Annotated in this window: 50 protein-coding genes and 2 tRNA genes (1 of these 52 only partly in view); 36 read left to right on the forward strand and 16 right to left on the reverse strand. The window is 57.4% G+C overall.

Going from position 1 to position 52,823, the window contains the following annotated elements; translation table 11 throughout:
• The 4 genes in view from GOB86_RS02570 to GOB86_RS02585 are tightly spaced (at most 18 nt apart) and all read left to right on the forward strand, a layout consistent with a single transcriptional unit that may run on beyond the window.
• Positions 1–1,167: the 3' portion of an aminotransferase class V-fold PLP-dependent enzyme gene (locus tag GOB86_RS02570; protein ID WP_165990815.1), read on the forward strand. 87 nt of this gene lie to the left of the window's left edge; only the last 1,167 of its 1,254 coding nucleotides appear in the window; the start codon falls outside the window, past its left edge; the stop codon is at positions 1,165–1,167.
• A complete protein-coding gene (gene sufU, locus GOB86_RS02575) occupies positions 1,164–1,622 on the forward strand; it encodes a Fe-S cluster assembly sulfur transfer protein SufU (protein WP_165990816.1) in 459 nt (152 codons plus the stop codon). The genes GOB86_RS02570 and sufU overlap by 4 nt, the downstream gene beginning before the upstream one ends.
• Positions 1,615–2,109, forward strand: a complete 495-nt coding sequence (locus GOB86_RS02580) for an SUF system Fe-S cluster assembly protein (RefSeq protein ID WP_408737290.1) — start codon at positions 1,615–1,617, stop codon at positions 2,107–2,109. Before sufU ends, GOB86_RS02580 begins: the two co-directional genes overlap by 8 nt.
• A gap of 18 nt (positions 2,110–2,127) precedes the next feature.
• Positions 2,128–2,496 (forward strand): HesB/IscA family protein, encoded by a 369-nt coding sequence (locus GOB86_RS02585; RefSeq protein WP_165990817.1) that lies wholly within the window; start codon positions 2,128–2,130, stop codon positions 2,494–2,496.
• On the opposite strand, the gene rlmD is transcribed toward GOB86_RS02585, so the two are convergent.
• From rlmD to GOB86_RS02600, 3 genes are all read right to left on the reverse strand, one after another.
• Positions 2,444–3,745 carry a 23S rRNA (uracil(1939)-C(5))-methyltransferase RlmD gene (gene rlmD / locus GOB86_RS02590; protein ID WP_165990818.1) on the reverse strand — a complete coding sequence of 434 codons (1,302 nt, stop codon included), beginning with the start codon at positions 3,743–3,745 and terminating at the stop codon, positions 2,444–2,446. The two genes, GOB86_RS02585 and rlmD, sit on opposite strands and share 53 nt — an antisense overlap.
• Positions 3,746–3,759: 14 nt before the next feature.
• Positions 3,760–5,817, reverse strand: a complete 2,058-nt coding sequence (locus GOB86_RS02595) for a DEAD/DEAH box helicase (RefSeq protein ID WP_165990819.1) — start codon at positions 5,815–5,817, stop codon at positions 3,760–3,762.
• A gap of 116 nt (positions 5,818–5,933) precedes the next feature.
• Positions 5,934–6,389, reverse strand: coding sequence for a hypothetical protein (locus GOB86_RS02600; protein ID WP_165990820.1), 456 nt, complete (start codon positions 6,387–6,389; stop codon positions 5,934–5,936).
• Positions 6,390–6,552: 163 nt separating this feature from the next.
• Here GOB86_RS02600 and GOB86_RS02605 point away from each other — a divergent pair, with 163 nt between their 5' ends.
• The 27 genes from GOB86_RS02605 (at position 6,553) to GOB86_RS02735 (ending at position 34,915) form a co-directional block, all read left to right on the forward strand.
• A complete protein-coding gene (locus tag GOB86_RS02605) occupies positions 6,553–8,040 on the forward strand; it encodes an NAD(P)H-hydrate dehydratase (RefSeq protein WP_165990821.1) in 1,488 nt (495 codons plus the stop codon).
• Positions 8,041–8,077: 37 nt separating this feature from the next.
• A tRNA-Leu gene (locus GOB86_RS02610) sits at positions 8,078–8,162 on the forward strand.
• A gap of 95 nt (positions 8,163–8,257) precedes the next feature.
• Complete coding sequence (gene tig, locus GOB86_RS02615; RefSeq protein ID WP_165990822.1) at positions 8,258–9,592, forward strand: trigger factor; 1,335 nt, start codon at positions 8,258–8,260, stop codon at positions 9,590–9,592.
• Positions 9,593–9,762: 170 nt separating this feature from the next.
• The gene (locus GOB86_RS02620; protein ID WP_194301039.1) at positions 9,763–10,425 is read left to right on the forward strand and encodes an ATP-dependent Clp protease proteolytic subunit; all 663 of its coding nucleotides are present in this window, start codon (positions 9,763–9,765) and stop codon (positions 10,423–10,425) included.
• A 120-nt stretch (positions 10,426–10,545) separates the two neighbouring features.
• On the forward strand, positions 10,546–11,811 hold the full coding sequence (gene clpX / locus GOB86_RS02625) for an ATP-dependent Clp protease ATP-binding subunit ClpX (protein WP_165990824.1): 1,266 nt from the start codon (positions 10,546–10,548) through the stop codon (positions 11,809–11,811).
• 204 nt (positions 11,812–12,015) lie between these two features.
• Positions 12,016–14,517, forward strand: coding sequence for an endopeptidase La (gene lon / locus GOB86_RS02630; protein ID WP_165990871.1), 2,502 nt, complete (start codon positions 12,016–12,018; stop codon positions 14,515–14,517).
• A gap of 141 nt (positions 14,518–14,658) precedes the next feature.
• Positions 14,659–14,946 (forward strand): HU family DNA-binding protein, encoded by a 288-nt coding sequence (locus GOB86_RS02635; RefSeq protein WP_086637932.1) that lies wholly within the window; start codon positions 14,659–14,661, stop codon positions 14,944–14,946.
• Positions 14,947–15,033: 87 nt separating this feature from the next.
• Positions 15,034–15,108: transfer RNA gene (locus GOB86_RS02640), tRNA-Val, on the forward strand.
• 217 nt (positions 15,109–15,325) lie between these two features.
• The gene (locus GOB86_RS02645) at positions 15,326–15,691 is read left to right on the forward strand and encodes an NADH-quinone oxidoreductase subunit A (protein WP_059024086.1); all 366 of its coding nucleotides are present in this window, start codon (positions 15,326–15,328) and stop codon (positions 15,689–15,691) included.
• A gap of 12 nt (positions 15,692–15,703) precedes the next feature.
• On the forward strand, positions 15,704–16,267 hold the full coding sequence (locus GOB86_RS02650; protein WP_165990825.1) for a NuoB/complex I 20 kDa subunit family protein: 564 nt from the start codon (positions 15,704–15,706) through the stop codon (positions 16,265–16,267).
• A complete protein-coding gene (locus GOB86_RS02655; protein WP_165990826.1) occupies positions 16,260–16,919 on the forward strand; it encodes an NADH-quinone oxidoreductase subunit C in 660 nt (219 codons plus the stop codon). Before GOB86_RS02650 ends, GOB86_RS02655 begins: the two co-directional genes overlap by 8 nt.
• The gene (locus tag GOB86_RS02660) at positions 16,919–18,202 is read left to right on the forward strand and encodes an NADH-quinone oxidoreductase subunit D (protein ID WP_165990827.1); all 1,284 of its coding nucleotides are present in this window, start codon (positions 16,919–16,921) and stop codon (positions 18,200–18,202) included. The genes GOB86_RS02655 and GOB86_RS02660 overlap by 1 nt, the downstream gene beginning before the upstream one ends.
• Positions 18,199–18,834 (forward strand): complex I 24 kDa subunit family protein, encoded by a 636-nt coding sequence (locus GOB86_RS02665; protein ID WP_165990828.1) that lies wholly within the window; start codon positions 18,199–18,201, stop codon positions 18,832–18,834. Before GOB86_RS02660 ends, GOB86_RS02665 begins: the two co-directional genes overlap by 4 nt.
• 11 nt (positions 18,835–18,845) lie before the next feature.
• Positions 18,846–20,174, forward strand: a complete 1,329-nt coding sequence (gene nuoF, locus GOB86_RS02670; RefSeq protein WP_165990829.1) for an NADH-quinone oxidoreductase subunit NuoF — start codon at positions 18,846–18,848, stop codon at positions 20,172–20,174.
• A gap of 5 nt (positions 20,175–20,179) precedes the next feature.
• The gene (nuoG, locus tag GOB86_RS02675; RefSeq protein ID WP_165990830.1) at positions 20,180–22,261 is read left to right on the forward strand and encodes an NADH-quinone oxidoreductase subunit NuoG; all 2,082 of its coding nucleotides are present in this window, start codon (positions 20,180–20,182) and stop codon (positions 22,259–22,261) included.
• 5 nt (positions 22,262–22,266) lie between these two features.
• Positions 22,267–23,298 carry an NADH-quinone oxidoreductase subunit NuoH gene (gene nuoH / locus GOB86_RS02680; protein WP_165990831.1) on the forward strand — a complete coding sequence of 344 codons (1,032 nt, stop codon included), beginning with the start codon at positions 22,267–22,269 and terminating at the stop codon, positions 23,296–23,298.
• Positions 23,295–23,783, forward strand: a complete 489-nt coding sequence (nuoI, locus tag GOB86_RS02685; RefSeq protein ID WP_165990832.1) for an NADH-quinone oxidoreductase subunit NuoI — start codon at positions 23,295–23,297, stop codon at positions 23,781–23,783. The genes nuoH and nuoI overlap by 4 nt, the downstream gene beginning before the upstream one ends.
• Before the next feature lie 36 nt (positions 23,784–23,819).
• Positions 23,820–24,533: an NADH-quinone oxidoreductase subunit J gene (locus tag GOB86_RS02690; RefSeq protein ID WP_165990833.1), complete on the forward strand. Its 714-nt coding sequence runs from the start codon at positions 23,820–23,822 to the stop codon at positions 24,531–24,533.
• Complete coding sequence (gene nuoK / locus GOB86_RS02695) at positions 24,530–24,853, forward strand: NADH-quinone oxidoreductase subunit NuoK (protein ID WP_179290120.1); 324 nt, start codon at positions 24,530–24,532, stop codon at positions 24,851–24,853. The genes GOB86_RS02690 and nuoK overlap by 4 nt, the downstream gene beginning before the upstream one ends.
• An 8-nt stretch (positions 24,854–24,861) precedes the next feature.
• A complete protein-coding gene (nuoL, locus tag GOB86_RS02700; protein ID WP_165990834.1) occupies positions 24,862–26,802 on the forward strand; it encodes an NADH-quinone oxidoreductase subunit L in 1,941 nt (646 codons plus the stop codon).
• Between the two features lie 62 nt (positions 26,803–26,864).
• Positions 26,865–28,307: an NADH-quinone oxidoreductase subunit NuoN gene (gene nuoN / locus GOB86_RS02705; protein WP_165990835.1), complete on the forward strand. Its 1,443-nt coding sequence runs from the start codon at positions 26,865–26,867 to the stop codon at positions 28,305–28,307.
• Entirely contained in the window at positions 28,304–29,053 is a 750-nt protein-coding gene (locus GOB86_RS02710; RefSeq protein ID WP_165990836.1) for a biotin--[acetyl-CoA-carboxylase] ligase, read from the forward strand. The genes nuoN and GOB86_RS02710 overlap by 4 nt, the downstream gene beginning before the upstream one ends.
• Positions 29,054–29,055: 2 nt before the next feature.
• Positions 29,056–29,868 (forward strand): type III pantothenate kinase, encoded by an 813-nt coding sequence (locus GOB86_RS02715; protein WP_165990837.1) that lies wholly within the window; start codon positions 29,056–29,058, stop codon positions 29,866–29,868.
• Between the two features lie 9 nt (positions 29,869–29,877).
• The gene (locus GOB86_RS02720; RefSeq protein WP_165990838.1) at positions 29,878–31,521 is read left to right on the forward strand and encodes a ribonuclease J; all 1,644 of its coding nucleotides are present in this window, start codon (positions 29,878–29,880) and stop codon (positions 31,519–31,521) included.
• A gap of 142 nt (positions 31,522–31,663) precedes the next feature.
• Positions 31,664–32,980, forward strand: a complete 1,317-nt coding sequence (gene proS / locus GOB86_RS02725; protein ID WP_165990839.1) for a proline--tRNA ligase — start codon at positions 31,664–31,666, stop codon at positions 32,978–32,980.
• Between the two features lie 5 nt (positions 32,981–32,985).
• The gene (locus GOB86_RS02730; protein ID WP_165990840.1) at positions 32,986–34,236 is read left to right on the forward strand and encodes a lipoprotein-releasing ABC transporter permease subunit; all 1,251 of its coding nucleotides are present in this window, start codon (positions 32,986–32,988) and stop codon (positions 34,234–34,236) included.
• Positions 34,229–34,915: an ABC transporter ATP-binding protein gene (locus GOB86_RS02735; RefSeq protein WP_165990841.1), complete on the forward strand. Its 687-nt coding sequence runs from the start codon at positions 34,229–34,231 to the stop codon at positions 34,913–34,915. The genes GOB86_RS02730 and GOB86_RS02735 overlap by 8 nt, the downstream gene beginning before the upstream one ends.
• 67 nt (positions 34,916–34,982) lie before the next feature.
• On the opposite strand, the gene GOB86_RS02740 is transcribed toward GOB86_RS02735, so the two are convergent.
• Complete coding sequence (locus tag GOB86_RS02740; protein ID WP_165990842.1) at positions 34,983–35,510, reverse strand: glutathione peroxidase; 528 nt, start codon at positions 35,508–35,510, stop codon at positions 34,983–34,985.
• Positions 35,511–35,733: 223 nt separating this feature from the next.
• Between GOB86_RS02740 and GOB86_RS02745 the strand changes: the two genes are divergently transcribed.
• Together GOB86_RS02745 and GOB86_RS02750 are read left to right on the forward strand one after the other, a co-directional pair.
• Entirely contained in the window at positions 35,734–36,516 is a 783-nt protein-coding gene (locus GOB86_RS02745) for an IclR family transcriptional regulator (RefSeq protein ID WP_165990843.1), read from the forward strand.
• A 21-nt stretch (positions 36,517–36,537) separates the two neighbouring features.
• Positions 36,538–37,407, forward strand: coding sequence for a DUF3108 domain-containing protein (locus GOB86_RS02750; protein ID WP_165990844.1), 870 nt, complete (start codon positions 36,538–36,540; stop codon positions 37,405–37,407).
• 54 nt (positions 37,408–37,461) lie between these two features.
• On the opposite strand, the gene glmS is transcribed toward GOB86_RS02750, so the two are convergent.
• Both glmS and glmU read right to left on the reverse strand, forming a co-directional pair.
• Positions 37,462–39,285, reverse strand: coding sequence for a glutamine--fructose-6-phosphate transaminase (isomerizing) (gene glmS / locus GOB86_RS02755; RefSeq protein WP_165990845.1), 1,824 nt, complete (start codon positions 39,283–39,285; stop codon positions 37,462–37,464).
• Positions 39,285–40,631 carry a bifunctional UDP-N-acetylglucosamine diphosphorylase/glucosamine-1-phosphate N-acetyltransferase GlmU gene (glmU, locus tag GOB86_RS02760; RefSeq protein ID WP_165990846.1) on the reverse strand — a complete coding sequence of 449 codons (1,347 nt, stop codon included), beginning with the start codon at positions 40,629–40,631 and terminating at the stop codon, positions 39,285–39,287. Before glmU ends, glmS begins: the two co-directional genes overlap by 1 nt.
• A 109-nt stretch (positions 40,632–40,740) precedes the next feature.
• On the opposite strand from glmU, the gene GOB86_RS02765 reads away from it, so the two are divergent.
• Complete coding sequence (locus tag GOB86_RS02765) at positions 40,741–41,439, forward strand: HAD hydrolase-like protein (RefSeq protein ID WP_165990847.1); 699 nt, start codon at positions 40,741–40,743, stop codon at positions 41,437–41,439.
• Positions 41,440–41,467: 28 nt separating this feature from the next.
• Here the strand turns inward: GOB86_RS02765 and GOB86_RS02770 are convergent, their stop codons facing one another.
• Genes GOB86_RS02770 through GOB86_RS02790 form a run of 5 tightly spaced genes read right to left on the reverse strand, consistent with a single transcriptional unit; the run spans position 41,468 to position 46,247 of the window.
• On the reverse strand, positions 41,468–42,256 hold the full coding sequence (locus tag GOB86_RS02770; RefSeq protein ID WP_165990848.1) for a nucleotidyltransferase family protein: 789 nt from the start codon (positions 42,254–42,256) through the stop codon (positions 41,468–41,470).
• The gene (locus GOB86_RS02775) at positions 42,253–43,035 is read right to left on the reverse strand and encodes a sterol desaturase family protein (RefSeq protein ID WP_165990849.1); all 783 of its coding nucleotides are present in this window, start codon (positions 43,033–43,035) and stop codon (positions 42,253–42,255) included. Before GOB86_RS02775 ends, GOB86_RS02770 begins: the two co-directional genes overlap by 4 nt.
• Positions 43,032–44,132: an LptF/LptG family permease gene (locus tag GOB86_RS02780; RefSeq protein WP_165990850.1), complete on the reverse strand. Its 1,101-nt coding sequence runs from the start codon at positions 44,130–44,132 to the stop codon at positions 43,032–43,034. Before GOB86_RS02780 ends, GOB86_RS02775 begins: the two co-directional genes overlap by 4 nt.
• Before the next feature lie 13 nt (positions 44,133–44,145).
• The gene (locus GOB86_RS02785; protein ID WP_165990851.1) at positions 44,146–45,342 is read right to left on the reverse strand and encodes an LptF/LptG family permease; all 1,197 of its coding nucleotides are present in this window, start codon (positions 45,340–45,342) and stop codon (positions 44,146–44,148) included.
• Positions 45,339–46,247 carry a metallophosphoesterase family protein gene (locus tag GOB86_RS02790; protein WP_242012444.1) on the reverse strand — a complete coding sequence of 303 codons (909 nt, stop codon included), beginning with the start codon at positions 46,245–46,247 and terminating at the stop codon, positions 45,339–45,341. The genes GOB86_RS02785 and GOB86_RS02790 overlap by 4 nt, the downstream gene beginning before the upstream one ends.
• Before the next feature lie 131 nt (positions 46,248–46,378).
• On the opposite strand from GOB86_RS02790, the gene GOB86_RS02795 reads away from it, so the two are divergent.
• Together GOB86_RS02795 and GOB86_RS02800 are read left to right on the forward strand one after the other, a co-directional pair.
• Positions 46,379–47,359 carry a diacylglycerol kinase family protein gene (locus tag GOB86_RS02795; protein WP_165990853.1) on the forward strand — a complete coding sequence of 327 codons (981 nt, stop codon included), beginning with the start codon at positions 46,379–46,381 and terminating at the stop codon, positions 47,357–47,359.
• Between the two features lie 12 nt (positions 47,360–47,371).
• Positions 47,372–48,343, forward strand: a complete 972-nt coding sequence (locus tag GOB86_RS02800) for a hypothetical protein (RefSeq protein ID WP_408737288.1) — start codon at positions 47,372–47,374, stop codon at positions 48,341–48,343.
• Between the two features lie 2 nt (positions 48,344–48,345).
• Here GOB86_RS02800 and spt read toward each other — a convergent pair whose 3' ends face one another.
• The 5 genes from spt to GOB86_RS15925 form a co-directional block, all read right to left on the reverse strand.
• Positions 48,346–49,560: a serine palmitoyltransferase gene (spt, locus tag GOB86_RS02805; RefSeq protein ID WP_165990854.1), complete on the reverse strand. Its 1,215-nt coding sequence runs from the start codon at positions 49,558–49,560 to the stop codon at positions 48,346–48,348.
• A 6-nt stretch (positions 49,561–49,566) separates the two neighbouring features.
• Positions 49,567–49,818, reverse strand: coding sequence for an acyl carrier protein (locus tag GOB86_RS02810; protein ID WP_025826198.1), 252 nt, complete (start codon positions 49,816–49,818; stop codon positions 49,567–49,569).
• A gap of 123 nt (positions 49,819–49,941) precedes the next feature.
• Positions 49,942–51,708, reverse strand: a complete 1,767-nt coding sequence (locus tag GOB86_RS02815; protein ID WP_165990855.1) for a fatty acyl-AMP ligase — start codon at positions 51,706–51,708, stop codon at positions 49,942–49,944.
• The gene (locus GOB86_RS16000) at positions 51,708–51,935 is read right to left on the reverse strand and encodes a hypothetical protein (protein WP_242012445.1); all 228 of its coding nucleotides are present in this window, start codon (positions 51,933–51,935) and stop codon (positions 51,708–51,710) included. The genes GOB86_RS02815 and GOB86_RS16000 overlap by 1 nt, the downstream gene beginning before the upstream one ends.
• A gap of 614 nt (positions 51,936–52,549) precedes the next feature.
• A partial coding sequence (locus tag GOB86_RS15925; RefSeq protein ID WP_206752698.1) for a hypothetical protein occupies positions 52,550–52,823 on the reverse strand: 274 nt, incomplete at its 5' end.

The following is a 52,823-nucleotide window of genomic DNA, read 5'->3' on the forward strand; positions in this document are numbered from 1 at the left end:
GTGCATGATCGCCCGCTGGTTTTTCTCGACAGTGCGGCTTCGGCCCAGAAGCCCAATGCCGTGATCGACTGCATGGCCAACACCATGCGGCACCAGTATGCCAACATTCACCGTGGCCTGCACTGGATGAGCGAACGCACGACCGAAGCATATGAAGGTGTGCGTGATCTGGTGGCCGACTTCCTCAACGCGCCCTCGCGCGAGGAAATCGTGTTTACCCGCAACAGTACGGAGGCCATCAATCTGGTGGCCCATTCCTTTGGCGCGCTGCTCAAACCCGGTCAGGCGGTCCTGATCTCGCAAATGGAGCACCATGCCAACCTTGTGCCGTGGCAGATGCTGCGCGATTGGGCTGGCATTGACCTACGCGTAGCCCCGATTACCGATGACGGTGATCTGGACATAGAGGCCTACAAGGCCCTGCTGGCCGACGGCAAGGTTGCTCTTGTGGCTATCACGCATATGTCCAACGTGCTGGGTACCATAACCCCGGCAAAGCAGATTGCGGATATGGCGCATGCCGCCGGGGCGCAGGTGCTGTTTGATGGTAGCCAGTCCGTCGTCCACCACAAAACGGATGTGCAGGCGCTGGGGGCGGATTTTTATACCTTTACCGGCCACAAGCTGTACGGCCCAACGGGTATTGGTGTGCTGTGGGGCCGCCGCGACCTGCTGGAGCAGATGCCTCCCTTCCTTGGGGGGGGGGACATGATCTCCACCGTTACTTTTGAGCACTCCACATGGGCCAATATTCCTCACAAGTTTGAGGCGGGAACACCCGCCATTGTGGAAACCATAGGTCTGGGTGCGGCCATAGAGTGGGTGAACAAAATCGGGTTTGACGGCATAGCAGCGCACGAGGCGGATTTGACTACCCATGCGCTGCAACGCCTTGCCACGGTGCCCGGCCTGAACATTGTTGGTCATCCACGTGTGCGTGGTGGTGTGGTGTCGTTTACCATGGCTGATGTGCACCCGCATGATATTGCAACACTGCTTGACCGTAACGGGATTGCCATACGTGCGGGGCACCATTGTGCCGAGCCCCTTATGCGCCGCCTTGGCCTGAGTGCGACCGCCCGCGCCAGCTTTGGTATTTACACCCAGAAGGAAGAGATTGATGTGCTGGCGGATACGCTGGTGCGGATACGGGACTTTTTTGTGTGAACACCTCCACCACAGAGCGTGATGCCCTATACGACAGGCTGATAGTGGAGCGCGCCCGCGCACCGCTTTATGCCGGTCGGTTTGAAGAGGCAGATGCGCGCGGCGATGGCCGCAACCCACTCTGTGGGGACAAAACACATCTGGATATTGTGCTGAACGGGCACCATATCCAAGATATCAAGCACCAGACCCGTGGGTGCGCCATATGTACTGCTGCTGCGGACCTTATGGCTGAGCATATACGGGGTGGGAGCGTTGCACAGGCGCTGGAACTTTCCGGTCGGTTCAGGGCGATGCTGGTAGAGCCACCACCATCTGTGGTGGTGGACGACCAGTCTGCCTCTTTGGGCACGCTGGAGGTTTTTGCTCCACTACGGTCCCATAAAGCACGAATACGCTGCGCAGAACTGCCTTGGATTGCGCTGAAGGAGGCTTTTTCTCATGTCGATGGTTGAAGAAGGCGTTCAGGCGCAAACACACGCAGCAATTCCGCCGCAGGGTGATACGCCAGCTGAGGCTGTTCTGCACGCGGAGCACGATCAGGGCGAAGACCCCACCGCCAAGGTGGAGGGCTGGACCCCCGATGGTGATGACGCCACCCAGAGCAGCACGCCTGAAGCGGCAGGCAAGGTTGCTGGCCCCGCATCCGAAGATGCGGTCATAGAGGCCATAGCAACCGTGCATGACCCGGAAATTCCGGTCAATATTTACGAACTGGGGCTGATCTACGCCATTGACCTGTATGATGACGGGCGTGTGCGGATTGAAATGACCCTGACCGCTCCCAACTGCCCCAGTGCGCAGGAGCTGCCCATTCAGGTCAAGGACGCGGTGGAGAAAGTCCCCGGCGTTCAGTCGGCCGAAGTGGAAGTTGTATGGGACCCGCCATGGGACATGTCGCGCATGAGCGACGAGGCCCGGCTGGCCCTGAATATGTTCTGACGGAAAGGATGGAGTGACATGTCACAAACCGCGACCATTTCATCGACCAAAAGGGAACTGCCCCCGCTCATGCGGCTGACAGATGCAGCGGCCACACGCCTGCGCCACCTGTACGCTACGGCGCATGCGGGTGAGTTGCTGCGCATTGCCGTTTCCACCAAAGGCTGCTCAGGCAAAGCTTACGATATGGAATTTGTGGCCCAAAGCGGGGAGGGGGACGAGATCGTTAAAGACCACGGTCTGACCCTTCTGGTAGACCGCAAGGCCACACTCTTCCTGATCGGCACGGAAATGGATTACCGGGAAACCGATCTGGAAGAGGGGTTTGTGTTCATCAACCCCAATGAGAAAGGGCGTTGCGGCTGCGGCGAGAGCTTTCACGTTTAAAGCGGCATACGGCCTCGGTTTCAGGTGACCATAAAAACTGGTCAATGACCGAGACCGTCTCCAGCTTGTAACCAGCCGCTGCCAGCAGGCTTGTGTCGTTGCTCAGGGCTGCGGGGTTGCAACTGACGTAAATAACATAGTCCGGCTTGCCCAGAGCGATCTGGCGCATTTGCAGCTTTGCTCCCGCATGGGGCGGGTCCAGCACAACCACCTCTGCCTTGCCAAGGTCCTTGCCCATAACGGGCTGGCGGTTCAGGTCGCGGCAGATGGGGGTAATACGGGATTTTCCCACGCTCTTCAGCGCGGCCAGAGCGGGCTCATACCCCTCGTAAGCCTGTACCTGGCAGCGTTCGCCCAGTGGCAGGCTGAGTGTGCCACATCCAGCATACAGCTCAATCAGGTTGGCCCGTTTGCCAAGGCGTGCGGGCAGGGCGTCCAGCACGGCCTGCTGAATGGCGGATTCGCTTTGGGCTGTTGCCTGTAAAAACGCGCCGGGTGGGGGGGTAAGCTGGTGCCCTGCAATGGTCTGATAAACGGGGGCACGCTGCACGGCGGTTTCGGACGGTCCGGTCGCTTTCAGGCGCTGCCAGCTTATGCGTGGAATATCCAGTTCTTCAGCCAGAGCGGTCAGGCGTTGCCGGTCTGTGGCGATCAGGGGGGAATCGGTGCTGAGCAGAATATCCAGCCCCGAATCCAAAAGGTTAATGTGCAGATCGGCAGCCTTATGCACGGCATTCAGGCTGCGTATTGTGGCCCGCAATGCTGGCAGGCTGGCCACAATAGCCGGGTGCAGCACTGCGCAGCTCGTCATGTCCGTTACGTCATGGCTGCCCTTGGCATGCAGGCCGATAACAATGCCCTGCTCCGTCCGGCGTACAGCCAGATCAGCCCGGCGGCGGCTGTTTGGTGGAACCTGAAAGCTGGTGATATCGGCTGGCACGTCAAACCCGGCTTTTTCCAGCGCATGGCTTACAAGACCGGTTTTCCATGCCAGCAGGGCAGGCATATCCATATACTGCAACGTACAGCCGCCGCAGCGGTCAAATAACGGGCATGGCGGAGTTGTTCTGTGGGGTGATGGGGCCAGAATATCAACTAGCTGGCCACGCCCATTGGGTTGCAGGCGGATGTTAACCTGTTCACCGGGGAGTGTGTCTGCAACAAAGACGGTGTGCCCGTCAGGCAGGCGCGCCGCACCATCTCCCTGAGTTGCAAGATGGGAGATGGTGACTTCCAGTATGTCAGACACAAATTTTCCTTAGGTCAGGATGCTACGTCGGAGACGTGGGCTGCGTCCTGCGCTGTTTCTGTATTTTCAAGCGTTCCCGGTGTAGCCGGGCGCGAGGAATTCCGGCGAGGCAGGAGCATGAAGGCGGGCGTCTGATCGCCAAAGCCTGAAAATTCGCCAGCGGGTGCGGGCGGAATTTCGTCACGCTGGTTGCGCCCACCTTTATGGGGCTGGGCCTTAGGTGCGGGCTGGGTAGCCGGAACAGGACGCTGGGCTTCGCGCTCGCGGGCTGGTTCACGCTCACGCGTGGCCTCGCGTTCCCGCGCGGGTTCGCGTGTGCGCGCAGGCTCACGTTCACGCTGGGGAGCGGGCTTATCCTTACGGTTCTGTCCGCCTCGGGCCTGACTGCCACCGCGTGGGCGTTTTTCTTCAGACCATTCCAGTTGCTGCACACCCTCCACGGACAAGCGCGGAATGGGGTTGCCCGTCAGTTGCTCAATAGCTTCGGCCAGTGTTTTGTCATACGAGGTGGCTATGCTGAAGGCATGGCCCTCACGCCCGGCACGGCCCGTACGACCGATGCGATGGACGTAGTCCTCCGCATGGAACGGCAGGTCGAAGTTGAACACATGCGACAGACCGCCAATATCAATGCCTCGGGCTGCCACATCCGAGCAGACCAGCACCTTGAGTTCGCCATTCTTGAATTTTTCCAAAGTGGAAAAACGAACGGACTGCGGCAGGTCTCCGTGCAGTGCACCAACGGAAAAACCATGCTTGGTCAGGGACTTGTTCAGAACATCCACGTCGCGCTTGCGATTGCAAAAGACAATGGCATTCTGGAGTTCGGGGTCTCTGAGTAGCAGGCGCAGTGTTTCGCGCTTGCTGAACTCATCCACAATAACCAGCCCGGTTGTAATGGTCGAAGCGACCGAAGACTGACGCGTAACCGTGATTTCCTTGGGGGAATGCAGGAACGCATCGGCCAGTTTGCGAATGGGCGGAGCCATGGTGGCCGAGAAGAACAGCGTCTGCCGGGAAGGGGGGAGCAGGCTGACAATTTTTTCAATGTCAGGAATGAACCCCATGTCCAGCATCCGGTCGGCTTCACCAATGACCAGAATTTTGGTGTGGTTCAGCAGCAGGCCACCGCGTTCGAACAGGTCCAGCAGGCGGCCCGGCGTTGCAATCAGAACATCCACGCCACGGTTCAGCACTTCCTTCTGGTCGGCCATGCTCTCGCCACCAATCAGCAGGGCGTGGTTGAGCTTGAGGTGTTTGCCATATTGCACAAAGTTTTCAGCGACCTGCAGAGCCAGTTCACGCGTGGGCTCCAGAATGAGCGAGCGTGGCATACGGGCCCGTGCGCGGGAGTCGCTCAGAATTTCGAGCATGGGCAGGGTAAAGGATGCAGTTTTACCTGTACCCGTCTGGGCAACGCCCAGCACATCGCGCGCCATGAGCACGGCTGGAATGGCCTGCGCCTGAATGGGGGTGGGGTGCTTGTACCCCATTTCCTCAATGGCCTGCAGAATGGGTTTGGAGAGCTCGAGGTCCGCAAAAGTTATGGTGGGCTCTTCTTCCACACTATCCACTGCGGGGGGGCTGGCAGGCTCAGCCGGGGGGGGGGCGACTGGCGCAGGCGCTGCCGTAATGTCCAGTTCCACGGCAACAGGGGCTTCAGCCTGTGTTGCCGGTGTGGCCTTGGTTGCCGCATCTGCTTTTGTGCGCCGCCTTGCCGGGGCGCGTGCTTTTTTGGGCGCTGCTTTGGGTGCGGCCTCTTCGGCTACGGTGTCGTCCGTAGTCGCTTCCGCTACAGGCTCGGCAGCCGATTCGGCTTTGGGAGCGCTACGGCGGCGCGGGGCGCGCTTTTTGGGAGCAGGCGTGTCCTCGGCGGGGGCATCGGCACTGGCTGAGGGTGCGGTATTTTCCACCTCGGCGTCCTGTGCATCCAATGCGGTTGAACTGGCGGAAACCGCCACCTTTTTCCGGCTGCGAGTTGTCGTCTTGCGGGGGCGGGCGGTTGTTTTGGCTGTCAATATGCTCTCGGAACTAGGTCTGTCGTTGCTCAGCTTACTGGTGGCTTTGTTCATGTCCGGCAAAGACCGTTTGCCAGTTGTTCCATGGAATTTCAAAGCCACTCAGGCGCTAGTCCCGATAAAGGTCTTTCTGCTTAAAATCAAGTTTTTGGCAGGAATACTTGCTTTCTTCACATAAAAGGATGGCCAAGGCAGGCCGAGAGGACCGCAAGGATTCCCAGTGCCACAATGACCAGCACCTGTTTACGCACCGAGTCGAAGCCTGATGCCTGTGGGCGGATGGCCCGGCGGAGCTTCTGATAGGTGCCCATGTACATCCGCACGAACAGCACGGCCATGATCAGGCCCAGCAACTGCATGGCGTTGGTTGTCCATGGTGCGTTGGCAAACCCGCCTTCGTGCAGAACAAGCAGCCAGCCCGTAATCAGCGCTGTGGGAATGGCGTGGGTCAGCCCCTTGAAAAAACGGGCCATGGTTTGCAGGTGCACGGAGTTGCGCTGAGTCTGGTCCAGAAGGTTCAGGCTTGGGCGCAGCACAACGGCCGCATAAGCGCCACCACCAACCCACATGATGATGCTGATGAGATGGAGGGCAAGAACGAGGCTCCAGAGAATGGAATGTGGCATGGTGTCTCCGCTTGGCACGGTTGGGGGCAGGGATGGGCACTGAGTCTGTGTTGCAAAGCGTCATGCCCGGTGCGTATCTGCCTGCCTGATTGCCAAGGGGACGAGGCAGGTGCAAGGGGCTATTGTGCCTGACGTCATTCACACTCTCAGCGCGGAGCCCTGCATGCAACCCGGTCATCCATCATTCCTCAGTCTTTATACACCCACGCAAATGGGCGAGGTGGATAGGCTGAGTGCGGCCCATGTGCCTGTTGCTGTTCTTATGGAAAATGCTGGTCGGGCCGTTGCGCGGGCGATCTGCCGCTATGAACAGCCTGTGCGAGTGCTTGTATTGTGCGGTCCGGGTAATAACGGGGGAGACGGGTACGTAACAGCCCGGCATCTGACTGCCATGGGGTGGCCGGTTGCGGTGGCCGAACTGGTGCCCCCCAAGGTGGATACGGATGCAGGGCGTGCCAGTGCTGCCTATACGGGGCCGCGTGTTCCGTTTGCTCCGGCAGAGGCCGCGCGGGCCGACCTGGTGGTCGATGCCGTATTTGGCGCGGGGCTAAGTCGTGATGTGGGGGGGCTGGTAGCGGAAACGTTAAGTGCCGCCCGCCGGATTGTGGCGGTGGACATACCATCGGGGCTGGATGGCGCAACCGGGCAGGTGCGTGGTTACGCGCCGCAGGCTGCCATGACCGTCACATTCTGTCGGTTCAAGCCTGGGCATCTGCTATACCCGGCCCTTGGTCTGCTGGGGCGTCTGGTGTTGGCGGATATTGGTGTGCCCGACTCTGTGCTGGCTGCCGTGCCCGCTACCACCTGGCATAACGAGCCGGGATTATGGGCGCTGCCCGTTCTGGGCAATCAGAGCAATAAATATACGCGTGGTGTGGTCAGTATCTGCGCGGGGCAGTCCATGCCTGGCGCTACCCGGTTATGCGCGTCTGGCGCGCGTGCCGTGGGGGCGGGGCTTGTGCGTGTGGCTGCCGGAGCCGCAGCGCCTGCTTACAGGTTGGGGCAGCCCGGCCTTATTGTGGATGATGCCCCGCTGGCAAAGCTGCTGGAGGACCAGCGCAGGCATGTGTGGGTCTGTGGGCCGGGGCTGAGTGAGGCGGAGGTGGGGGATGTCCTGCCCAAGCTGCTGGACTCGGGGCGGACCGTGCTGGCCGATGCTGGAGCACTGACTGCCTGTACCGGTCAGCCGGACAGATTGCGCGGGGTTTCGGTCATTACGCCCCATACAGGCGAGTTCGCGCGTGTGTTCGGGGCTGTGGGTGCCAACCCGCCTGAACATGTGCGGCAGGCGGCCCGGCAGATTAATGCCGTGGTTGTGCTCAAGGGCGCATCTACCATGATTGCAGCGCCTGACGGGCGGTTGGCGATCAATACGCATGCCACGGCAGCGTTGGGTACTGCCGGGTCGGGGGATACGCTTTCGGGCGTGATTGCAGCCCTGCTGGCGGCCGGTATGCCTGCGTGGCAGGCCGCCTGCGCGGGTGTCTGGTTGCATGGGGAGGCCGGGTTGCAGGCCGGTCCGTGGCCTGTGGCGGAGGATCTGGATCGCTATCTGGGACTGGCCCGCCAGAAGGCCGAACAGGCGCAGGGTGCGCAGGGTGTTGCGCAAAATCCGTTTCGGTGTCTTGCCGTGCCCCGCACTTTGAGCTAAGTCCACGCATCTTGCCGACGGCGAGTATTGAGTGTGCGCGGGCGTGGTGGAATTGGTAGACACGCCAGATTTAGGTTCTGGTGACGCAAGTTGTGGGGGTTCAAGTCCCTCCGCCCGTACCAATAAATTTTCATGCTCCCGTCCGCAGTCCGCCGCCGCCTTTTGGCGTTATTGCAGCGGGTGACTGATTTTTTGTACCGAGAGGAAGGCCTGGCCGATGCAGGTTACCGAGACCCTTTCTGAAGGGCTGAAGCGTGGTTTCACAGTTACAGTTCCGGCCGCGGAACTTGAGGCTAAGCGTGATGCGCGCCTTAAGGAAGTTGCTGGCAATCTGAACCTGCCGGGCTTCCGTCCGGGCAAGGTGCCTGTCTCTCTGGCGCGCCAGCGTTATGGCGATGCCATCTGGGGCGAAGTGATTGAACAGGCCGTCACCGACGCCATTCGCACCGTGTTTGAAGAACGCGGCCTGCGCCCCGCCGGTCAGCCCAAAGTTGACCTGGTTTCCGGTCAGGAAGACAAGGGCGCGGATCTGGAATTCAAGGTGGAAAGCGAAATTCTGCCTGAAATCACAGTGCCTGACCTTTCCGATCTGGCCCTGACCCGTCTGAAAACTCCTGTTGCTGACGAAGCCATCAACAAGGTTCTCGAAGACATCGCCAAGCGTGGCCGCACTTTTGAAGTGATCGAGGAAGTGCGCCCCGCAGCCAAGGGTGATGTTGTCGCTATTGACTTTGTTGGTAAGCAGGACGGCGTTGCCTTTGATGGCGGCACGGCTGAAGACGTCAATGTCGAGATCGGTGGCGAAGGCTTTATTCCAGGCTTTGCCGAGCAGATCGAAGGCATGAAGCCGGGCGAGGAAAAAGTCATTACCGTGACTTTCCCCGAAGATTACGGCGCGGAAGAGCTGGCAGGCAAGGAAGCAACCTTCGACATCAAGGTAAAGCAGCTTAAAAAAGCTGTTGATGCTCCGGTGGACGAAGATCTGGCCAAAAACATGGGCTTTGAAAGCCTTGAGCAGCTCAAGGATCTGGTGCGTAAGCAGATCGAGGGCGAATACGACCAGATGTCCCGCCTGCGCATCAAGCGCGACCTGCTGGATATTCTTTCCAACAAGGCCGACTTCCCCGCCCCCGAAGGGATGGTGGAAGCCGAGTTCCAGCAGATCTGGAATCGTGTGGAAGCCGACCGCAAAGCTGGTCAGCTTGACGATGAAGACAAGGACAAGGACGAAGATACCCTGCGCGCCGACTACCGCAAAATTGCGGAACGTCGCGTAAGGCTTGGTCTGCTGCTGGCCGAAATCGGCCGCAAGAACGGTATTTCCGTCAGCCCTGAAGAACTGGGTCGTGCGGTGCGGGCTGAGGCCATGCGCTATTCCGGTCAGGAAAAAGAGGTCTTCGAATTCTTCCAGAAGAATCCGCAGGCAGCAGAATCTCTGCGCGGACCGATTTTTGAAAACAAGGTCGTCGATTACCTGATTGAGCTTGCCAAGGTCACGGACAAGGACGTGACTCTGAAGGAGCTATCAGATATTCCCCCAGCTAATATCTGATAAAACGGCTCTGTCCCGCCAGTGTGAACTGGCGGGACATTCTTTTTGGGGCTGTTTTTCGTTTCTGGGGTGGCATATTGCCACTTTATCTCTATCTTGAATCGGTGTGCCTGACCCTGGTTCTGTCCACGGCAGAGGCAGGGAGGGGCGTTTAAGTTTTTTGTACGGGAATGAGTGGTATGAGGGATCGTGATCCCGTTGAGATTTTCAGCAATGCTCTAGTGCCGATGGTGGTCGAACAGACCTCTCGCGGTGAACGGGCTTTTGATATCTATTCCCGCCTGTTGCAGGAACGGATCATCTTCCTGACCGGGCCTGTCTATGATCAGGTGGCTTCGCTCATTTCTGCGCAGCTTCTGTATCTGGAAAGTGTGAACCCGACCAAGGAAATTTCCTTCTACATCAATAGCCCCGGTGGCGTTGTGTCGGCCGGTCTGGCTATTTACGATACCATGCAATACATCCGCAGCCCGGTGAGCACTGTGTGCATCGGTCAGGCGGCATCCATGGGGTCTCTGCTTCTTGCTGGTGGCGAGAAGGGGCGCAGGTTCGCTCTGCCCAACGCCCGCGTTATGGTGCACCAGCCTTCTGGCGGTGCGCAGGGACAGGCAAGCGACATTGAGATTCAGGCCAAGGAAATTCTGATTATCCGGCAGCGCCTGAACGAAATCTACCGTGAACATACTGGCCGTACGCTGGAAGAAATTGAGCAGAAGCTTGAGCGTGACAGCTACATGTCCGCAGGCGAAGCCCAGTCTTTTGGCATTGTGGATGAAGTGATCAGTCACCACAAAGCGGCGGAAGCAGGTAAAAAGGATAAAAGCCATCCTTAATCTGGCATACTTTAAGTCTCCTGTTACAGTAAGGAGGCCGTCTGTCCCCGGGCATGCAGGAAAGGTTCGGGGCTTGGCTCCCGGTTCTGCGGAAACCGGGGTGATCGGGGGAGTGGGCTGATGAGTACGAAGTCCGGAGATTCCAAGAACACGCTGTACTGCTCGTTCTGCGGCAAGTCACAGCATGAAGTGCGCAAGCTTATTGCTGGTCCCACCGTGTTTATCTGTGATGAATGCGTTGAACTCTGCATGGATATCATCCGTGAAGAGAACAAGACCATGCAGGTCAAGTCGCGCGAGGGTGTTCCTACTCCCAAGGAAATCTGCAAGGTTCTGGATGACTACGTTATTGGTCAGATGCAGGCCAAAAAGGTGCTCTCCGTAGCGGTGCATAACCACTACAAGCGCCTGTCGCAGGTAACCAAGGCTGGCGAAGTCGAAATTGCCAAGTCCAACATCCTGCTCATCGGGCCAACGGGTTCGGGTAAAACGCTGCTGGCCCAGACGCTGGCGCGTATTCTGGATGTGCCCTTTACAATGGCCGACGCCACAACCCTGACAGAAGCGGGGTATGTGGGGGAAGATGTTGAAAACATCATTCTCAAGCTGTTGCAGGCATCTGACTATAACGTGGAACGCGCGCAGCGCGGGATTGTCTATATTGACGAAATCGACAAGATTTCCAAAAAATCCGACAACCCCTCCATCACGCGTGATGTCAGTGGCGAGGGCGTGCAGCAGGCTCTGCTCAAGCTTATGGAAGGCACTGTTGCCTCTGTTCCCCCGCAGGGTGGTCGCAAGCATCCGCAGCAGGAATTCCTGCAGGTGGATACGACCAACATGCTCTTTATTTGCGGTGGGGCGTTTGCCGGGCTGGATAAAATTATCTCTGCGCGCGGCAAGGGTACGGGTATTGGCTTTGGGGCCGATGTGCGCTCGCTTGATGATCGTCGGATGGGAGAAATCCTGCACGACGTTGAGCCTGAAGATCTGATGAAGTTTGGTCTTATTCCCGAATTTATCGGGCGTCTGCCAGTGCTGGCAACGCTGGGTGATCTGGATGAGGCTGCACTGATCAAGATTTTGACCGAGCCCAAAAATGCTCTGGTCAAGCAGTACCAGCGCCTCTTCCAGATGGAGGATGTTCAGTTGTCCTTTACGGATGATGCGCTCAAGGCCATTGCGGACCGGGCCATTGTTCGCAAGACAGGGGCTCGTGGGTTGCGTTCCATTCTGGAGAGCATTCTCATGTCCACCATGTTTGACCTGCCCGGACTCGATACAGTCGAGGAGGTTGTGGTCAACCGCGAGGTGGCGGATGGAAAAGCCAGTCCGGTCTATGTCTATGGCAAGAAAAAAGACGTGCCAGCAGAGCAGTCCGCCTGAGGCAGGTCAGAGTTTTAGCGTAAGCAGCACGAGCGGGTCACCTGTTCGTGCTGTTCTTGCCTCTGCCCTATTGTTCCGGGTTGTGGGCATAACAACATAAGAGAAACACAGGGGTATCCTCCTTAGGGGGTATCTTCTTCAGTGCAGGGGTATGCCGCTTGGCGGGTGCCCGGCACCGATCGTCCTTATCGGGAGGTCATGACGATGGCTGATAACGAAAAACCGGCACCACGGCGCAGGCGCAAAAGCGATCAGGTTGCTTCGGCCGTGTCCGAACAGTCTGTTCCTGCGGTTGAAGCAACGGCAGTGGAAGCCGAGACCAAAAGCGCACATGTGGCTGTTCTGCCGCTGCGAGATATTGTGGTGTTCCCCCACATGATTGTGCCGCTGTTTGTCGGGCGGGAAAAGTCCGTGCGCGCACTGGACTCGGTCACAAAGGACGACCGGCACATTCTGCTGGTAGCCCAGAAGGACGCAGCGCAGGACGACCCCACCCCTGATGATATTTATCGGGTTGGAACGCTCTCCACCATTCTGCAACTGCTCAAGCTGCCCGACGGCACGGTTAAGGTGCTGGTCGAGGGTGTTCGCCGTGTGCGCGTTAAAACGCTGCTTGAGGTGAATGGCCACTTTGAGGCTGACATCGAGGAAATGCCCGCCGAGGCAGCCATAGGGCCAGAGGCGGAAGCACTTGGCCGCTCGATTGTGTCGCAGTTTGAGCAGTATATGAAGCTCAACAAGAAGATTGCGTCCGAAGTTCTGGTCTCGCTCAACCAGATTAACGATCTGTCCAAGCTGGCAGACACGGTGACCAGCCATCTCTCCCTCAAGATTTCCGAAAAGCAGGAAATTCTAGAAGCACCAACCGTGCAGGGGCAGTTGGAGAAGGTCTTTGGCCATATTGAAGCTGAAATTGACGTGCTTCAGGTGGAAAAGAAGATCCGCAACCGCGTCAAACGCCAGATGGAAAAGACACAGCGCGAGTACTATCTGAACGAGCAGCTCAAAGCTATTCAGAAAGAACTGGGCGAAGGTGAGGACGGCAAGGACGAAACAGCCGAAATTGAAGAGCGGATCGCCAAGACCAAGCTCTCCAAGGAAGCGCGTGAGAAAGCTCTAAGCGAGCTTAAAAAGCTGCGCGGCATGAGCATGATGTCCGCCGAGTCCGGGGTTGTGCGGAACTACCTTGACTGGATTTTGAGCATTCCGTGGAAAAAGCGGACCAAGGTGCGCCATGATCTGGTTGAGGCGGAAGAAGTTCTGGACGCCGACCACTACGGGCTGGAAAAGGTCAAGGAACGCATTCTGGAGTATCTGGCGGTCCAGAGTCGCTCGCAAAAGCTCAAAGGGCCGATTCTGTGCCTTGTTGGCCCCCCGGGTGTGGGCAAGACATCCCTTGCACGTTCGATCGCCAAGGCAACGGGGCGGCATTATGTGCGCATGTCCCTTGGTGGTGTGCGGGATGAGGCCGAAATCCGTGGTCATCGTCGCACGTATATTGGCTCCATGCCGGGCAAGATCATTCAGGGAATGAAAAAGGCGAAGGTGTCCAACCCGCTTTTCCTGCTTGATGAAATTGACAAGCTGGGGTCCGACTGGCGGGGCGATCCGTCCTCCGCTTTGCTCGAAGTGCTGGACCCAGAACAGAATGGCACGTTTGCGGACCATTATCTGGAGGTCGATTACGACCTGTCGGATGTTATGTTCGTCACCACGGCCAATAGTCTGGATATGCCCCAGCCGCTGCTGGACCGTATGGAGGTGATTCGCCTTTCCGGTTATACGGAGGACGAAAAGGTTGAGATCGCCAAACGTCACCTGATCAGCAAGCAGATTGAGGCCCATAACCTCAAACCGGGTGAGTGGTCGATCAACGAGGAAGCTCTGCGCGATGTGATTCGCTACTACACGCGCGAGGCCGGGGTGCGTAACCTTGAGCGCGAACTGGCCAAGCTCGCCCGTAAGGCGGTCAAGGAGATCGTGACCGGTAAGGCCAAAAAGGTCTCGGTAACGGCTCGCAACCTGGAAAAATACGCAGGTGTGCAGCGCTTCCGCTACGGTGAGACCGAAGCGGAGGACATGGTGGGCGTTGTGACCGGTCTGGCCTGGACCGAAGTGGGCGGCGAAATCCTGACCATTGAAAGCGTTATGGTTCCCGGCAAGGGCGGCATAGTGGAAACCGGCAAGCTGGGCGACGTGATGAAGGAGAGCATCTCTGCGGCGTTCTCGTTCGTGCGGAGTCGGGCGGCCAGCTTTGGAATCGTGCCAACCATCTTCGACAAGCGCAGTTTTCATGTGCATGTCCCCGAAGGTGCGACTCCTAAAGACGGTCCTTCGGCCGGTGTGGCTATGGTGACATCTCTGGTAAGTGTTCTGACCGGTATTCCCATCCGTAGGGATGTTGCCATGACCGGTGAAATCACGCTCAGAGGGCGTGTGCTGGCTATTGGCGGGCTGAAGGAAAAGCTTCTGGCTGCTGTGCGCTCGGGCATTCGCACGGTGTTTATTCCGCAGGAAAACGAGAAAGATCTGGCGGAAATTCCTGACAGCGTGAAGAAGAATCTGGAAATTGTACCCGTTTCGCATGTGGACGAAGTTTTGGCCCGTGCTCTGGTCAGCCAGCCCACGCCCATTCATTGGGAAGACGTGCCTGAACCAGTGCCTGCAAACGGTGCGCAGACAGTTGTTCCGGTGCTGCCGCATTAACCAAAATGCACCAGAAGTCCGAAGTTTGCGTTTGCTTGGTTGACGTAGGAAAAAACGGCTTCATAGTGCGTTCAGGCAGCGGAGAGGCGGACGAAACCCGCCCGCCGCTCCTATGAATTGAAAGAAAGTGAAAGGCGTAAGATGGAGAAGCCGCTTAACAAGCAGGAGCTCGTCTCAGCAGTAGCAGAGGCCGTTGACCTGCCGAAGGCTAAGGCCGGAGAAGTGGTCGACGCCGTATTCGGTGCGATTGAAAAAGCTCTGTCCACAAAGCAGGAAGTGCGTCTGGTGGGCTTTGGCACGTTTGTGACCGCAACCCGCAAGGCCGCCAAAGGCCGTAACCCCCGTACCGGCGAGGAAATTGATATTCCGGCTTCTACCTCTGTCCGCTTCAAGCCGGGCAAGGCACTGAAGGACGCTGTAAGCAAGTAATCCTCCTTCGGATTTAATTTCAGACCGGCCGGCAATTTCTTTAAAAAAGAGGTTGCCGGCCGTTTTGTTTTGTGACACATAGGGCTCGGGCGATTAGCTTAGCGGTAGAGCATCTCGTTTACACCGAGAGGGTCGGCGGTTCGATCCCGTCATCGCCCACCATTCCCAACAGTTTATGTTGCGGCGCAGAATTCATAATTCTGCTTTATGGCTTCCTCCTACTGGCAGGGAGCCTGTTTTTTATCTGCCAAAAAATATTTCCTCACAACAAAGTGGCCGCAACCATACGCGTTCGTGCATGGTCGTCTGCATGCTGCGGGTCTAGGGTGACTGCATCAAACAGCTTATTACAAGCTTTTCATGCGTGCAGGAATTTTCCATGCAGTCTGTTCTAGGCGATTATGCCCCGGTTCTGATTTTTGGTTGTGTGTCGGTTGTTATTGCGGCCGCAATGCTCGGTATGGCTCTGTTAAGCGGGCACCAAAAACCGTACCCCGAAAAACTCACAGCATATGAGTGTGGGTTTGGCCCATTTGATGATGCCAGGCGCCGCTTTGATGTGCGCTTTTATCTGGTGGCCATTCTTTTCATTATTTTCGATCTGGAAGTCGCCTTTCTGTTCCCGTGGGCCATAAGTCTTGGGCGGATCGGGCTGTTTGGCTTTTTGTCCATGCTTGGTTTTTTGGCCGTGCTGGGGATCGGCTTTTTGTATGAATGGCGCAAAGGCGCGCTGGACTGGGATTGAGGGGACGCCAGCATGACCACAGATCACGACGAAAACGCCATTATGTGGAACCGGGAGGCTCTGCCCCCCGGGCCTGAGCAGGATGCGGTGGTGCGCGGCATTACCGGTGTACTGGCCGAGAAAGGGTTTGTGGTTGCAAGCCTGGACAAGCTGGTTAACTGGGGGCGCACGGGTAGCCTGTGGCCTATGTCCTTCGGACTGGCATGCTGCGCGGTGGAAATGATCCACGCGTATATGCCGCGGTATGATCTGGACCGTATGGGTATTATCCCCCGTGGGTCGCCCCGGCAGTCCGATGTGATGATTGTGGCGGGAACACTGACCAATAAAATGGCTCCGGTTCTGCGCCGCCTGTATGAGCAGATGGCCGAGCCACGTTGGGTTATTTCCATGGGGTCATGCGCTAATGGCGGGGGGTATTACCATTACTCCTATTCCGTTGTGCGTGGGTGTGACCGCATTGTGCCTGTGGACGTGTATGTGCCCGGCTGCCCCCCTACGGCCGAAGCGCTGATCTACGGGATTATGCTGCTCCAGAAAAAAATTCGTCGGACAGGGACCATTCTCCGTGGCTGATATTTCTGTAAATCCAAGGCAGGCCCGCCTGGAAGGGCAACTGTGTTCGCTGGCATTTACGTTTCTTGCGTCCCAGCCTCACGTTTTCTATGCGGCGGTGGAGAAGGGCGAGTTGGTAGTGCGTACTACGCGTGACCACCTTGTGCCGTTTCTTACCCTTTTGCGTGATGATCCGCGATACAGGTTTGAGCAGTTGATGGACCTGTGTGGTGTAGATTTTCCCGCCCGCGCGGAGCGGTTCGAGGTGGTCTATAACCTGTTATCCGTTACCTATAATCGGCGGATCCGGGTTGTGGTCTGCACGGATGAATATAGTGCGGTGCCCTCTGTGCATCACCTGTGGCCGTGCGCAACATGGTGGGAGCGGGAATGCTACGACCTGTTTGGCGTGCTGTTCTCTGGCCAGCCGGATTTGCGCCGTATTCTGACCGATAACGGGTTTGAGGGGCATCCGCTCCGCAAGGACTTTCCGCTGACCGGGTATGAGGAAGTCCGTTATGATGCGGAGCGTAGGCAGGTTGTTAAAGAACCTGTTTCATTAACGCAGGATTTCCGTGATTTCGATTTTGTTTCTCCGTGGGAGGGTATGTTGACCCTGCCGGGGGATGAAAAAGCGCACGAGGTCCGGCAGGGTATGAAGAGGTCCGGCTGATGACAGAGCAGAAAAATACGGAATCTCTCGCTTTTGCGCAGACTGTCCTGCGAGAAGATATTCCCCAAAGCCTGTTGCCAGAGCAGAAAGCTTTGGAAATTGAAAACAAGGTTGTCGAAATCGACTCCCATGCGCTCAATTTTGGCCCCCAGCATCCATCCGCCCACGGTGTGCTGCGTCTGGTGCTGGAAATGGAGGGCGAACTTGTTGCGCGCGCGGTGCCGCATATCGGGCTTTTGCACCGGGGTACAGAAAAGCTGATTGAATATAAGACGTATCAGAAAGCGCTGCCGTATTTTGATCGTCTGGATTACGTCTCCCCCATGTGTGAGGAGCAGGCTTTTGCTCTGGCCACTGAAAAACTTCTGGGGATCGACATTCCCGAACGCGCCAAGTGGCTGCGTGTCATGTTTGCGGAAATTACCCGTATTTTAAATCATATTCTCAATCTGACAGCCATGGGTCTGGACTGTGGTGCTGTTACGCCAGCCCTTTGGGGATATGAGGAGCGCGAAAAGCTTCTGGAGTTTTATGAGGCTGCATCAGGTGCGCGTTTCCATGCCAATTATTTTCGTCCCGGTGGGGTCGGGCGGGATATACCAGCAAGTCTGGAAGACCGGATTGGCGTATGGGCCAAGGAGTTTCCAGCATGGATTGATGAGCTGGAAGGTCTGCTGACCGAAAATAGAATATGGAAACAGCGGACGGTTGGCATTGGTGTTTTTACAACCGAGCAGGCTCTGGCATGGGGATTTAGCGGTCCATGTCTGCGTGCCTCTGGCGTGCCATGGGACCTTAGGCGCAATCAGCCTTATGACAATTACCATAAGGTGGACTTTAATGTGCCGGTCACCCGTCAGGGTGATTCCTATGACCGTTATCTGGTGCGCGTTGCGGAAATGCGTGAAAGCGTCAAGATAATTGAGCAATGCCTGAGCCAGATGCAGCCCGGGGACGTCAAGATACAGGACCCCAAGTTCAGCCCGCCGCCCAGAGCAGAAATGAAGCGGTCGATGGAAGCGCTGATCCATCACTTCAAGCTGTTTAGCGAGGGGTATCATGTGCCTGCGGGCTCCACCTATACGGCAGTGGAAAGTCCAAAGGGCGAGTTTGGTGTCTATCTGGTGGCCGATGGTAGCAACAGGCCGTATCGTTGCAAAATTCGTCCAACCGGTTTTGCGCATCTACAGGCAATAGATGAGCTTTCACGGCGTGGAATGCTGGCCGATATGGTGGCTATTATCGGGTCGCTTGATCTTGTGTTTGGGGAAGTCGATCGATGAGCACAGTCTGGACCCCGGCAGAGCAGCCGGACAGCTTTGTATTCGATGCCGCATCGGAAGAGGAAATTGCAGGCGTTCTCACCAAATATCCGGAGGAACGCAAGGCAAGTGCCGTTATGCCCCTGCTGTATATTGTGCAAAGGCAGATGGGGCGCGTAACAGGGAGTGCGTGGGTGCCGGTAGTTGCCATGGATGTTATTGCCCAGCGTCTGGGCATGGCGGCCATAAGGGTTTACGAAGTGGCGTCTTTTTACACCATGTTCAACACCCGCCCCATTGGGCGCTATCATTTGCAGGTTTGCACCACCACGCCATGCTGGCTCCGTGGCTCTGACGATGTGGTGGAAGCCTGCCAGAAAGCGACGGGTATTCAGCATTTTGGTGAAACCAGTGCCGATGGTCTGTTCACCATGAGCGAGGTGGAGTGCCTGGGTGCGTGTTCCAATGCACCAATTCTGCAAGTTGATGATGATTTTTACGAAGATATGAATGCCGAACGCACGGCAGCGGTTATAGCGGAGTTGCGGGCAGGGCGCAGGCCCACACCCGGCCCCACGATTAACCGCAGTGTTTCGGCCCCCGAGGGTGGGCGCAAAACGCTGCTATCACCTTCCACGGCGGATCAGGAATAGGAGAGACGGCCATGCTGGCTGACAAGGACCGGATCTTCACCAATCTTTATGGGCAAAATGACTGGCGGTTGGAGGCAGCCCGCAAGCGCGGTGACTGGACCAATACGGCGGACATTATTGCCAAAGGCCGGGACGCCATTATAGTGGAAATGAAGGCATCCGGCCTGCGTGGGCGCGGTGGAGCGGGCTTTCCCACCGGGTTAAAATGGTCGTTCATGCCCAAGCAGTCCGATGGGCGGCCGCATTATCTGGTTATTAATGGAGATGAATCCGAACCCGGCACCTGCAAGGACCGGGAGGTCATGCGCCACGAACCGCACAAGCTGATAGAAAGTGCGATGATCGCATCTTTTGCGATGGGTGCGCATGCGTCCTACATTTATATCCGTGGGGAATTCTGCCGCGAGGCCGAACGCTTGCAGGCCGCGATTGATGAGGCTTATGCCGCAGGTCTGCTTGGAAAAAATGCTGCTGGCAGCGGATGGGATTTTGATTTCCGGATTCATCGTGGCGCTGGCGCTTATATCTGTGGTGAAGAAACCGCTTTGCTGGAAAGTCTGGAAGGCAAAAAAGGCCAACCCCGGATGAAGCCGCCATTCCCCGCTGGTGTAGGGCTTTATGGTTGCCCGACCACAGTAAATAATGTGGAAAGTATTGCGGTAACATCAACCATTATGCGGCGCGGGGCTACGTGGTTTGCAGGGTTGGGGCGGCCTAACAATGCGGGTTCCAAGCTCATGGCTATTTCTGGCCACGTCAACACGCCTTGCGTTTTTGAAGAAGAACTCGGTGTGCCGCTTAAGGAAATCATAGAAAAACACGGCGGTGGTGTGCGTGGTGGGTGGGACAACCTGCTGGCGGTTATTCCCGGTGGCTGTTCAGTACCGCTTTTGCCTAAATCGGTATGTGAAACAGTTCTGATGGATTACGACAGCCTGCGCGCCGAACGTTCCGGCCTTGGCACCGCGTGCATGATTGTGATGGACAGATCAACGGACATTATCAAAGCCATTGCCAGGTTCTCGAAATTTTTCAAACACGAAAGTTGTGGGCAATGCACGCCATGCCGCGAAGGCACGGGCTGGATGATGCGTATGATGGACCGCATGGTGCAGGGCCGTGCGGATATTGAGGAAATTGATCTGCTGGAGCAGGTTACGCGGCAGGTGGAAGGGCATACGATCTGTGCGCTGGGCGATGCCGCCGCATGGCCCATACAGGGGCTGATCCGGCATTTTCGGCCGGAAATGGAAGAGCGTATCCGCCAGTATAAAGCGGCATATGGCAGCACCGGGCTGGTGCAGGTTCCCGCCGGTGGCGTTCCGGCAGCAGTGGAGTAACGGCAATGGTCAGGGTAATAGTTGATGGCACGCCGGTAGACGTTCCTCCCGGTTCCAGCGCCTTGCAGGCATGCGAGGCAGCAGGCAAGGAAATCCCGCGGTTTTGTTACCACGAGCGCCTGTCTGTTGCAGGTAACTGCCGTATGTGTCTGGTGGAGGTGGCGCGTGCACCCAAGCCTGTTGCCTCCTGCGGGTTCCCTGTTTCGGACGGACTGCAGATTTTTACGGACACAGAAGTTGTACGCCGTGCCCGCCGTGCCGTTATGGAATTTTTGCTCATCAACCACCCGCTGGATTGCCCGATCTGCGATCAGGGTGGGGAGTGTGATCTGCAGGATCAGGCCTACGGATATGGCTCCGGTATTTCGCGTTATAAGGAAGACAAGCGCGCGGTAACGGACAAGGATCTGGGGCCGCTGGTCAAAACGGTTATGACCCGCTGCATCCAGTGCACACGCTGTGTAAGGTTTAGCACGGAAGTGGCAGGCACCCCCGAACTTGGTCTGGTCTCCCGCGGGGAAAATGCCGAGATCACCACATATGTGGAAAAAGCTCTTACATCTGAACTCTCTGGCAATCTGATCGATGTCTGTCCCGTTGGGGCTTTAACAGCTAAGCCGTCGGCTTTTCATGCCCGGTCTTGGGAATATAAAAAGACCGATAGTATTGATGTCATGGATGCTCTGGGCACCAACATTCAGGTTCAGGCACGTGGTGGGGAAGTCATGCGGATTGTCCCCCGCGTTAATGATGATGTGAATGAAGAATGGCTGTCTGATAAAGGTCGTTTTTCCATTGATGGACTTAAACGCAAGCGGCTGGATAGGCCGTGGGTGCGCGTTCATGGAAAAATCTCTTCTGTGTCATGGAAAGATGCGCTGATTGCCCTGGCCCGGCGGTTTGATGGTGTTCCGGGGGACAAAATCGGGGCCATTGCAGGCGATCTGTGTGATGCGGAAAGTCTGTGTGCAATCAAAGACCTTTTGCAAAGTTTTGGATCAACAAATCTGGATTGCCGGCAGGACGGAGCGTGGTACGATACGAGTGACCGCTCGGGTTACCTGTTTAATAGTGACGTAAGTGGTATAGATCAGGCGGACGCGCTGCTGCTGGTTGGTGCCATGCCCCGGCATGAAGCGCCCGTGCTCAATGCCCGTATTCGCAAACGGTTTGTGGATGCAGGTCGGGGTGGTTTCCCCATTGGTATGATCGGTGCGCCCACGGCGGACATGACCTACGATGTTGACGTGCTCGGCAATGGGCCGGACGTGCTGGCCGATATTCTGAGCGGGCGGAACGCGTTTGCCGACGTGCTGAAAAACGCCAAAAATCCCATGATCATCGTGGGGCATTCGGCCCTGACCCGGCGCGATGCCCCTGCAATTTATGCAGCCTGCCGCGAACTGGCCCAGACCTGCGGCGCCATAACCCCCGAGTGGCACGGCCTGAACATTCTGCACACGGCGGCATCACGCGTTGGAGCGCTCGACCTTGGCTTCCTGCCCGGCCCACACGGGTGTGATGCCGCTAGCATGCTCCGGGGTGGGGTGGAAATTCTGTGGTTGCTGGGGGCGGATGATGTGCAACTCGACCGCATTCCGCCGGAAACCTTTGTTGTGTATCTGGGCCACCATGGGGATGCTGTGGCAAAACGGGCGGATATTATACTCCCCGGTGCGGCCTATACCGAAAAACCGGGCACGTACGTAAACACCGCCGGGCGTGTGCAACGTGCATTCCGCGCTGTGTTCGCTCCGGGCGAGGCACGGGAAGATTGGCGGATTATCAGGGCTTTTTCAGAAGTGGTAGGCCACACACTGCCCTACGATACATTGGAACAACTGCGTGCGCATATGGCGCAGGCTAATCCGGTTTTTGCCCATGCTGGCAAAAATACGCAGCTTCTGGCGGGTGCTGGTGGGGAGATGGCCGCATTGCCCGCTACGCGGGAGGGCGAGCTTATGCCAACACCTTTCCGTCCGGTTATTCAGGATTATTACCAGACCAATGTCATTAGCCGCGCCAGCCAGACCATGGCTGAGTGTTCGCGGGTGTATGGCACGGTACCTGCGGTCGCAGCGGAGTAAGGGCAATGGCACATTTTTTCTACCAAACCCTTGTGGGCCAGATCCTGCTTATGCTGCTGGAAACGCTGGCGGTTCTGGTGCCGTTGCTGATTGGCGTTGCCTACCTTACGCTCATGGAGCGCAAGGTTATGGCCGCCATGCAGCGCCGCCGGGGGCCGAATGTGAACGGTCTGTTCGGCCTGTTGCAGGCCTTTGCCGATGCAATCAAGATGATTGTCAAGGAAACGGTCATTCCTGCTGGGGCTAACCGGGCACTGTTCCTGTTTGCACCATTCCTGACCTTTTCTCTCGCCATGGCGGCATGGGCGGTTATACCCACGGGGAACGGGCTGGCGGTTGCCAATATTAACGTCGGCATTCTGTATCTGCTCGCCATTTCCTCCCTTGGGGTCTACGGCATGCTGATCGCAGGGTGGGCTTCCAATTCGCGCTATGCGTTTTTGGGCGGGTTACGCTCGGCAGCACAGATGGTCTCCTACGAAGTGTCGATCGGGCTTGTTATTGTGTCTGTCCTGCTGGCCGTGGGGAGCTTGAACCTGAACGATATTGTGCTGGCGCAACGGCATGTGTGGTTCTGTGTGCCCATGTTCCCCATGTTTATCGTGTTCTTTATTTCCGCTCTGGCGGAAACAAACCGCGCGCCGTTTGACTTGCCCGAAGGGGAGAGTGAGCTGGTTGCGGGCTTTTTTGTGGAATATTCATCGCTCGCTTTCGGCCTGTTCTTTCTGGGCGAATACGCGAACATGATCCTCATGTCCTCCATGGTCAGCATTCTGTTCCTTGGGGGGTGGCTACCCCCCCTTGGTATTGCACCGCTGACATGGATACCCGGCCCACTCTGGCTGATTTTTAAAATCCTGTTCTGCCTGTTCGTTTTTATCTGGGTGCGCGCCACGTTCCCACGCTTCCGCTACGACCAGCTGATGCGGCTGGGGTGGAAGGTGTTCCTGCCTTTCTCGCTGTTGTGGATGATCGGCACGGCGGGTTTTCTTATGGCAACAGGTCTGCTGCCGCATATGGGAGGGGTGAATTCATGAGCACTCTTGGCACCACATTACGGGCCTTCATGCTCAAGGAACTGGCCGCGGGCATGGTCTCCACGTTCCGTATGATGTTCCAGCCCAAGGTTACGCTGAACTACCCGTACGAAAAAGGGCCTCTGTCGCACCGCTTCCGAGGCGAGCACGCTTTGCGGCGCTACGCCAACGGGGAGGAGCGCTGCATTGCCTGCAAACTGTGCGAGGCCACATGCCCGGCAGAGGCGATTACCATTGAAGCCGAAGAGCGCGATGATGGCTCCCGCCGCACCACGCGTTACGACATTGATATGACAAAATGCATCTATTGCGGCCTGTGCGAGGAAGCCTGCCCCGTGGATGCAATTGTTGAAGGTCCGAACTACGAATTTGCCACGGAAACCCGTGAAGAGCTCATGTACGACAAGAACAAGCTGCTGGCGAATGGAGACCGTTGGGAATCCCTGCTTGCACGGAGGCTGGAACTTGATGCGCCGTATCGTTGAGCAGATGCAGACCACGCTAGGGCAGGAGGTTGGCCAATGATGGCACAGCTCGTTTTTTACGTTTTTGCGGCGGTATTGCTGCTTTCGGCCTGCATGGTCATTAGCGCACGCAACCCGGTTCATGCGGTTTTGTTCCTGATCCTGGGCTTTTTTAACGCGGCAGGGTTATTCCTTGTCGCGGGAGCCGAGTTCCTGGCCATGCTGCTGGTCATTGTTTACGTGGGTGCTGTGGCGGTTCTCTTCCTGTTCGTGGTGATGATGCTGGATATAGATTTCAGCCGCATGCGCGAAGGGTTCCAGCGCTATGCTCCTCTTGGCCTGTGTATTGGTGGCGTGTTGCTGGGCGAACTGGTCATGGCCTTTAGCAACTGGCGCATGGCTCCGGCGGGTGTAACCACACCTTTGGCCGTGGATCCGGGCCTGACCAACACCGCCGCACTGGGCACGGTTATTTACACGCATTATGTGCTGCTGTTTCAGGCATGCGGGCTTGTTCTGCTGGTCGCCATGATCGGTGCGATCGTGCTGACCCTGCGTGACACAGCAACAGGCCGCCGCCAGAACATCGGCCGCCAGCATGCACGCACACGTGAAGAAACGCTGGAGCTTGTTAATCTGCCACTTGGCGAAAACGTGTTTGAGCAGGGTGGTTTCCTGCGGCCCAAAGGCTCCTATTACGAAATTGCGGTTCCCGGCTCCTATGGTGCGGGTGAGCCGGAAAAGACGGAAACTGAGGAGAAAGGCGCATGAACACGGCAATCGCGTCTGTAGGGCTTGGACCTTACCTGTTTGTCAGCGCCGCACTTCTGGTTCTGGGGGTGTTTGGTATTTTTCTGAACCGCAAGAACATTATTGTTCTGCTCATGTCCATGGAGCTGATCCTGCTCTCGGCCAACCTTAATCTGGTGGCGTTTTCCTCGGCTCATGGGGACCTGTCGGGGCAGGTCATGGTGCTGTTCGTGCTGACCATTGCCGCAGCCGAAGCTGCCATTGGTCTGGCTATTGTTACGGTCTACTTCCGTAACCGCGGCTCCATCCAGGTCGAAGACGTGACGATGATGAAGGGATGAGCAGCGTTATGCAAACAGAACTCAACCTGTTTTCCGTTGCCGTGCTTACCCCTTTGGCGGGGGCGGTCGTAGCGGGTCTTGGTGGCCGGTTTATGGGCGATACACTCGCCAAGGTTGTGACCATCGCCTGTATGGGGGTTGCTACTCTTTGCAGTGTTGGCGCGCTGTGTGGTGCATGGGCGGGGGGCTTTCCTCACGCTACCGTGCCGCTGGCGCAATGGGTGCACGCCGGGGGCTTTGACGCAACATGGACCCTGCGGTTTGACACGCTCTCCGTTACCATGGTGAGCATGGTGCTTGCGGTCTCGCTGCTCGTGCATTGCTACAGCATTGGCTACATGAGCCATGAGAGCATGCCGACCTACCGGTTTTTCTCCTACCTCTCCCTGTTTACCTTCGCCATGCTTATGCTGGTGTCTTCCAACGATCTGATCCAGCTATTCTTCGGCTGGGAAGGGGTGGGGCTGGCCAGTTACCTGCTGATTGGCTACTGGTATGACCGCCCGGCGGCTACGGCTGCGGCCATAAAAGCCTTTGTAGTCAACCGTGTGGCGGATCTGTTCTTTATTGTTGGAATAGGACTGATCTACGTTCTGTTCCATTCCGTGCAGTACGATACCATTTTTGCCGCGGTGCCCGACGTGCTTTACGCGCCATATACGATATGTGGTGTTTCCTTCCGCATGCTGGAGGTTATCTGCTTCCTGCTGTTTGTGGGGGCCATGGGTAAATCAGCGCAGTTGTTCCTGCACACATGGCTGCCCGATGCCATGGAAGGTCCAACGCCGGTATCCGCTCTTATTCACGCGGCAACCATGGTTACGGCAGGTGTGTTCCTTATGGCGCGTATGTCGCCATTGCTGGAGTTTGCACCGGGCACGCGCACCTTTGTTATTCTTATTGGTGCCACAACCTGCTTTTTTGCGGCAACCGTTGGCATGGTGCAGCCTGACATCAAACGGACGATCGCCTATTCCACCTGCTCGCAGCTTGGCTACATGTTTGCAGCCGTTGGGGTGGGGGCGTATCAGGCCGCTGTGTTCCACCTGACCACGCACGCCTTTTTCAAGGCACTTCTGTTCCTTGCCGCAGGTTCGGTCATTCATGCCATGCATGATGAGCAGAATATGTTCCGTATGGGCGGGCTGTGGAAAAAACTGCCCATTACCTATGTGGTCATGTGGCTGGGCAGTCTGGCATTGGCGGGGGTTTATCCCTTTGCAGGGTACTGGTCCAAGGATGCCATTCTTAACGCGCTCTGGGCGTCCGATGCATCCTACAGCCATTATGCTTGGGCCATGGGCAGCATTACGGCGTTCCTGACAGCGTTTTATAGCTGGCGGCTCCTGTTTCTGGTCTTTCACGGCAAACCCCATGATATCCATGCCCGTGACGGTGCGCATGAAAGCCCGGCTGTGATGACCGTGCCTCTGCTGATCCTGTCCGTCGGTGCTGTTGTGGCTGGTGTGGCTCTTGCACCGTTCTACATTGGCGCGCACCAGAGCGCGTTCTGGAACGGGGCTATTGTGAATGCGCCGACCAACCATATTATGGAGGCGTTCGAGCATGTACCATCGCTGATTGCCCTGCTCCCCAGCATTGCGGGTCTTGCGGGCATTGCGCTGGCTTTTGTTCTGTACGTGAGCGCTCCGCAAATACCGGCAGCTCTGGCCCGCAGCTTTGGGCCGATCTACCGGTTCCTGCTCAACAAATGGTACTTTGACGAACTGTACGACAGAATTTTCGTGCGCCCCTATGCAGCCCTTGCCCGCGTTCTGTGGAAAGGTGGGGACGAAGGTGTGGTGGAAGGTCTGCCGCTGGATATTGTGCGGGCCACGCATGATGGCGCGTTGCAGGCCATTCGGCTCCAGACCGGTTCAATCGCCATTTACGCCTTTACCATGCTGGCAGGGCTTGTGGTGCTGCTGACAGTTGCGCTGTGCGGGTGATTTAGCATGACCAACGCCATTCCGACCTTGTTCTCTTCCTATCTTCTGCGGAGTGCGCAGCGATGAGTGTGACAGTGTTCAACTGGACTGTAGCCCTGCCAGAAATTGTTCTGGCTTTATCGGGTATCATCATTCTGGTGGCCGGTGTGCTCCAGCGGAAGGGGGAGGGGTTCTTCCCTGCCGCCATACTCAGCCTTGTCGCGTTTCTGCTCTGCGGCTTTCTGGTCGTGCTTTCCCCATCAGGGGCGGGGTATGCCGGAACATTCGTGAATGACGGTTTTGCCCGGTTCATGAAGGTGCTTATTCTGGCAGGTGGTTTTGTTGCCGTGGCACTGAGCGTGAGTTACCGCACGGCTGAGCGGCAGACTTTGCCGTTCGAGACACCGGTGCTCATGCTATTTTCCACGCTGGGGGCCATGCTCATGGCGTCTTCGGCGAACCTGATGACGTTGTTTGTCGGGCTGGAACTGTCATCTCTTTCCATTTACATTCTGTGCGCTCTTGAGCGGGATAATGTTCTCTCGTCCGAGGCGGGGATGAAGTATTTTATCCTCGGCTCGCTGGCGTCCGGTCTGCTGCTTTACGGGATCTCGCTCGTTTATGGTTATGCGGGCACCATGGAATATACAGGGCTGGTTGATGCGGTCCGGGCTTCGGCCATGCCGCCCATGGGGCTGGTGGTTGGTATTGTGTTTATTGTGGTGGGGCTGTGCTTTAAGCTATCGGCCGTGCCATTCCATATGTGGACGCCAGACGTATATCAGGGTGCGCCCACACCGGTTACGGCTTACATGGCGGGGGCTCCCAAGTTTGCAGCTTTTGCCCTGTTCCTGCGTGTTATGGCGGGGCCGTTTGGCTCGATTGCTCCGCGCTGGCAGATACTGGTCGAGACCGTGTCCGTTCTATCCATGGTTTATGGGGCTTTTGCGGCCATTCCGCAGACCAACATCAAGCGGCTTATGGCCTATTCCTCCATTGGCCACATGGGGTACGCCATGATGGGGCTGGCGGCCGCATCAACTGTAGGTACGCAGGCCACGCTTATTTATCTTGCAGCCTATTTTGTTATGAATGCAGGTGTTTTTGCGGGCATTACGGCCATGCGCCGTAATGGGCGCGAGGTTAATTCCATTGCCGATCTGGCGGGCCTTGGGCGCTCGGACCCGGGGATGGCGCTTGCTCTTGCCATTTTTATGTTCAGTATGGTGGGCGCTCCTCCGCTGGCCGGTTTTTTTGGCAAGTTCATGGTTTTTGCAGCTGCGTGGCAATCTGGTCTTTACGCACTGGTCTGCATTGGCGCATTGTCCAGTGTAGTCGGTGCCTATTATTATCTGCGGGTTGTAAAAGTTATGTATTTTGATGCGCCAGCCGATGCGTTGGATCGTCCTGCTCCCAGCCTTCTGTTTGTTTCAGGCGGAATGGGTGTTGCAACGGTGGTTTTTGCCATTGTGCTTGGGCCAATTATGTCCGTGGCGCATCAGGCCGCACTTGCTCTGGCTGGATGAACGGGCAGAGTGATTTCTGGCGGCTCTCCTGTTTTGATGAGTTGCCATCGACTTCCGATTACTGCCTGAGTGCCTGTCGTTCGGGCACAGATGTGGCGGGTATGGCGGTTCTGGCCCGTCGGCAGACCAAGGGGCGCGGTAGCCGGGGCCGGACCTGGCTGGACGGGGGGCAGGGGCTTGCGCTGAGCGTTATTCTGGATGCGGCACAGGCCGGGCCAGATGCATTGGGCGGCTGGCCTTTTGTTGCCTCCCTCGGGTTCTACGATGGGTTGATCCGAGCACTCCCTGCGGCCCAGCCCCACCTGATGATCAAATGGCCAAATGATATCCTGCTCGATGGGCAGAAGATGGGGGGTATCCTGATCGAGCGGGAAGGCCCCTACGTTCTTATTGGCATGGGTGCGAACCTTGTTTCGGCTCCCGATCAGAGTGTGCTTGAGCGGCGTGTTGCCTGTCTGGCGCAATGTGGCGTGGTGCCGGATGTGGAAATTGTGGCCCGGTCTGTGCTGGACGGACTTGAATTCTGGCAGGCGCAGTGGCGGCAGCAGGGTTTTTCAGCCATTCGCGCGGCCTGGCTGGAAAGAGCGCATCCTGTGGGCTCCCCTCTTGTCGTTCAGGGCGGGACTACTTATGAGAGAGGGCTCTTTGCAGGTCTGGCGGCAGATGGTCGCCTGCTGCTGGATACGGAAGGTGGAATGAAGACAATCGCAACAGGGGATATTCTGCTTATGGAAAAGGGCGCGTAGGGGTGCTACTTGTCATTGATGCAGGGAATACCAATGTTGTGTTTGCAGTGCACGACGGTGAGAAGTGGCGTGGTGTCTGGCGCATTACCATGCAGCCCCAGCGGACTTCGGACGAATATGGGGTATGGTTGCAAGCGCTGCTCAAGACGCAGGGCTTGACCCCTGATGATATCGAGGGGGCAGTTATTGGCACGGTGGTGCCTGCCGCACTCTACCATTTGCGCACTTTATGCCGCCAGTGGTTTGCTGTAGAGCCACTGTTGGCCTCCGCCCGTCTGGACTGGGGGTTTGCCATCAAGATGGATAACCCGGACGAGGTCGGGGTAGACCGTCTGCTCAACGGACTTGCCGCGCACTACACCTATGGCGGCCCGCTGACAGTGATTGATTTTGGAACAGCCACCACGTTTGATGTGGTGGATCAGGAAGGAAGCTATTGTGGCGGTGTTATTGCGCCCGGCATCAATCTGTCGGTCGAGGCACTGCATCAGGCCGCAGCAAGGCTTCCCCGTATTGGTATTGGTCGCCCTGTGGGGGACTCCGCCATTGGGCGGAATACAGTTGCAGCCATGCGCTCAGGGGTGTTCTGGGGGTACGTGGGGTTGATCGAGGGGATTGTCGAGAGGATCCGCCGTGAAGTGGGGCCTTCCATGAAGGTGCTCGCAACAGGCGGTCTGGCTCCGCTCTTCTCGGAAGGGACGACGGTCTTTGACCATGTGGATTCAATGCTGACCCTCAATGGTTTGCGCTTGCTGGCGGGGAGGAACCCCCTGCCGAAACTGACAGTAGAACGAGATTTTTTGGCTGAAGGATAATTGGATAATATGACTGAACAGAACGGCGATCTGGCCTTTCTGCCCTTGGGTGGAACGGGTGAGATCGGCATGAACCTCAACCTGTATCGTCAGGGCGATACATGGCTGGCTATTGATTGCGGTATTGGTTTTAGCGGGAATGATACGCCAGAGGCGGAAATTCTGGTGCCAGACCCGGCTTTTATTGTTGAGCGCAGGAATAAACTGGCCGGGCTGGTCATTACCCATGCGCACGAGGACCATATTGGTGCCGTGGCCCATGTATGGCCCATGCTGCAATGCCCGATTTACGTGACCCCGTTTGCAAGTGCCGTGCTGCGCCGCAAGCTGGCCGAAGCCCGCCTAATGGATGTGCCGATCCGCGTGGTCATGCCCGGTGCGCGCTTTGATGTGGGACCGTTCGATATCGAATTCGTACCTGTTACGCATTCGGTGCCCGAAGCCCAGTCCATGGTGCTGCGGACCCCGTCGGGCGTTGTTGTCCATACCGGGGACTGGAAGTTCGATCCCGAACCGCTGGTTGGCCCGGCAACGGACCTGAACCGCCTTGCTGAAATTGGTAAGGAAGGCGTTCTGGCGCTGGTATGCGACAGCACGAACGTGATGAAGCCCGGCCCCTCGCGCTCCGAGTCCGAAGTGCGCGTGAGCATGACCGAACTGGTGGCAAGCCTTAAGGGCCGTATTGCTGTCACGTGCTTTGCGTCCAACGTGGCGCGGGTGGAAACCATTGCCATGGCCGCGCAGGCGGCAGGCCGCACCGTTGTGCTGGTCGGGCGTTCGCTGCGTAACCTGGATACAGCCGCGCGTGAGTGCGGTTATCTGTCCGGTGTGCTGCCGTTCCTGAGCGAGCAGGACGTGAACGACGTCCCCGATGACCAGTTGCTTATGATCATTACGGGCAGTCAGGGCGAGCCGCGTTCGGCCCTGTCGCGCATTTCCATGGACGTGCACCCCAACATTTCCCTCGGGGAAGGGGATACGGTCATTTATTCCAGCCGCATGATTCCGGGCAACGGACGGGCGATCATGGCAGTGCAGGATAATCTGGCAAAACGCGGCGTAACGGTGATTACCGACCGCGAGCATTTTGTGCATGTTTCCGGCCATGCCACGGGTGGTGATGTGCAGAAGATGTACGAACTGCTCAAGCCCCAGCATGTTGTTCCGGTGCATGGCGAGTGGCGGCACCTGACCGCGCAGGCTGCTCTGGCGCAGGAAATGGGCATAACCCCAATTCTGATGGAGGATGGCGATATTCTGCGCCTTTCCCCCGGTAAGCTGGAAGTGGTGGATACAGCCCCCACGGGCCGTCTGGCGCTCGATGGTAACCGCCTGCTGCCCATGAACGGTGGCGTGCTGGCTGCGCGCCGTAAAATGCTGTTCAACGGCATTGTCATTGGCAGCTTTGCCGTGGATGACGAAGGCTTTGTTATTGGCGATCCCAAGGTCAGCGCTCCTGGCCTGCTGGACCCCGATGATCTGGAAAGTGTTCGTGTGCGCGAGGAATTCGCCAACGCGCTGGACGTTATTCCCGATGAATTGCGTAATGAGGACAGCGCCTTCCGTGAGGCTGCCAAAACTGCCCTGCGTCGCGCTCTGGGTCGCAAGTTGCAAAAGCGTCCGCTGGTGGATGTGCACGTGCTGCGCGTGTAAGCCGCAGTTACGTAGAGACGAAGCAAGAGAGCCCGGTTCTGCCGGGTTTTCTTTTGTTCAGGGCTGTTTTACAGCTTAATGACAGACAACACAGGCTGCCTCTTTTTTGCCGGAGGTCTGCCCCATACAAGGCCGAATGTCCATGCGTCTTTCGCGCAGCTTTCTTCCCACCCTCAAGGAAAATCCGGCAGAGGCGCAGATCGTCTCTCACAGGCTCATGCTCCGTGCGGGTCTGATCCGCCAGACGGCTTCGGGCATTTATGCCTGGCTGCCAGCCGGGCTTAAAGTGCTGCGCAATATCAGCCAGATCGTGCGCGAAGAGCAGGACCGGGTGGATGCGCAGGAAGTGCTCATGCCAACCTTGCAGTCCGCCGATCTGTGGCGCCGTTCCGGCCGCTACGATGCCTACGGCCCGGAAATGCTGCGTATTCAGGACCGCCACAAGCGCGAACTGCTCTACGGGCCGACCAATGAGGAAATGGTGACCGACCTGTTTGGTCAGACGGTCAAATCCTACAAGGATCTGCCGCAGGTTCTGTACCATATCCAGTGGAAATTCCGTGATGAGATGCGCCCGCGTTTTGGTGTGATGCGTGGCCGTGAATTCCTGATGAAGGACGCCTACAGCTTTGATGTGGACTACGCATCGGCCGTGGCGACCTATCGCCGTATGATGCTTGCCTACCTGCGCACCTTCCAGCGTCTGGGTGTGCGTGCGGTGCCTATGCGGGCCGATACAGGACCGATTGGGGGGGAACTGAGCCACGAATTCCTGATTCTGGCCCCCACGGGGGAAAGCGGCGTGTTCTATGATGCCGCACTGGAAGATCAGGATTGGCTGGACGAACCAGTAGATACCAACAACCCTGACGCGCTGGAGGCATTTTTTAACCGTGTCACCTCGCCCTATGCCGCAACGGATGAAATGCACGACGCTGTTGCATGGGAAGCCGTGCCGGAAGAGCAGAAGCGCGAAGGGCGCGGGGTAGAGGTTGGGCACATCTTCTACTTTGGCACCAAATACACCCAATCCATGGGGGTGAGTGTAAGCGGTGCCGATGGTGGGCAGTTCTTCCCCGAAATGGGGTCTTACGGCATTGGTGTGTCCCGCCTTGCCGGAGCCATTATCGAAGCCTGCCATGATGAAAATGGCATTATCTGGCCCGATTCCGTAGCCCCCTTCCGCGCTGCTATTTTGAACCTGAAGTCCGGTGACGGCCTGTGCGACGAGATGTGCGAGCAGATTTACGCCAAAGCTCCAGAAGCCTTTTTGTATGATGACCGCCCCGAACGGGCAGGAGTAAAATTTGCCGATGCGGACCTGATGGGCCATCCGTGGCAGATCGTAGTTGGCCCCCGTAGTGCCAAGGAAGGTCGGGTGGAACTCAAACGCCGCGCAACAGGTGAGCGGCAGGAGCTGAGCGTGGATGAAGCGCTGGCTCTGGTTCTGGCAGGCTGATCACTATGTTCGGTCCCTTCGAGCGTGCGGTAGCTGGCCGTTATCTCCGCGCGCGGCGCGGGGAGCGGTTTGTTTCCATCATCGCCATATTCTCATTGGTTGGCATTGCACTTGGTGTTGCAACGCTGATCATTGTCATGGCGGTCATGAACGGTTTTCAGGCTGATCTTATGGGTCGCATTCTCGGCCTGAACGGGGACCTGACCATTTATGGTGCGGGGCGCACCATATCGCAGTACGAGGATGTGGCGCAGGAGGTTCGCACCGTTCCTGATGTGCTGAGTGCGACCCCTATTATTGAAGGGCAGGTGCTGCTGAGTGCCGGGCCTTACAGTGCGGGTGGTGTTGTGCATGGCATTACCGCGCAGGGCCTGCAGGACCTCAAGGCTGTCAGTTCATCCCTTGTGGCGGGGTCTCTGGACCAGTTTGGGCAAGGGGATGACTCCATTGTCGTGGGGGTAACCATGGCTGAGCGGGCCGGGTTGTCCATTGGTTCGCGCCTGACGCTGGTCTCGCCCGAGGGGGCGGCAACGGCCTTTGGCACAGTGCCGCGTGTGCGGTCATACCGTGTAAGCGCCATTTTTGATGCAGGCGTGAACGACTATAATTCCAGCGTTGTGTTCCTGCCCATGCGTGCTGCCCAGATTTACTTCCAGATGCCGGGTAAGGTGACGCAGATTCAGGTCGCTACAAGAGACGCGGAGCATGTTCGTCCGGTAACGCTGGCTATTGTCAAAGCGGTGGATGATCCCGGTTTGCGGGTGCTGGACTGGACTACCGCCAACAATGCCCTGTTCGGGGCAGTGCAGGTGGAGCAGAATGTTATGTTCCTGATCCTGACCCTGATCATTGTTGTGGCGGCCTTTAATGTAATTTCGTCCCTGATCATGATGGTCAAGGACAAAACGGCCGACATTGCCGTGCTGCGCACCATAGGTGCCAGCCGTGGCGCCATTATGCGCATTTTTCTTATGTGTGGGGCTTCTGTCGGGGTGACTGGCACAGTGGCTGGCACGGCACTTGGTATTGTGTTCTGCATGAACATCGAGCGTATTCGCCAGTTGCTGCAAAGCCTGACGGGGACAAACCTGTTCAACCCCGAAGTGTATTACCTTGAACATCTGCCCGCCAAGCTCGAATGGGGGCAGGTTGGGGAGGTGATCGGTATGGCGCTTCTGCTTTCGCTTCTGGCAACATTGTATCCGGCGTGGCGTGCGGCCAGAACAGACCCGGTCGAGGCGCTCCGTCATGAATGATTCAGTGGTCCTGCGCCTTGAAGGCGTTCAAAAAACCTATCGAAGTGGCGAGCACGACGTGCTGCCCATTTTGCAGGGAGCGGATTTTACGCTGCATGCGGGGGAAATAGTTGCACTTGTTGCCCCCTCTGGCACGGGTAAGTCCACGTTACTGCATCTGGCGGGCCTGCTGGATACGCCAGATGCAGGGGATATTATCATCCGTGGGCAATCGACCAGAAACATGGCCGATGCCGGGCGCACGGCCCTACGGCGGGATGAAATTGGTTTTGTGTACCAGTTTCATCACCTGCTCGGTGAATTTACCGCGCGGGAAAATGTGGTTCTGCCACAAATGATTGCGGGTGTGCCCAAAAGGGTTGCCCGGCAGGAGGCCGAGCGCCTGCTGGACATGTTTGGCCTCGCCCATAGGGTTGACCATCTGCCGGGCAAGCTTTCGGGCGGGGAGCAGCAGCGTGTGGCCATTGCGCGCGCACTGGCCAATACGCCATCTCTGCTGCTGGCGGATGAGCCGACTGGCAATCTGGATGTGCATACAGCAGATGCGGTGTTTACCGAACTGCTGGAAGCCGTGCGCAAGCGGGGGTTGGCAGCGCTGGTGGCAACCCATAACGAGGAACTTCTGCCGCGCATGGACCGGGTTGTTACCCTGCGTGATGGCAAGCTTGTAACACGCTAAAAACAGGCAGGCCCCGACACTGCATTAAAACGGCAGGGTTGGGGTCGCCTTATTTATGTGGTGCCTGTCAGGCGGGGAGTAGAGCCCGCTCGACAGCATTGCGCACACGTGCGGAGGTTGGGGTCGTCAGGCTGGAAAACCACGCAACAGGCTGCCCATTCCGCCCGATCAGGTATTTGAAAAAATTCCAGCGGGGCTTGGCTAGAAAACCCAGTTCCTCATCCAGCCACTTGAAGAGTGGTATGGCCGCCTGACCTTTGACCACGCTACGTGCAGCCATGGGAAAGGCCACGCCGTAGTTTTTTTGGCAAAATGTTGCGATCTCCGCCGATGTGCCGGGTTCCTGCTGGCCAAAGTCATTGCTGGGGATGCCAATAATCACCAGACCAGCCTTGTGGAACTGTGTCCACAGGGCCTGCAATCCTTCGTATTGTGGCGTAAACCCGCATTTGGAAGCGGTGTTCACAATCAGGATGGGCTGGCCCTTATAGGCACTCAGGTCAATGCTGGCGCCATCAAGTGCGGGTAGGGTAAAATCGTATATGCTTGTTGCCAAGGTGCTGCCCTTTTGCTGCTTTTGTGGCAGGTAAGGCATCCTGTGTAGCGCACCACAAGAGAAGGAGCGAGATGTTATGTTGTCTGCAAGTAGTGGGTGGAAGCCTGCTGCCCTGTTCCGGGTTCTTGTGCCAGACTTCCACCACATCTTGTGCGCGGCAAGATCGTGTTCTGCTTTTTATTGTTCATTATGTTGAACTCGATCCCGTATGTGGAATATGAAGATATGAGCCTCTCCTGTCAACATGGAAAATAAGAATAACATGTCCAAATCGCAGGATACGGTTCCCGCTCTCCGCAGGGCCGTTCGTATACTTGATATGGTTAAGGACGCCGCCAAACCGCCTCTGGCGGCAGATGTGGCCAGACAACTGGACCTGCCACGCAGCACGGCCCACGGTCTGCTCGCGGTTATGCAGGAACTGGGGCTGCTGGAAAAAACGGTCACGCAGGGGTACCGGCTGGGTACACGCCTGCTTGACTGGGCGGGGGATGTTACGGAAAAGCGGGATCTGGTGAGTGAGTTCTACCATGTGCTGGAGACTCGCTCGGATCTGGAGTCCTTTACCGTGACGCTCACCATGCTTGAAGGGGCGGAAGTGGTGTACGTGGCCTGCCGCAACAGTGCGACCGTGCTGGGTGCATCCTTCAGGGTGGGTATGCGCCTGCCTGCCATATTTACCGCTACGGGCAATGCCATATTGGCAGGTATGGACGATGCATCCTTCAGGGAATGGCTGGCCTTGCATCCGGTTACCACATGGCCCCAACCGCTCACTCCCAATGGCATATGTTCGGTGACAACGCTGGTGCGTGAAATTGGTGAAATCAAGGACCGTGGTTACGCGGTGGATGATGAACAGGTGCATGACGGACTGTGGTGCTTTGGTGCGGTGGTTAAAGACCATTCCGGCCGTGCGCTGGCAGGTATAGGGATCAGCCTGCCTCAGGCGGAACTGGGGCGGTACAGCGTTGAGCGGCTGGGGGCTGTGGCCTCCCGCCTGGCGGAGGCGGTTTCCTTCCGGCTCGGCTATCGCGTTGGTTAAGCGCTTGGACAGGAATATAAAATGCGTTTTTCCGGTGTGCGGGCGGTCATGATGCCCCGCAAAAACATGTGTCGCCTTGCGGCACAGGGTGCGGCTCTTGGCATACTGCTTGGTGTGCTGCCCGCAACATTCTGGCCCAGTACGCTACAGGCCCGGGCGGAAGGGGCTGTTCCTCAGACCTCCGCGCGTTACCTGATCAATGTGCATGGTCTGCATGTGTTAACGGCAAGTGTTGCCTACAGGCTGGGGAGCAATGCCTATAGCGGCGTGGCGCAGGTCCAGACGGCTGGTTTTTTTGGTCTGTTTGTACAAACAGACATGCGTATGCAGGGATCTGGCCAGTTTTTGGCCAATGGGCTAGCCGAACCTGCGCAGTATGACAGTGCGGGCACCTATAACCACGAGCAGAGTCACCTGCATATGGTGTATCAGGCCGGAGTGCCCCAGATTACCGTGCAGGAGCCCCCAGTTGGCACCCGCGAGAAGGTTACCCCCGAGGAAAGAACCGGCGCGCAGGATGTGGTGGCTATACTGGTTGGCCTGCTGCACCAGCTACAGACCCAGAACCACTGTGAGGAAACACCGCAGAAGCTTTTTGATGGCCTGCGCCTGAGCACGTTGAGCGTACGCAACACAGGTGTGGAACGGCCGCCATCGGGCACTTCCCGCGCATGGGGGCAAGAGGCTGTGACCTGTAATTTTGTTTTGCAGCAGGTTAAGGGTTTTACGGCCAATGGCCATTTCAGCAAACTCAGGCAGCCACAGATCGGGCGGATCTGGTTTGAGAATATTCCTAATATTGGCATGTCGGTTGTCAGGCTGGAAGTGGAGCACCCCAAAATGGGTCATATCGTCATGCGGCTGGATGAGACCCCAAAGCAGACGCCCTAAAGCCCATATGCGCGGCGGCTGGCTCCCCGGCGGGGTGCCAGCCCCTGTTGGTGGTTATTCCACAGTTACGGATTTTGCCAGATTGCGGGGCTGGTCAACATCCGTGCCCTTGAGCACGGCAACTTCGTAAGCGAGCATCTGCACCGGAATAGTTTGCAGGATCGGGGCGACAAAGTCATGCACACGTGGGAGCACCACAATCTGCTCGGCAATGGCGGAAACGCGTTCTGCCCCTTCCGTGTCGGTAAATACCAGCAGGCGGCCACCGCGGGCTTTGGCTTCCTGTAGGTTTGACAGGGTTTTATCAAACAGCGGTGTAGAGGGCACGCTGGCCACAATTGGCACCGTACGGTCGATCAGGGAGATGGGGCCGTGCTTCATTTCCCCCGCGGCGTAAGCTTCTGCGTGAATGTAGGAAATTTCCTTCAGCTTGAGCGCGCCTTCCATGGCCACAGGGAACATACTGCCCCGACCAAGGTAGAGCACGTCGCGCGCTTCGGCCACCACGGCGGCCATTTTGCGAATGGCGTTCCCTTGGTTGAACACTTCCGCCGCGCGACTGGGTAGGTCCATAAGTGCGGCTACCAGTTCTTCTTCCCCCAGCGGGTCGAGCTTGCCGCGCGCGCGCGCGGTGGCAATGGTCAGGCAGGCCAGAACGGTCAGTTGTGCGGTAAAGGCTTTGGTGGACGCCACCGAAATTTCCGGCCCGGCCACGGTCCCCAGCATCACGTCGCTTTCACGCGCCATGGTGCTGTGTTCCACATTGAGCACGGACAGGATGTGAATGGCTTTTTCGCGCAGGCTGCGCAGGGCTGCCAGCGTATCAGCCGTCTCACCGGACTGGGAAATTAGCAGGCCCAGCGAGCCTGGTGTGAGGGGCGGGTTGCGGTAGCGCATCTCGCTGGCAACGTCGATATCGACCGGGAGGCGTGCAATTTCCTCCAGCCAGTAACGCCCCACCATGCCCGCGTAAAAAGCAGAGCCACAGGCGGTAATGACCGCACGGGGCACCGTGGCCAGATCAAAGGGGAGTTCTGGCAGAACCACCTTGCGTGTTGCCGGGTCGATCATGCGTTGCAGGGTCTGCCCGATGACCAGCGGGTGTTCGTGCAGTTCCTTTTCCATGTAATGGCGGTAGCCGTCCTTGCCGATGGAACCTGCCGTCAGGGCGGTAATCTGCACCGAGCGTTCAAGGGGGGCACCATCAAAGGTCATGAACTGCGCACCTTGGGGGGTGATCACCACGCAGTCGCCATTTTCCATGTAGGTAATGCGGCGGGTCAAGGGGGCGAGGGCGAGGGAGTCCGAACCAAGGAACAGTTCATCATCCCCAAAGCCCACGGCCAGTGGCGCGTTGTTGCATGCCCCGATCATCAGCCCTTCGTGGTCGGCAAAGATCATGGCAATTGCGTATGCGCCTTCCAGACGTTTGAGCGCTTTAAGGGCTGCCTCCTTGGGGGGCAGGCCCTGTTGCAGGTGGTAGTCCACCAGCAGGGCAATGGTTTCGCTGTCGGTTTCGGTTTCAAAAACCTGCCCAGCGGCTTCCAGTTCCAGCCTTAGCGCCTCAAAGTTCTCAATAATGCCGTTATGCACAATGGCCACGCGGGCGGTGCCATGGGGGTGGGCGTTGCAGGTTGTGGGAGCGCCATGGGTGGCCCAGCGGGTATGGCCAATGCCGGTTTTACCGGGAAGGGGGTCCTGCTCCAGTAGTTTGGCCAGATTATCCAGCTTGCCAGCGGCCCGGCGGCGCTCCACGCGCCCATTGACCAAAGTAGCAATGCCTGCGGAATCATACCCGCGGTATTCCAGCCTGCGTAGGCCTTCGAGCACAATGGGGGTTGCATGGCGTAACCCGACAACGCCGCATATTCCGCACATCAGCCGTTTTCCTTTTTTGCCTTCAGGGCATCTTTGAACAGTTTGCCACGTTCTGGTTTGGTGGTCTGGCGCGCACGTCCCAGAGCCAGTGCGTTTGATGGCACATTATTTGTAATGGTGCTGCCTGCCGCGATCAGTGCGTTCTCACCTATCTCAACAGGTGCGACCAGCACCGAGTTGGAGCCGACAAACGTATTTTTGCCGATGGATGTGGTATGTTTGAACACACCATCGTAGTTGCACACAATTGTCCCGGCCCCGATGTTGGAGTGGGCGCCAACCTGTGCATTCCCTATATAGGACAGGTGGTTAACTTTTACACCGGCACCAAGTTCGGCACTTTTGAGTTCAACAAAATTGCCGACACGCGCGTTTGTGCCAATCGTGGTCTCCGACCGCAGACGGGCGTATGGGCCAACAATAGCGCCTGAATGGACCTCGCATCCCTCCAGATGGCTGAAGGCGCGAATAACGGCCCCTTCATGCACAATAACGCCGGGGCCAAACACAACATTCGGCTCAACCAGCACATCGGCTGCCAGTTGCGTATCTGTGGCCAAAAAGACCGTTTCGGGGGCAACCAGAGTAACTCCGTTGTCCATCGCGTTCTGGCGCAGGCGTTTTTGCAGGGCGGCTTCGGCCTGAGCCAGTTCGCTACGGGAGTTCACGCCGCGTAGTTCGTCCTCTGCGGCCTCTACTGCGCGCACCTGCGCATGCTCGGCGACCGCCAGATCGACCACATCCGTCAGGTAGAATTCGCCCTTTGCGTTATCGTTGCCCACGGCTTCCAGCCAACGGCGGAAATCCGTTGCATCGGCGCACAGCACGCCTGCGTTACACAGGTCTATGGCGCGTTCCTCGGGTGTGGCGTCCGACCATTCCACAATACGTTCCACGTTGCCTGCATGGGTAACAACGCGGCCATAGCGGGCAGGGGCTGCCGGACGCATGGCCAGCAAGGCCAGTCCCACACCGGGTTTGCGCCGTTCATCCAGAAGAGCGCTCAGTGTTTGGGCGGAAATAAGGGGGTTGTCGGCGTAAAGGACCGCCACGTCGCCCTCTCCAAACCAGTCCGCGGCCTGTAGGGCGGCATGGGCGGTGCCCAGTCGCTCATGCTGGATCACAACGGGGTAGGGGGCGGCCACTTCGGCCACTTCGGCCATGTCCGGGCCGATCACGACCACCAGACGGTCAAAAACCTCTGCTGCATTACGTAGCAAATGGACCAGCATGGGCCCACCGGCAAGATGTTGCACAGCTTTGGGGCGGGAGGATTTCATGCGGGTGCCCAGCCCGGCGGCCAGAAGAACCGCTGTGGCAGGACGGAATGCGGGATCAGACGTCATAAGTGATGCGGTAAGCCAAGCTCCGGCATGTGTCAAACGTCTCGCTTAAGGAAAAACTCCATGCCAATATCATAAAAGTTTTCTAATATTTACGGGGCGGAGGAACGGAATGTCTGCTTTGCGTCTGGCCGTGTTTGATATGGATGGCACTTTGCTGGATTCCTTGCCGGATCTGGCCGAATGCTGCCGCGAAATTCTGGCCCAATGTAGCCTGCCATTATTGTCCGATACACAGGTGCGCGGCATGGTTGGTCATGGTGTGCAGGCACTGGTGGAGCGGGCTTTACAGGCCGCTCTGGAGCAAAAGGCACAAGAGAGCGGGGCTATGCCCGCCATGCCTCTTTCTACCGAGGAGGCGGTCAGCCGCTTTATGGCGGCTTACACGCCGCGTGCTACCCGTTTGTCCCGCCTGTTCCCCGGCGCGGAGGATGCCTTGCGGCACCTGCATGCCCAAGGCTGGCAGCTTGCGGTCTGTACCAATAAGCCGGAAAAAGCAGCGCGCCGAATTTTGTCAGATTTTAACCTGACGTCTCTGTTTGCAAGTGTTGGGGGCGGAGACAGTTTTGCCGCCCGCAAGCCAGATGCGCGGCATCTACTAGGCACCATTGCGCAGGCCGGGGGCAGTGCGCCCATGAGCGTGATGGTGGGGGATATGCCGCCCGATTATCTGGCGGCGCAAGGTGTGGGCTGCCCGTTTGTGTTTGCCGGGTGGGGGTATGGTGCGCCCGAACTGGCACACAAGGCTGCGGCAACTGCTACGGGCATGCAGGCTATTCCCGCAGTGCTGGAACAGCTCATGCCAGCCTGATGCAAGGCGTGAGCTGTTCCCTGGCGAGTTAGTGCCCGTATTCTAACTTGAGTGCTGGGGCCAGTTTTTGGGCCAGAATAATGTCTGCTTCCTTGTCCACATCCACGGCGGCGCGGCCGTCAGACAGGGGGAGCAGTTCAGCGCGTGCACTTGTCAGGGCATAAATGCGGGCATAGAGCGCCTGCGTCGACAACCGCCCCATAACAGCGCGGAGCAGTATGCCTAACCCCAGCGTCCATGCGACGCGGAGGGGGTGCTTGCGGTTTTTTTCCACACTGCGCCACAGGTCCGCAACCCGAGCCGAAACCGAGGTTTTGAAGTAAAACAGGTTGCAGCCAGAAAAAACCATATCCGTCAGGCGGATATAGGTGCGCTTGGTCTGCGGCACACTCTGCTGGATGGAGGCCTGAGTCGCCACGCCCACGGCAATATCTGTCTGGGACGCGGATTTGTGGAGTAGTTCCTCCACCCATTCAGGCTGGAGCAGGGCATTATCCGCCGTTGTGACCAGCAAAGGTGTGCCAAAGCGCGCAAGGCTATCCAGCACGCTGGCACTCGGCCCTTCCGCCCGGGAGGGAACGACCTGTACCTCTGGAGGTAGAATGCCATCCAGAATGGTCGGGTCTTCAAGGCAAACCACAATGCGGGTAATGGCGGGCACGGCCTGTAGGGCGTTCACCACCCGCACAACCATAGGCACGCCATCGATGGGCAGAAGTGCTTTGTGCGATACACCTCCGGCAACGGCAACGGGGTCCGGCTTGCCGGGGCGTGTTCCGGCAAGCACCAGCGCGGTAATGGCGGGAGCCACGGTCATGCAGCGCGTTTCTGGTCTGGGCGGGCACCATCAGGCCGGTCGCGCGGAGGGGCGCCGGTCAGTTCCATAACCCACGGATAGCGGGAGGCCTGTTCAATGTCATACCCCAGATTGAACACGGTCGGGCTGCGTGGGCGGGCTTTGGCGTCCAGGTAATACGAGCCAAGAACCCGGTCCACAACAAAGCTGGTAATGCCAAAATTACCATCTTCATCATGGAAGTGGTGGAGCACGTGGCGGGCCTTCATGCGCTGGATCCATGCCGAACGGGGCTTGTAGTTCAGGTGCTGGATGCAATGGAAGAATTCATAGATGCAGGTAATGGCAATACCCGTGCCCAAAGCCACCGCCGCCGTGCCTGTGCCACCGATCAGATAGCCGATGGGTAGGGTAATAACGGCAATGGTCGGCAGGGTTGTAACAGGCGCGCCAAACAGAACATCCAGCAGATGCGGGTCCTGATGGTGGTCAAAGTGGATGCGCTTCCACAAAGATGCGGTCCATTTGTTTTTGTAAAGCAGATGCCCATGCAGAACATAGCGGTGCAGCATGTACCACACGATGGGGTACACAAAGACCACCGCCAGCATGGCGCTCAGGGTTTTGGGCCAGCCAGCAAAAAAATGGGCAGACACAAACGCGCTGACAATAACAAAGGCGAAGTATAGCAGGATGGTTGGATACGTCAGATAGGCGATCCACAGCTGCCGGAGATCCATTTTGCCCAGGTCAAAGCTGCGACCAGTCTTGAGGGAGGGGTTGTTCAGAGTTCCGCTCATCGTGTTTCGTTCCTCAGAAGCACGGTGAGTGCTCCCAATGTAAAAATGATCAACGTGGGAACTGTTGCAATCGGAGGCGGGAGCAGACCGGCATTACCCATGGCCCGCAGCAGTCCCTGTACAACAATAAACAGCAGCCCGGCCCCCAGACACCATACTGGCAACCAACTGCGTGTACCCGTCCGTGGAGGGATATAGATTACTGGCATGGCGATCAACAGCAGAACAAGCAGGGACGCCGGGCGCAGGAACCGCTCCATAAGCCCGGCCTTGAGAAAGCCCGGGCTGGAATCGGAGGCAAGCTGCCCACGCAGCATGCCAATAATCGTGGATGTGGATAAAGGTGCATTACCCGAAGACAGGCGGATAAAGTCCCGCGGAGTCAGAGTCGTGTTCCACGGTATGTTTGTCTGATGGTCCAGGCGGTCGACTTTCTGGTCCTTCAGATCAATCGTCAGCCCTTCCACGTCATAAAGGGTCCAGCCATGCGCGCCCGTGTATTGGGCGGTCTGCGCATGCATGGTTTTGTTCAGCATGCCGCCCCCGTCGCGCAGATATACGTCTACCGTGCCAAGCATGTTGCCGCCATCGGCCACATGACCAATATGGGTCAGGTTTGATCCGTCATGGAACCAGAAGGAGTGCCCGTCCTGAGGGGTGGGGTCCGTGCGATTCCACCATGCGGCCAAAGCCTGCTCGGAGCGGGGGGTGACCTGATCGTCCAGCACAACACCTGCCAGCCCGATCAGCAATGTTGCGGGCACAAGGTATTTGTATAACCCTAACGTGGACAGACCTGCGGCACGCAGAATGGCCATTTCGCTGGCAAGGGTCATTTGCGTCAGCATCAGCAGCGCGCCAATGAGCGTGCTCAGGGGGAGCGCGCCAGACAGCAGGAATGGCATGCGCATGCAGGCGTAATTGATTATTCCCAGAATACCCAGATGCCGTTGCAAAATGGGTGTTGTCTGTTCCAGCAACGCCAGAATTTCCAACAGGCTGACCAGCACACAACAGCAGAACACCACACGAAAAAGCAGGGCGCCGGACAGGTAACGCAGCAGGACATAACGCGGGTAGGGGGAGGGCTTGCTCATAATACGGTTTTCTTTATGCCGACTGGGTTCTGGTCGGTTGCGCCCTGTGGGCACGCCAGAGAAGGAACGTGCCCGAACGGTAAAGAAGCAACGTTACGCACAGAGCAATAAAAACAAGAGCCGGTGCCCATATGATCAGGACCGACAGTTGTTTGGTTGCGACCATGCTGTGCCCGAGTTGCAGAATATGGTCGAAGCCGATCATGAGGATAAAGGCAATGGGCAGACCCGCATTGTTGCGCTGGCGCTTGCGCGCCATGGCCAGGGCCGTAGCAAGCAGCGGAATAAATGGAATGGTCAGACTGCGGGCAAGGCGGAAGTGCAGTTCCGACCACATATGTGGCTGCGAGATACTGCCATCCTGACGGATCAGGTTCCGGATCAGTTCGGGGGATGTTAGCTCCCGTTCATCATCCCCCCGGACCCTGAATGGAGCGGTCTGGGAGGCATGGGTCAGGTAGCGTGTGGAATGCTGGAATGTTGTCAGACTGGGGAGCTTGTCGCCCGAATCAGAGACAATAATGCCATCTTCCAGATCCAGCTGGACCGTACCCCCGTCCGAGGCAATGCGGATATGGCCTTTGCGGGCGGTAATGTTCCGTTCCAGATGGTCCGATGTATCGTGGATAAAGACGTTTTTCAGCTCAGAGCCACTCTGGGTGACCTGCTCGGCAACGAGGGTCAGGTCAGACGAGGGACGGGCGAACATGCGCGGCTGCAGGCGTGGGGACCAACCCGTATGACTGGCAAAGTAGAACGCAGCCCTAAAATCATACCGTGCATGGGGCTGAATAAACCCATAAAGCAGGAAGGATACAATCCCCAACCCTAAGCCTAGCTGAATATAGGGACGTGTGATTCGCAGCAGGGAGAGGCCGCTGCTATTGGCGGCGTCAATTTCCTCATTCTGGCTCATGCGGCGCATGACGGCAAAAACCGACACGCAAAGAGCCGCAGGTATGGCCAGCCCCAGATAATGGGGGAGCAAAGTGGTCAGTAGTTCAACAAAAGTGCCCAGATTATTGTTGCCAGCAGCCAGCAGGTTGAAAAGAACCAGCAGGCGCTCAAGCAGAAGCGCTGTCATGACCACAGCCAACGCAATGGTAAATGGCGGGATAACCTGATTGATCAGGTAACGGTCAAGCGTTGTGGGCCTGAACCGCTGGATAATGCGGCGTATGGCGGGCGCGTTCAGCATGGGATATGTCATACTGCGGTTTTCGGTAAATGGCGATGCAGTGTGTATGCCATGCCTGTTTCACAGTTATGCATAAAACCATCCGTGCCGAGTGCTCTGCGCTGCACATCAATATCCCATGTGCCGGGTTGGGCGGTAATGGTTATTCGGTTCCAGCCCGCCGCTTTTTGGGGGCTGTCAGCAACATGCGAGGCGGAGGTTGTTCCCACAACAGGAATTGCAGAGCCCGGAATGGTGGAAAATGTCGCGCGGTGGGAATGCCCATGCAGCACAAGTTCCGCTCCTTCCTGCCGCAGGATGTCCTGTAAGATGTTCAGGTCGGTCAGCTCCTTGCGTTTGTCCACAAGCCCCATGACGGGAGGGTGATGTAACAGTACAATACGGCACAAATCAGACTCGCCGAGTTTCTTGAGCGTGGTTCCCAGCAGGCCAAGCTGGTCCCGTCCCGTCCTGCCGGTTGCCAGAAAAGGCAGCGAGGGGGCCGCAGTGTTGACCCCGATCAGGGCCACATGGTTGTGCACCAGAACGGATGGGGCTTTGGGGTCGTTACCCATGTGGAGCCATGGTGCCCACAGGGTTCGCTTTTCCTCATTTTTTTCACGCACCAGCGCTTCGTGGTTGCCGGGGACAAGCAGGGTCGGTGGCAGGTTCTGCTCTTTTAACCAACGTTGCGCCGCACGGAACTCGCAGAGCAGCCCCAGATTGGTCATGTCCCCCGTAATGGCTACAAGCTCGGGGTGAGATAGCTCGATATCGTGCATGACCCGCGCGAGGGGGGCGGATGTATGCAGGTGCCTGCGGCGGGTAAACCAGCTGAGCAGGCTTAATGCGCGTTTAACCCGCCATTCCCGCCATGTGGGCAGGCCAGCCAGAGGCAGATGGGGGTCGGAAAAATGGGCAAGAAGAACGCTGGCCAAGAAAATTAGGTCTCCAGTCAGGGGCGTTGCCAGCGTACAGTATGTGACAAGCGCGCTCTGGCTCTTTATACCACTGAGCCGAGCCGGGGCAAAAGCACCGACCTGCAACTTGTGCATTATAGAGTACGTGAGTGCCCGACCATCTAGCCCTTATTTATAATCCGTTCAGCCGTAAAAACCTGAAGAATGGACCTGACTACCTCCAGAGTATTCAGGCTTTGCCCAACGTCCTGTTTTACGCGCCGGACACGCATACGGCCTTGCAGGCTGTTGTGGAGGACCTGCGTAAGCGCAAGCTCTCCTGCATTGTGGTGGATGGGGGGGATGGCACGGTTGGCAAGGTGCTCAGCGCCCTGCATGCTTCCGGCTGGCCCGCGCAGGCATGGCCGCCGGTTGCGGTTATTCCATCGGGCAATACCAATCTGATCGCAGCAGATGTTGGCTATGGCAAGCGTGGAGCGGATGCCTTGCGTTGTTTGCAGGCTGATCTGCGTTCGGGGCAGGCTATGCTCAAGGTCAAGCAGCGTCGCCCGCTGGTTGTGCAGCGCACTGGGCATGATGGCGCAGCAGTACTCGGCTTTTTTGGTGGAATGGGGGCTTTTGGGCGTGGCATAAGCATTGCGCACCAGCCTGCTGTGCTCAAGCGTTACGCACATGATATGGCGGTTATCGCCACTTTTGCTATGACTGTTATGCAGCTTTTGTTACCGCGCCAGCGTGATGGATGGTTGGCTGGTGCGACCGCTACGCTAACCTATGATGGCAAAATCAGCCTCGCGCAGAACCATTTTATGGTGCTTTGCACGGCCCTGAATACGCTGCCCTATGGTGTCTGGCCATTCTGGCGGGCTGGTGGTGCGGAATGTCAGGGTATGCATTATCTGGATGTGGCCGCTTATCCGCCGTCTCTCATGCGCGCAGTCTGGACCTTGCTGCGTGGCAAGGCGCCCGAGTGGCTCCGGCGCTCCGGCGCGTACCAGAGCGGGTCCGTGCAGACACTCCAGATGCAGACAGCCGAGAGCTTTGTGCTGGACGGCGAGATTTTGGAACCGGGTGAGAATGAGGACTTTACCATTCTGGCTGGTCCTGCTGTTTCCTTCCTTTACGCGTAATGGCTGACAAGAATGGCTGAAACCGAGCAGACGTCCCGCAGTCAGGCCATTGGCCAGATCACGCACATGCTGGCGCAGGAGCTGGCTACCCCAGTTGCGCCGGAGGTGACGCTGTTCGTGGAGCAGATGCTGGGTAAGGTGCGGCCTCTTGGTGTTCTGTTTTATGGCTCGGGTCTGCGCAGCGGCATTGATGAGGACACGCTGCTCGATTTTTACATTATTGTCAGCAGGCAGTCAGACTGGCCACGCTCCACTCTGGCCTGCTTGGCCAATGCCATGCTGCCCCCCAATGTTGAGTATTACGAACTTAGGGTGGCTGGTCGGGCCATGCGCGCCAAGGTGGCTATTCTTACGCTGGCGCAATTGCATACGCTAACCGGGTTTGCCACCCTCAATACTACGGTCTGGGCGCGCTTTTCCCAGCCTGTCAGGCTGGTCTGGCGGAGCAATGCACAGGCGGGGCAGGCCATAACGCAGTGCATCGTACGGGCCAATGTGACTGCGGCAAGGTGGGCGGCCCTTTTGGGGCCGCTCAAGGCCGCGCCCTCGGCGTTCTGGAATGCTCTGTATGCCAGCACTTATAAGGCTGAACTCCGTGTTGAAAACGGGCGGCGAAGCAGTGGTCTTGTGGACGCCAATCTGGAGCGGTACGAACGCATTCTGCTCCCCTGCTGGCAGGCAGGGGGAATATCTTTCAGGCATGAAGGGGAGGATGTGGTTCCCGCCATTTCCGCCGAACAGAAGAGCCGCGCCCAGCGTCAATGGCGGCTGCGGGCGCGGTTGGGGCGGCCCCTTAATATTTTGCGCCTGATCAAGGCGGTTTATACATTTAAGGGAAGTGCCCGCTATGCCGCATGGAAAGTCAGGCGGCATAGCGGAATAGAAATTACCCTAAGCCCGTTTGCGGAAAAACATCCGTTACTGGCTGCGCCACCAGTGCTGTGGAGGCTCTGGCGGCAAGGGGCCTTCAGGCAGGGGGCGTAAAATTACGCGGCGCAGGGCTGGAGCGGTACGCCGCATTCCTGTGCAGCCTGACCAAAAACGGCAAGAGCCTGATCAATCTGCTCAGCCGTATGCGTCGCCATAACCGAGCAGCGCAGCAGTGGCCGTGAGTCCGGAGTTGCCGGAGGCAGGCTGAGATTGACGTAAACCCCAAGTTCAAGCAGCCGGTTCCACATGGGAATAGCCTGCTCTACAGTTTCCAGCGTCACGGCAATAACCGGGCTGACCCGCTTGCTTGCGTTAAGGCCTAGCTTGGTAAAGCCCGCATGCAGGTGAGCGGCATTGTCCATAAGCTGGCGGCGCAGTTCCGGCTGGGCAATCATGTCCTCAAGGGCAGCGCCCGTTGCCGCAATCACTTCGGGGGGGAGTGATGCAGTGAACATGTAAGGGCGGCAGTTCAGCCGCACGAGTTCCAGTTCAGGATGGTCGGATACGCAGTAACCACCAACCGTGCCAAGGCTTTTGGAAAAGGTGCCAACAATAAAGTCAACATCCGCTTCCACGCCTTCCGCCTCGGCAGCGCCCCGGCCATGCTCACCCAGAACACCAAAGGAGTGGGCCTCGTCCACCATCAGGTATGCGCCGGTCTCGCGCTTTACCGCGGCAAATTCAGCCATGGGGGCCACGTTGCCGGTCATGGAATAAATGCCTTCCACAACAATCAGCTTGGCGCTGTTGGGGGCATCCAGACGTTTGAGGCGCTTGTATAGGTCGTCCGGGCTGTTATGGCGGAAGCGGATAACCTGTGCAGCACTCAGGCGGCTGCCATCGTAAATGCTGGCATGGCTGTCCGCATCCAGAATCAGGTAATCGTCTTTGCCTGCCAGTGCCGAGATCATGCCCAGATTAGCCTGATACCCGGTGGAGAAGACCATGGCGTCCCGCCGTTCGAAAAAATCGGCTATCTGGCGTTCGAGCTTGCGGTGGAGGGACTGCGTTCCATTGGCAATGCGGGAGCCGGTTGTGCCAACGCCACAGGTTGCCGCGGCTTCCTGCGCCGCTTTGATAGCCCGTTCGGACTGGCTGAGGCCCAGATAGTTGTTGGTGCCGAACAGCAGGGTTTCCCGCCCCTCGATAACACCAACAGTGGAGGAAATCGGCTTTTCAATGACAACGGCAAAAGGGTTACGCCCGCCAGCCGCCACAACAGAGCCAAGAGCGCCCGCAAGGCCCTCAAATTTGGAAAACAGTGACGTCATCCACGCTTACCCTTTGTTCTTCAGGTCAACAATGCAGGCGGCAAGGTCGTTGATCGTACGGATATCCGCCAGCTTGTCGAGCGGGACAGAGACGTCCAGACTGTCTTCTACTTCCATGACAAAGTTCATGACCGCAAGAGAGTCGAATGCCAGATCTTCCATGATCTTGCAGTTGCCGTCGATGTCGCGCGGGACTTTGGGATTGGCAAGAAGCTTTTGGATGATCAGCGCGGAAACGCTTTCAACGGTTTCGCTCATGTCGGGTCCTTCATCCTATATGGCATTTATATCAAGCCGAGCTTGTGCCCGCCGTGCCGCCTTATGAGAGAAAAAACCAGATTTGACTAGCCTCTCGCTCACAGGCGGCTTTCCTCCTGTAATTCAGGCGACTTCGGGCTGTTGGGCAAAGGCTCCGTTCACATACATTGTGCGGGCTCTGGCGCGGGTCAGCTTGCCGGAGGATGTCTGCGGCAGCGTGTGGGGGGGGACCAGCACAACCGACACATCAACCCCATGCAGCCGACGGAACAGGCTGACTGTTTCCGCCCGCAGCGCCTCACGGGTTTCGGGGTTGGTGGTGCGACACTGGATCAGGGCCACGATTTCCTCGTGGTTGTCTTTTTCAAGGGAGAAAACGGCCACGTCGCGGCTACGCAGTGTGGAAATGTGGGTTTCGGCCGACCATTCCAGATCCTGCGGCCAGATGTTGCGGCCGTTAATAATGATCAGGTCCTTGGCGCGCCCGGTTACAACAACCTGACCGTTCAGCATGTAGCCCAGATCGCCCGTGTTCAGCCACCTGTCCTGATCCAGAACCTGAGCGGTTTCCTCTGGCATACGGAAGTAGCCGGACATAAGGCTGGGCCCACGTACGTAAATGGTGCCAACCTCGCGGTCCTTGAGCACAATCCCTTCGGGGTTGCGGACTTCCATTTCGTGCTTGGGCAGTACCCGCCCGCAGATAACAAATGTTCTGCTGGGTGTATCCGGGTTTGCTGGAGCGCGGGCAATGCCTTTGCTTTCCAGCAGGGGCAGGTCAATCGTGTCTGTTTCAATCCCGGTATTGAGCGGGACAAAACTGATGGCCAGCGTTGCTTCGGCCATGCCGTAGCTGGCCACAAACGCTTTGGCGCTGAACCCGGCAGGGGCAAAGCGTTCTGCGAATTCCTGCAAGATATGGGCGCGGATCATGTCGCCGCCAATGCCAGCAACACGCCAGCCAGACAGGTCCAGTCCGGCAGCAGCAGGGCGGCGGGCGCACAGCTCGTACCCAAAGGAGGGGCTGTAGGCGATGGTGCCATGGTTGCGGCTGATCAGGTCAAGCCAGACATGGGGGCGGCGTGCGAACTCGCGTGTTGGCAGCAGATCAACCGTTAACTGGCATGTCATGGGGGTCAGGAAAAAGCCGACAAGCCCCATGTCATGGTAAAGCGGCAACCAAGAAACACAGCGGTCCCCTGTTTCGCGGACTTGCAACCCGTCATGGGCGATAGCGGCAACATTGGCCATGCCAGAACGCTGGGAGACACAGACCCCCATGGGGAAGCGTGTGCTACCAGAGGAAAACTGAAGGTAGGAAAGTGCATCGGGGTCGACCTGCCCCAACTCCATATCAGGTACGGGGCGGGCCATCAGTTCACTGGGGGAGCCCGCAAAAACCAGACCAAGGCCGCTGACAATATCATCCGTCCAGCCTTCAATGATCGTTGGAATAACCACGGCGCTGGCCTGTGCGCTGGTAATCATGCCGCGCAGGGTGCTCAGATAGGCGTCCTTGCCACCAAACGCGACGGGCAGGGGCAGAGGGGCCGCAACAAGCCCGGCATACTGACAGCCAAAAAAGATGCGGGCGAAGTCCCCGTCGCTTTCCGCAACAATGGCTACGCGATCACCAGCCTGCAAACCCATGCCCAGCAGACGTTTGGCGGTCTCAATGGCCTGCGTCTGCAGCACACTGTAGGGCAGGGCTTCGAGCAGAACACCTTTGCCTGAGTAAATATTAAACCCGGCCGTACCCTGCGCGGCATAATCCAGCGCTTCTGGAAAAGTCGCAAAGTCACCGTAACGGCGCGGTTGTCCAGACGCGGAAGGAAGCGGCTGGAGAGTTGCTTCCGTGGTGGATGCAGAGGCTGGGTTCATTATGTTCATCAGTTGGCCATTCGAAGAAAATCAGAAATTGCGGCGGCGCCAACCGGCGCAGTAAGTCCGTCCCCCAGAAGGTCGAACGTCAGGCGTATATAGTCTTCTTGCAGATTTATGAAAGTATCATGAGGCCCGGAAAGCCATTCAACATCATTATCAGGCGTTTCAATTGCCGTGATAAGAGGTTTTTGACGCTTTGTAGCTTGATGTTGGTTGTGGCTTCTGTCCCGCATGCGACTGCCCACAAAAAAGTCAGTTTAAAAACGATATTTTGCAAGCAATAACAGTGCATTAAGGGGAGAACCCCACAATGCAGTCTATGTTACAGTGCTGTGCCTGCTCTTATAAAGGGGGCATTAGCTAAAATAAGGAGGGGCCGAGGCAGACTGAGAAGGAACTGCGTAGTGGGGAGGGCGTTATAATGGTGCATGACCTAACGCTATACCTTGGGTTTTCGGGCTCTTGCTTGTGTACTCTGGTTCCCTATCAAGGTGCGCCTACGCTTTAAAATACTGCGGAATTTCAGGGCGTGGGTAGCAAGCTCGGCTTTGGCTAAAGGGGGAGGGCTTATGCTTTAAGATGCGGCCTTCGTCCGTAGCTGCACTGGAAATCTAAAGTAACAAATTGTGTTGGTGAACTGAGGCGGAATTCTTCGGATGTCGGGGGTTGGAAGTGGTGTCTTGCGATTCCTCACGAGCGCGCTGCCTGCTCGTCTACCTACAGTAAGTTGAGGGGGATCGGTGGGCTGCGCGACGGAGGTGTCAGATTCACCATGCATCATATTATATGATGGTCTGATGAGATGTGTCTGCTGAGCCTGAAAAGCGTGTCGAACTTTATAAGCCGTTTAGGTCTGGAAACGGTGCATAAAGTGAGCCTGAAAGAAAAATGTCATTTTTTTTGTTGGGTAGTGTTGACGGGTAGGTGTTTGGGGGTATAGAAGCTGCTTCACCGAGACGAAGCAGTCTTGGCGGGGATGAGAGTTTCTGCTAAGTTCTTTGGCTCTTTGGTCTTTGACAAGTGAATATGAGATAGAGAGGGATATGCTGACGGCGTGTTTTTCTGACCGGGTTTTCGGGCTTGGTTTGATGGACTGACGGTTATCTGTGGATAACCTAGTT

This window comes from Acetobacter lambici (assembly GCF_011516885.1).
Lineage (GTDB): Bacteria > Pseudomonadota > Alphaproteobacteria > Acetobacterales > Acetobacteraceae > Acetobacter > Acetobacter lambici.

Excerpts from the sequence above, each read along its gene's own strand:
- GOB86_RS02580 (WP_408737290.1), top strand. The coding sequence starts at position 1,615 with ATGGTTGAAGAAGGCGTTCAGGCGCAAACACACGCAGCAATTCCGCCG.
- GOB86_RS02585 (WP_165990817.1), top strand. The coding sequence starts at position 2,128 with ATGTCACAAACCGCGACCATTTCATCGACCAAAAGGGAACTGCCCCCG.
- GOB86_RS02595 (WP_165990819.1), bottom strand. The coding sequence starts at position 5,817 with ATGAACAAAGCCACCAGTAAGCTGAGCAACGACAGACCTAGTTCCGAG.
- GOB86_RS02600 (WP_165990820.1), bottom strand. The coding sequence starts at position 6,389 with ATGCCACATTCCATTCTCTGGAGCCTCGTTCTTGCCCTCCATCTCATC.
- GOB86_RS02605 (WP_165990821.1), top strand. The coding sequence starts at position 6,553 with ATGCAACCCGGTCATCCATCATTCCTCAGTCTTTATACACCCACGCAA.
- tig (WP_165990822.1), top strand. The coding sequence starts at position 8,258 with ATGCAGGTTACCGAGACCCTTTCTGAAGGGCTGAAGCGTGGTTTCACA.
- GOB86_RS02620 (WP_194301039.1), top strand. The coding sequence starts at position 9,763 with ATGAGTGGTATGAGGGATCGTGATCCCGTTGAGATTTTCAGCAATGCT.
- clpX (WP_165990824.1), top strand. The coding sequence starts at position 10,546 with ATGAGTACGAAGTCCGGAGATTCCAAGAACACGCTGTACTGCTCGTTC.
- lon (WP_165990871.1), top strand. The coding sequence starts at position 12,016 with ATGGCTGATAACGAAAAACCGGCACCACGGCGCAGGCGCAAAAGCGAT.
- GOB86_RS02635 (WP_086637932.1), top strand. The coding sequence starts at position 14,659 with ATGGAGAAGCCGCTTAACAAGCAGGAGCTCGTCTCAGCAGTAGCAGAG.
- GOB86_RS02645 (WP_059024086.1), top strand. The coding sequence starts at position 15,326 with ATGCAGTCTGTTCTAGGCGATTATGCCCCGGTTCTGATTTTTGGTTGT.
- GOB86_RS02650 (WP_165990825.1), top strand. The coding sequence starts at position 15,704 with ATGACCACAGATCACGACGAAAACGCCATTATGTGGAACCGGGAGGCT.
- GOB86_RS02660 (WP_165990827.1), top strand. The coding sequence starts at position 16,919 with ATGACAGAGCAGAAAAATACGGAATCTCTCGCTTTTGCGCAGACTGTC.
- GOB86_RS02665 (WP_165990828.1), top strand. The coding sequence starts at position 18,199 with ATGAGCACAGTCTGGACCCCGGCAGAGCAGCCGGACAGCTTTGTATTC.
- nuoF (WP_165990829.1), top strand. The coding sequence starts at position 18,846 with ATGCTGGCTGACAAGGACCGGATCTTCACCAATCTTTATGGGCAAAAT.
- nuoG (WP_165990830.1), top strand. The coding sequence starts at position 20,180 with ATGGTCAGGGTAATAGTTGATGGCACGCCGGTAGACGTTCCTCCCGGT.
- nuoH (WP_165990831.1), top strand. The coding sequence starts at position 22,267 with ATGGCACATTTTTTCTACCAAACCCTTGTGGGCCAGATCCTGCTTATG.
- nuoI (WP_165990832.1), top strand. The coding sequence starts at position 23,295 with ATGAGCACTCTTGGCACCACATTACGGGCCTTCATGCTCAAGGAACTG.
- GOB86_RS02690 (WP_165990833.1), top strand. The coding sequence starts at position 23,820 with ATGATGGCACAGCTCGTTTTTTACGTTTTTGCGGCGGTATTGCTGCTT.
- nuoK (WP_179290120.1), top strand. The coding sequence starts at position 24,530 with ATGAACACGGCAATCGCGTCTGTAGGGCTTGGACCTTACCTGTTTGTC.
- nuoL (WP_165990834.1), top strand. The coding sequence starts at position 24,862 with ATGCAAACAGAACTCAACCTGTTTTCCGTTGCCGTGCTTACCCCTTTG.
- nuoN (WP_165990835.1), top strand. The coding sequence starts at position 26,865 with ATGAGTGTGACAGTGTTCAACTGGACTGTAGCCCTGCCAGAAATTGTT.
- GOB86_RS02710 (WP_165990836.1), top strand. The coding sequence starts at position 28,304 with ATGAACGGGCAGAGTGATTTCTGGCGGCTCTCCTGTTTTGATGAGTTG.
- GOB86_RS02720 (WP_165990838.1), top strand. The coding sequence starts at position 29,878 with ATGACTGAACAGAACGGCGATCTGGCCTTTCTGCCCTTGGGTGGAACG.
- proS (WP_165990839.1), top strand. The coding sequence starts at position 31,664 with ATGCGTCTTTCGCGCAGCTTTCTTCCCACCCTCAAGGAAAATCCGGCA.
- GOB86_RS02730 (WP_165990840.1), top strand. The coding sequence starts at position 32,986 with ATGTTCGGTCCCTTCGAGCGTGCGGTAGCTGGCCGTTATCTCCGCGCG.
- GOB86_RS02735 (WP_165990841.1), top strand. The coding sequence starts at position 34,229 with ATGAATGATTCAGTGGTCCTGCGCCTTGAAGGCGTTCAAAAAACCTAT.
- GOB86_RS02740 (WP_165990842.1), bottom strand. The coding sequence starts at position 35,510 with ATGCCTTACCTGCCACAAAAGCAGCAAAAGGGCAGCACCTTGGCAACA.
- GOB86_RS02745 (WP_165990843.1), top strand. The coding sequence starts at position 35,734 with ATGTCCAAATCGCAGGATACGGTTCCCGCTCTCCGCAGGGCCGTTCGT.
- GOB86_RS02750 (WP_165990844.1), top strand. The coding sequence starts at position 36,538 with ATGCGTTTTTCCGGTGTGCGGGCGGTCATGATGCCCCGCAAAAACATG.
- glmS (WP_165990845.1), bottom strand. The coding sequence starts at position 39,285 with ATGTGCGGAATATGCGGCGTTGTCGGGTTACGCCATGCAACCCCCATT.
- glmU (WP_165990846.1), bottom strand. The coding sequence starts at position 40,631 with ATGACGTCTGATCCCGCATTCCGTCCTGCCACAGCGGTTCTTCTGGCC.
- GOB86_RS02765 (WP_165990847.1), top strand. The coding sequence starts at position 40,741 with ATGTCTGCTTTGCGTCTGGCCGTGTTTGATATGGATGGCACTTTGCTG.
- GOB86_RS02770 (WP_165990848.1), bottom strand. The coding sequence starts at position 42,256 with ATGACCGTGGCTCCCGCCATTACCGCGCTGGTGCTTGCCGGAACACGC.
- GOB86_RS02775 (WP_165990849.1), bottom strand. The coding sequence starts at position 43,035 with ATGAGCGGAACTCTGAACAACCCCTCCCTCAAGACTGGTCGCAGCTTT.
- GOB86_RS02780 (WP_165990850.1), bottom strand. The coding sequence starts at position 44,132 with ATGAGCAAGCCCTCCCCCTACCCGCGTTATGTCCTGCTGCGTTACCTG.
- GOB86_RS02785 (WP_165990851.1), bottom strand. The coding sequence starts at position 45,342 with ATGACATATCCCATGCTGAACGCGCCCGCCATACGCCGCATTATCCAG.
- GOB86_RS02800 (WP_408737288.1), top strand. The coding sequence starts at position 47,372 with ATGGCTGAAACCGAGCAGACGTCCCGCAGTCAGGCCATTGGCCAGATC.
- spt (WP_165990854.1), bottom strand. The coding sequence starts at position 49,560 with ATGACGTCACTGTTTTCCAAATTTGAGGGCCTTGCGGGCGCTCTTGGC.
- GOB86_RS02810 (WP_025826198.1), bottom strand. The coding sequence starts at position 49,818 with ATGAGCGAAACCGTTGAAAGCGTTTCCGCGCTGATCATCCAAAAGCTT.
- GOB86_RS02815 (WP_165990855.1), bottom strand. The coding sequence starts at position 51,708 with ATGAACATAATGAACCCAGCCTCTGCATCCACCACGGAAGCAACTCTC.
- GOB86_RS16000 (WP_242012445.1), bottom strand. The coding sequence starts at position 51,935 with ATGCGGGACAGAAGCCACAACCAACATCAAGCTACAAAGCGTCAAAAA.